This window comes from Rhizobium terrae (genome assembly GCF_003425685.1).
Taxonomy (GTDB): domain Bacteria; phylum Pseudomonadota; class Alphaproteobacteria; order Rhizobiales; family Rhizobiaceae; genus Neorhizobium; species Neorhizobium terrae.
Genome location: NZ_QJKM01000015.1, coordinates 110,812 through 167,117 on the forward strand (window position 1 = coordinate 110,812; position 56,306 = coordinate 167,117).

Sequence of the window (56,306 nt, forward strand, 5' to 3'; positions counted from 1 at the left end):
TCCCTCTTTTTCCGGCTGTTTTTCGGTCTTCGGCTTCAGATTGGCGGGCGCTGGTGTTTTTGCTGCAACAGCTTCCCGTTTCTCCGGCTGCTTCGGAGCCTCTTCGACGGGAGTAACCTGAACGAGGATCGGTTTTGGCGGCTCGCCGATCTTCACCTCGCGCGCGACACCGGTCACCGGCGGCAGATTGGCGATGGCATCGTCGGCTGCCAGCGAGCCCTCCTCGACCGGGCCTTCGAGCTGGCCGAAAGGCGCCTTCCATTCGAAGGCGTCGAGACGGCCCGTCACCGGCGAAAGCGGCAGCCATTTTTCCGAAACGAAGCCGTCGGCGACCCATGCGGGATCGCGCGGAGCCCGCAGCGCCTGCGCCAGCCAGTGACGAACACGGCCTTGGTCGCCGGTCTCCGCCTCCTCGATATCGGCCAGCAGAAGGTAGACGGCTTCGCGGGCTTCCATGCGTGCTGCGGCTTCCGCCTTGGCACGCGCCTTCCTGAATTCCTGCGCGTCAAGGGCCGCCTGTGCGACGGCCAGAAGCGACTCGACATTGTTGGGGCGGATCGCCTCCAGCTTCTCGGCACGCTTCAGGCGATCGATCGTGCTGTCGCCGCTGCGAGCGCGAACATAGGCCCGGGCGACCTCCGGATGCGGCCCGATTTTCCACACGCCTTCGAGGATGGAGGCCGCTTTGCGGACATTGTCCTCGCGCAGCCATGCCTTGGCGGCGATGACGGCGGCGGGCACCAGATCCCTGGCGAGTTTCAACGCGGCCATGGCGTCGTCGCGGGCACCCTTAGGATCGCCTTCGAGCCGATCGTTGGCCTTGGCGGTCAGCAGCACCGCCTTCTGGCGATCGGCCTGCGCCTTGTCGATGACGTTTCCGGCGCGCTGCTGGTCGAGGAGGCGGATGGCATCGTCCCAGCGGCCGGCCTGGCTGCGGGATTCGAGTGTCGCCTGCGCTGCCCAGGGCAGATAGGGTGCGTGTTCGACGGCCTTTTCGGCATATTGCCGGGCCGCTTCATTGGCGCCGAGCCGGCGGGCTTCCACATAAAGGCCCCGCAGGCCGAGTTCGCGGGTTTCCGGGTCCTCGGCCATCTGCTCGAATTTTTTCCGCGCTTCGTCGTGTCTGCCTTCGATCAGGGCTGCCTGGGCTTCCAGCAGATGAATCAGCGGTTCCTGATCGGCGCTCAGCAGGCCGCGGGTGCGCAGGCTCATCTTGCGGGCAAGCAGCGCATTGCCGGCGCCGGCGGCGATCAGGCCGGTCGACAGCGCCTGATAGCCGCGATCACGCTTGCGGGCGCGGAAATAGCGGCGGACGGAATAGGGTGAGGTCCAGATCACCCCGACGATCCACCAGAGGATCATCGCGGCAGCAACCAGCGCGACGATCATGGTGGCCGCGACCATGATGCTCGTTTCGATCAGGTGGTCCTGCCAGGTGATGGAAATCAGGCCTGGGCGATCCGCAAGCCAGGAGAAACCCCAGCCGAGAGCCAGGACGCCGAGAAGAAAAATGAAAAGTCTGATCATCCGGTTTTCGGTCCTCAGCCCTGGGTGCCGGCGACGGCACGCGTCAACGTGCCGCCCACGAGATTTTCCACCTGGATACGGGCGTCCAGCTTCTGCCTGAAGCCGCGAGAGACTGCCTTGGCAGGCTCCGGCAAGGCATCCCATTCACGCGCGGATGCCTGCAGGTTGCCGTTTCGAAGGCCCTCTTCCAGACGCGCGACGATTGCTTCCGGCGTGTCACCCGCGACATCGCCGACGCGCCGAACCTTGACGACGGACATGGCGGAAGAGAGGAGCCGGCCGGCGATGCCCTGGTTCGGGTCCGGCTGGGCGGTGGCTTCCAGCATGGCGTCCGCGACGCGCGGAAAATCCCGTTGAAGCTCCGTGCGCGAAGGCACGCCTGTCGCCCCGAACTTTTCCAGTTCCGCCACGGCCGGATCGTCGCCGGCGACACTGGCGAAGGTCTGCAATTCGGTTGTGAAGGGGCCACCGCGATCGATCGCCGCCTTCAGCGCGGCTGCGGCGATGGCACGCGCCACCTGCTGTTCGGGGCCGCGATCGTTGAGCTTGGCCTCCGCCTGGTCCAGGCGGCGGGCGAGCGCCGTATCATTGCCGGCCGACGACTGGATCGCCGAGCGCAGCCGGTCGATATCGCTCTTTAATCCGCCGAGCGCTTGTTCCGTCGCCTGGCTCGGCGTTCTCGTTCCGGCTTCAAGCGTTGCTATGCGGTTGGCAAGCGATGCGTCCGGCGTGGCAACAGGGCGGCTTTTCAGCGCGGCGATTTCCTGGCGCAGTTCAGCGAGTTCGGTGGAGAGGCCGGCCGTGTTGGCGGCGGGCGCGGGCGTCGTACCGGGCAGGTACCCGGCATATTGCATGCTGCCGGCCAGCAGGAGCGCGACGATGCCGCCGAAAATGCCCGCGGCGATCAATGTGGTCGTTGCCGGGCTGGGGCGCGGTGGTACGCTGGATGCAGGCTCCGGTCCGGGTGCCGCGGCAGCAGCTTTGGGCGGCTGCGCAACGGTGGGTTCGGGCTTCGGTTCGGCGACGGGTTCGTCCATCGGTATTTCACCGATCGGAGGCTTCTCCCGGGCGGAAGGGTCCGATGCCGGCTGCTCAGCCGCTGCTTCCTGGTCCGAGGCCTTCATCGGCTCCCCGGTGTCGTCTGGCGCTTCGGCGGCCTGCTCGGCCGGGGTCGCCGGTTCGTCGCTGTCGTTGCTGCGTACGGGTTCGGCGACTACGTCCGACGGTTCGGCCGTGAGGTCGATCGTGACCGGCTCGTTGTCTTTTCTGGATCGGCGGGGTGGCTGTTCCGGTACCATCTCGACCTCTTTTTGCATGCGCTCACGGGAAACTAGTGGGTGGGTCATCGGAAAGAAAGGGGCGGGCGGGAATTTGCCGCGCCTCCTCGACTAAAGAAGGGCAAGAATCCCCTCTTCGTCAGGCTGAACGGCGATCTTGATATTTCTATGAAATTCGTGAGGCACTGCTTCAGAAATGGTGCCGCTCAGGCAAAGGATCCGGAGACGGGGCAGCGCCTCTGCGATCGGCGCGACGAGGTCGAAAAACAGCTTCGCAGTTTCCCGCGAATAGAGCAGCACGGCATCCGCGGGCGGATCGCACAACAGGCGGTGGGTGCCTTCCGTGTCGTAGGTTATCGGGATCATCTCGTAGACCTCCGCGGTTACGAAGGGCAGTTCCTTCGCAAGCAGTCCATCTTCGAATTTCGGCGAGCGCGGCTTGCCGGCCAGATAGAGCAGGGGCGCGCGCGGTTTCGCCTCGTCGCCGGCCGCGACTTCCGCGAGCCCGGCACCGGTGCCCGGGCCTTTCCGGACGTTGCGAAAGCCTGCATCGGCTGCGGCCTTTGCCGTGGCATCGCCGACCGCGTAGAGGATTTCGTCGCGATGGGCGGCGAGTTGATCGCCCAGCGAGACGAGGACCCGCAAGGCCTCGCCGCTGGTCACGGCCACGGCCGAATGCGGCTCCTTGAGCGCTTCCTCGGCAATCTGCGGGTGATGCTGTGCCTTGGCGAGCGGCAAGAGGACCGGCTGATGACCAAGGCCTTCAAGCCGTCCTGCTGTCCGCAAGGCCGACCTCTGCGGGCGGGTGACCACGACCCGCATGGTCTTACGACCAGCCTTCGAAGAAATCCGTGCCGGCTGCGGCACGCACCGCCTCGCCCGCCTGCCTGCCGAGTTTTTCCGCTTGCGCGCGCTTGCCGTCGATCTCGATCGAATGATCTCTGCGCCCGTCCGGCGTGAGGATCAGGCCGGAGAATTTCAGGTGATCGCCGTCGCAGATCGCATAACCCCCGATCGGGGTGCGACAGGAGCCGTCGAGCGCGGTGAGGAAGGCGCGTTCGCAGGAAACGGCGTCATAAGTCGGCCGGTCGTTGATCGGATCGAGCAGGGCCTCGATGCGGGAATCGCCGACGCGGCTTTCGACGCAGATCGCGCCTTGGGCCGGAGCGGGCGGGAAATCGGCCGGGTCCAGCAACTCAGTGACCACACCTTCCTTCCCGAGGCGCTTCAGGCCGGCATAGGCGAGCAGCGTCGCATCGACCTGGCCTTCACCGAGCTTGCGTAGCCGGGTTTCGACGAGGCCGCGAAAGGTAATGACGGTAATATCCGGCCGGATGCGGCGGATCAGCGCCTGGCGGCGGAGCGATGAGGAGCCGACGGTTGCGCCATCCGGCAGGGCCTTCAGCCGGTGCGCCGTGCGGCCGATGAAGGCATCGCGGAAATCCTCGCGCGGCAGGTATGCGGCGAGGCGCAAGCCCTCCGGGAGTTTCGTCGGCATGTCCTTGGAAGAATGCACGGCGAAATCGAGATCGCCGGAGAGAAGGCCTTCCTCGAGTTCCTGCGTGAAAAGGCCCTTGCCGCCGAGCTCCGTCAGGGGCCGGTCGTTGATGCGGTCGCCGGTGGTCGACAGCACGACGATTTCGAACATTTCCTCCGGCAGGCCGTGGGCGGCCATCAGCCGGTCGCGTGTTTCATGAGCCTGGGCGAGCGCCAGCGGGCTGCCGCGCGTGCCGATCCGGAAAGGTTTTGTTTGCATCCGCGTCGTTCCATTGTTACCGGAAGTCTCGTAAACCTCTTTCACCAACCCCGCAATCAACGATAGGGCCAGTTCTAGGGATGGCGACCTTTCTTCGCATCCTCGGCATCGAAACCAGCTGCGACGAGACCGCTGCGGCGGTCGTCGCGCGCCATGAGGACGGCCGCGGTCAAATCCTGTCGGATGTGGTGCTTTCGCAGCTCGACGAGCACAGCGCCTATGGCGGCGTCGTGCCGGAGATCGCGGCGCGCGCCCATGTGGAAGCGCTCGACGGCCTGATCGAGGAGGCGCTCGCCCGTGCCGGCGTATCGCTCGCCGAGATCGATGCGGTGGCGGCGACCTCCGGACCCGGTCTCATCGGCGGATTGATCGTCGGGCTGATGACGGCAAAGGCGATCGCGCGGGCGGCCGGCAAGCCGCTGATCGCCATCAATCACCTCGAAGGCCACGCACTGACGGCGCGGTTGACCGACGGGCTTTCCTTTCCCTACCTGATGCTGCTGGTTTCCGGCGGCCATACGCAGCTCGTGCTGGTGCGCGGCGTCGGCGAATACGAGCGCTGGGGCACGACGATCGACGATGCGCTCGGCGAGGCCTTCGACAAGACGGCGAAGCTGCTCGGCCTGCCCTATCCCGGCGGACCCGCGGTGGAAAAGGCGGCGCAGAGTGGTGACCCTGACCGGTTCAACTTGCCGCGTCCGCTGGTCGGCGAAGCGCGGCTCGACTTCTCCTTCTCCGGCCTCAAGACCGCGGTGCGCCAGGCGGCGACGGAAATCGCGCCGCTCTCCGAGCAGGACATCGCCGATATCTGCGCCTCGTTCCAGAAGGCGATTTCCCGCACGCTGCGCGACCGCATCGGTCGCGGTCTTGTCCGGTTCAGCCAGGAGTTCGGACATCTCGACGTCGACCGGGCGCTGGTCGTGGCCGGCGGGGTCGCCGCGAACCAGGAAATCCGCCGCACGCTGCAGGCCCTGTGTATCGAAAACGGTTTTCGCTTCATCGCGCCGCCGCTCAGGCTTTGCACCGACAACGCGGCGATGATCGCGTGGGCCGGGCTCGAGCGGCTGGCTGAGGACATGCCGACAGACGATCTCGATGTTGCACCGCGCTCGCGCTGGCCGCTGGATGCCCATGCGCGAACCCTGCTCGGTTCAGGCAAGCGGGGTGCCAAGGCATGAGCGTCCGGGAAAGCATCGTCGTCATCGGTGCCGGCGCCTTCGGGACGGCGCTCGCGACGGTCATCGCGCTGGAGGGTCGGCATGCGGTGACGCTGGTCGGCCGCGACCCGGCTTTGATGAGCGATCTCAGGGACGATCGGGTTCACGACGCGGCGCTGCCGGGCGTGCCGCTGCCGGATGCGCTGGAATTTTCCGCCGAGCCGGACGCGATCGAAGCGGCAAATCTCGTGCTCTTCGCCATGCCCTCCCAGGCGCAGGCCGATGCGGCCCGGCACTATGGCCCTTACCTGGCTGAGAATGCCGTGGTCGTCACCTGCGCCAAGGGCATCGACAAGTCGTCGAACCGGCTGCTGACCGAGGTGCTGGAGGCCGAACTGCCGCGGCATGCGGTGGCGGCGCTGTCCGGTCCGGGCTTTGCTGCCGATATCGCCCGCGGCCTGCCGACGGCGATGGCGATCGCCGCCGAAGATCAGGCGCTTGCGGAGCGGCTGGCCAATGCGCTTTCAGGGCGGACCTTTCGTCTTTACGCGTCAACCGACCGGACGGGGGTGCAGCTCGGCGGTGCGCTGAAGAACGTGCTCGCAATCGCCTGCGGCATCGTCGAGGGCGCCGGCCTGGGCGAGTCGGCGCGGGCAGCGCTGATCTCGCGCGGGCTTGCGGAAATGTCGCGGCTGGTCGAGGCGATGGGCGGCAAGGCCGACACGGTACGCGGCCTGTCCGGTCTCGGCGATCTCGTGCTGACCGGCACCAGCCATCAATCGCGGAACCTGCGGTTCGGCATCGCGCTCGGCCAGACTGGTGGAAACTCGGGCGAGCCGGCGGCAACGGTTGGCGGGCCGCTGGTCGAGGGCGCGTTCGCTGCGTCGGTCGCCGCCCGGCTCGGCGAAAAATTCGCCGTCGAATTGCCGATCATCGGCGCCGTTGCGGCGATCATCGACGGCAGGCTCGATGTCATGGCGGCCATGGAGCAGCTGATGACAAGGCCGATCACGACGGAATAGTAATTCTTCAGTTCATCGCGCATCTCGTCTGAAAACCGCTTCACGCTTTTCGGGATGCGCTCTTAGGAGAGACCGATGCTGTTTGCCTTCCTCTGCACCGACAAGCCCGGGCATTTGAATGTCCGCATGGAAACCCGTCCGACACATGTCGAGCATCTGAACAAGCTGAATGCCGAAGGCACGCTGAAGTTCGCAGGCCCCTTTCTCGATGACGACGGCAAGCCGAACGGCAGCCTCGTGGTCGTCGAAGCCGCCGACATCGCCGCTGCCCGCACGATCGCCGAAGCCGATCCCTATTATATGGCGGGCCTGTTCGAGAAGGTCGAAGTGAAAGCCTGGAACTGGGTCTTCAACAAGCCGGAGTGAGGCGACAGATGGCGTATTGGCTGTACAAATCCGAACCCTCCTCCTGGTCCTGGGAACAGCAGAAGGCGGCCGGCGACAAGGGCACCGAATGGACCGGCGTGCGCAACTATCTGGCACGCAACAACATGCGGGCCATGAAGATCGGCGACAAGGGGTTCTTCTACCACTCCAATGACGGACTCGAGATCGTCGGGATCGTCGAGGTCTGCGCGCTGTCGCATCCCGATTCGACGGCCAAGGGCGATCCCAAGTGGGATTGCGTCGATATCCGCGCCGTGACCGACATGCCGAAGCCGGTGACGCTCAAGGACATCAAGGCCAACCCGAAGTTCGAGAAGATGTCGCTGGTGACCTCGATGCGGCTTTCGGTGCAGCCGGTGACGGACGAGGAATATTTCGAGATCTGCAAACTCGGCGGCCTCGACAATCCGCCGAAATCGCCGGCCTGACGCGATCTTGAAGACCGATCCGCGGACCTTCATCCTTCAGAACACCGATATCATGCGGCCGCCGCATGTGCCGGAGATCCGGCTGCATCTGGCCAGCGAAGCGCATGACCTCTGGCTGAAGACGGAAGAGGATCTGGAGGAGATCGGCCTTCCGCCGCCCTTCTGGGCCTTTGCCTGGGCAGGGGGCCAGGGGCTTGCCCGCTATATCCTCGACAATCCCGATGTGGTCGCAGGCAGGCGGGTGCTGGATTTCGCCAGCGGCTCCGGGCTAGTGGCGATCGCGGCAGGGCTCGCCGGCGCCGTCGAGGTACTGGCCGCGGACATCGATCCGTGGGCTGCGAGCGCCATAGCGCTGAATGCGGCGGAGAACGGGGTGACGATCCGCTCCACGGCCGAAAACCAGATCGGCAAGGCGGTCGAGGCGGATGTCATCCTCGCCGGCGACGTCTTCTACGACCGGGAGTTTGCGGGCGCCCTGATCCCGTGGTTCACGCGGCTGGCGGGTGAGGGGAAGCTGGTTCTGGTCGGCGATCCCGGCCGCAGCTATTGCCCGAAGGCTCGGCTCGAACAGCTTGCCGTCTATGAAGTGCCGGTGACCCGGGCGCTGGAGGACAGCGAGGTGAAGAAGACGACGGTGTGGCGGTTCTGCGCGTAGTCGATTTCCGGTTTCGGCGAATAGCTTGACGTTCTTGGCGGAGACGGCCGGCTGGAGGAGTCGCGTTCCTGCCACGGGCTCGGGTTTGTTAGCCGTGGTCAGATTTTAGGCCAAGGCCGAAGATCTGACCACGCGGATGGCGACAAGCCTTCGCACGGGACTCGCTCACGCCTCCGCCGTTGAAATCAACTTCATTGATTTCCGCCCTTCGGCCAACGTTCAGGAGCCCCGCGCAGTGACCTGCCGTGGCTTTGTCAAAGATCGGAGAGCCCACACGAATGCGGAACCTCGTTTAGTTTATATATGTGGCTCCGCATTCGCGTGGCCTTCGGCGTTTTCTCGGGACTTCCGGTCCCTACAGGTGATCACCTCGCCTCGCTGCGTGGCATTTCCGCCACTTGCACGGCTCAACCGAACCCGGCCCGGCGGCCAGGGGGAGGCTTGACAGGAACACGTGCCTTGGCAAGCACGCGCTCCATGGCTTTCACCTCTTCCACCTTCCCCGCACGTTACGGTTCCGATGAAAGCGCCGGCCCCCGCCTGCCCGCGAACGTCTCGCGAAACACTCCGGCGACGGAAGCACGGGGATTGTAGGCAGAAAGCTGGAGGGCGGGGATGATGATATGGTCAAGTCATTGGAGATGCTGGGCAAGGGCGATGAATTGTCCACGGGCAAAACCGAACAGCGGCATTGGAGGGCAGACCTCGCCATACCCCCTTGCCATCCCCACAGAACACGCTCGGCCGACGAGTCTACAATGGAGCCATTACGCCAATCCTTCCTCGGCGAATGCCTGGATGACCGATGGCCGCGTCTTCATTCGGTCGAATCCAGCTTGCAGGTTTTGTGGCAGATCGACGCCGCTTTTCGGTGCGACCATTAGAATCCAGAACAGATAGCAATCAGCGATCGTCATCTCGCCGGTGATCAGGAATTGTTTGTCGCCCATCTGGTCGGCGAGGATAGCGAAGGAATTTTGGAGCTTTGCGCGGGCGCGAACCTTTTCCGGTTCCGGGAAATCCTTGAAGAAAGGGATATAATTCGTATGGATCTCGGACGACATGAAGGCGAGGGCCTCCAGCGTCCGCCAGCGGGCAATGCCTTCGCCGGGAAGAAGCTTGCCGCTCCGTTCGCCGATATAGTTCAGGATGATCTGGTTTTCCGTCAGGATCGTACCGTCCTCAAGCTCGAGGGTGGGGATATAGCCTTTCGGGTTGATCGACAGGAAATCGCGGCCGTCTTCGGTCTTCTTTTCATGATTGATGGCGGACAGCGTGTAGGGAAGACCGGTCTCGATCAAGGCGATATGATCGGCCAGGCTGCAGGCCGCCGGATAATAAAAGAGGTTCATGGTGGTCTCCTTGCGGTAGACCGCGTCTGCGGGCTTCTTCCTGCAGAGGCAGTCTACAATGTTGACCACAGCCATTTATGTGACCTAAAAATACCCGTCAAAAGCATATTTTTAGGAGCAGGTCAGATGGATGTGACCGCCAAGCCGGCGCATGCCGACTGCAGGGCCGTCAGCGAAATCCTGAGCCGCGTCGGCGACAAATGGACGATCCAGGTTGTCGTGGCGTTGCGGCTCGGTTCTCAGCGGTTCAACGGGATCAAGCGGCATGTGGGCGGTATTTCGCAGCAGATGCTGACGCGCACGCTGAAGACACTGGAGCGGGACGGCATGGTGGAACGGGCCGTTCATCCCAGCACCCCGCCGCAGGTCGAATATACGCTGACGCCGCTCGGTCATTCCCTGGCCGAGACTGCACATCAGCTTGCCCAGTGGGCGGCCGCCCATCGGGTGGAGATCGAGGACAACCGCCTTCTATACGACGCCCGTTTGTCGTGAGACGAGGTGCGGGCTTATATCGCGATGGCGAGCCCATCCTATCTTTCGGCCTCAATTGCCGCCGCGGATGATGCAGACGCCGGCTTCGAAAGCGCAGGACTGAGAGGCGAAGACGTTGCCGCCCATGGCTTGTTCGACATCGATGATCTTGGCCTTGGGGGCGAGCACCGCCTTGTCCGTGACGGAAGCCGGCCAGACGTCGCGCAGGAAAAAGGTGCCGAGCCCGCGGACGCCGTAGGCCTCGATTGAACCGCCGTAGAAATTGCCGAGGCGGCGGATATGGGAAATGGATCTATCGGAAGCCACCTGCCGGTCGATTTCGGCGGGTCGATTGCGGCGGCCGTCGCCCTGGCGGTCCCAGCGGCTGTTTTCGACCCGGTGGTAACCGTGGCCGCGATCACCCCAGTCCCGCCGGCGGTCGCCGGCTTCGGCGGCGGGTGGGAAGGCCGCGGCGAGGGCAGATACAAGGGCTGCGGCGGCGAGAACAGGCTTCATATGATTCGCTATCATGGCGAACTCCGTCTTCAATGGTTAACGAAAGGTTAACATGGAACGGAGGGAAACGTGCTGCCGGCAACGAATTCTTTGCAAATCATGGTTAACGTCGCCCCGAAGTTTGACGACGTGCGGCCACGAGAAAGACACAATCGATTAAATTCGGAATCCCTCTGAATTGTTCTTGTCGTCCGACATCCGTACGATTAAACCACGCCAATGATGCAATGCACATTTTCTCAGCATGTGCATTGCGGGCGTCCCGCCCCTTGATACCGCATACGACGCCGCGAGGTTCTGATGGCGAATGTGACAAATAACCGGCCCCTGTCGCCGCATCTGCAAATCTACAAGTTTATTCCCACCATGGCGATGTCGATCGTCCACCGTATCACCGGCGGCGCGCTCTACTTCGGTACGCTGCTGGTTGCCGCCTGGCTTATCGCCGCGGCATCGGGTGAGGGGTATTTCAACCTGGTCAACGGGCTGTTCGGCTCGATCATCGGCCAGATCGTCCTGTTCGGCTATACCTGGGCTGTTCTTCACCATCTGCTCGGCGGCCTGCGCCACATCATGTGGGACATCGGCTACGGTTTCGAGAAGGAATTCTCGACCATGCTGGCCAAGGCCAATCTCGTCGCCTCCATCGCACTGACCGTCGTGGTCTGGGCGATCGTGCTCATCGTTCGCTGAGGAGACCCACCATGGATATGCGCACTCCTCTCGGAAAAGTCCGCGGGCTTGGCTCGGCCAAGAGCGGCACGGAGCATTTCTGGCGGGTGCGGACCACGTCGCTGGCGCTGGTTCCGCTGCTTGTCTTCTATATCGTCTTCCTGATTATCTATGCCGGCAAGCCCTATGCCGAAGTGGTCGGCGCTCTTGCCAATCCCTTCGTCGCTACGATCAACGGCCTGACCGTCATCGCCAGCATCATCCACATGCGTCTCGGCATGGAAGAGATCATCCAGGACTACATCCATTCCGAAATCACGAAGCTCGTTCTTCTGATCCTCAACGCCTTCTTTTCCCTCGCGGTGGGCGGCCTCTGTCTTTTCGCCGTCCTGAAAATCGCATTTGCAGGATAATCCGTCATGGCATCCGTCACACCCATCGCCCAGAACGGCAAGGCCTATACCTATGTCGACCATTCCTATGACGTGATCGTCGTCGGCGCCGGCGGCGCCGGCCTGCGCGCCACGCTCGGCATGGCCGAGCAGGGTTTCAAGACCGCCTGCATCACAAAAGTCTTCCCGACCCGCTCGCACACAGTCGCAGCCCAGGGCGGCATCGCCGCCTCGCTGCAGAACATGACGCCGGATAGCTGGCAGTGGCACCTCTACGACACCGTCAAGGGTTCCGACTGGCTCGGCGATGTCGACGCCATGCAGTACATGGTCATGGAAGCGCCGAAGGCCGTCTACGAACTCGAGCATTACGGCGTGCCGTTCTCCCGTAACGAGGAAGGCAAGATCTACCAGCGCCCGTTCGGCGGCCACATGCAGAATTTCGGCGCCGGTCCGCCGGTGCAGCGCACCTGCGCCGCCGCCGACCGTACCGGCCACGCCATCCTGCACACGCTTTACGGCCAGTCGCTGCGCAACAACGCCGAATTCTTCATCGAATATTTCGCGCTCGACCTGATCATGTCGGATGACGGCAGCCGCTGCACCGGCGTCGTCGCCTGGAACCTCGACGACGGCACGATCCATCGTTTCGCCGCCAAGATGGTGGTTCTGGCGACCGGCGGTTACGGCCGCGCCTATTTCTCGGCGACATCCGCCCATACCTGCACCGGCGACGGCGGCGGCATGGTGGCACGCGCCGGCCTGCCCCTGCAGGACATGGAATTCGTGCAGTTCCACCCGACCGGCATCTACGGTTCGGGCTGTCTGATCACCGAAGGTGCGCGCGGCGAAGGCGGTTACCTCGTCAATTCCGAGGGCGAGCGCTTCATGGAACGCTACGCGCCTTCGGCCAAGGACCTCGCCTCGCGTGACGTCGTCTCGCGCTGCATGACGCTGGAAATCCGCGAGGGCCGCGGGGTGGGCAAGAACAAGGACCACATCTTCCTGCATCTCGACCATCTCGACCCGGCGGTCCTGCACGAGCGCCTGCCGGGCATTTCCGAGAGCGCCAAGATTTTTGCGGGCGTCAACGTGACGCGCGAGCCGATCCCGGTCCTGCCGACCGTGCATTACAACATGGGCGGCATCCCGACCAATTTCTGGGGCGAAGTCCTGAACGCCGACAGCGCCAATCCGGAACGCATCCTGCCGGGCCTGATGGCTGTCGGCGAAGCGGGTTGCGCCTCGGTTCACGGTGCGAATCGCCTCGGCTCCAACTCGCTGATCGACCTCGTGGTCTTCGGCCGCGCCGCCGCCATCCGAGCCGGACAGGTGATCAACCGCGACGAACCGATCCCGGCGCTCAACACGGCGGCCTGCGACAGGATCATGGACCGTTTCGACGGCCTCAGAAACGCCAAGGGCGGCACGCCGACGGCGGTGCTGCGCGACAAGATGCAGCGCGCCATGCAGGAAGATGCGGCGGTGTTTCGTACCCAGGAATCGCTCGAATCCGGCTGCAAGCGGCTTTCGGCCATCTGGGGCGAGATGAAGGACATCAAGGTCACCGACCGTTCGATGATCTGGAATTCCGACCTCGTCGAAACGCTCGAACTGCAGAACCTGATGGCGAACGCGATCACCACCGTCTACGGCGCGGAAGCCCGCAAGGAAAGCCGCGGCAGCCACGCCCGCGAGGACTACACGTCCGGCCCGTTCGCCGGCCGCGACGACGAGAACTGGCGCAAGCACACGCTCGCCTGGGTGAACGAGGCGGGCGAGGTCAAGCTCGACTACCGCCCGGTTCATACCGAGCTCATTGCAGACGGCATCGATCCGCACAAGATCGAGCCGAAGGCCCGCGTGTACTGATCTCAAGGACCTGGATCATGGTTGAACTCGCCCTCCCCAAAAACTCCAAGATGACCGAAGGCAAGGTCTGGCCGAAGCCGGCCGGCGCCAAGAATGTCCGGGAGTTCCGCATCTACCGCTGGAACCCGGATGACGGCAAAAATCCGAGCATCGATACCTTCTACATCGATGTCGACGATTGCGGCCCGATGGTGCTCGACGGTCTGCTCTACATCAAGAACAAGATCGACCCGACGCTGACGCTGCGCCGTTCCTGCCGCGAAGGCATCTGCGGCTCCTGCGCCATGAATATCGACGGCACCAACACGCTCGCCTGCACCAAGGGGATGGATGATATCACCGGCACGGTGAAGGTCTATCCGCTGCCACACATGCCGGTCGTCAAGGATCTGGTGCCGGACCTCACCAACTTCTACGCCCAGCACCGCTCGATCGAGCCGTGGCTGAAGACGGTCTCGCCGCAGCCCGCCAAGGAATGGAAGCAGAGCCACGAGGACCGCCTGAAGCTCGACGGCCTCTACGAGTGCATCCTCTGCGCCTGCTGCTCGACCTCCTGTCCGAGCTACTGGTGGAACGGCGACCGCTATCTCGGTCCGGCTGTCCTGCTGCAGGCCTATCGCTGGCTGATCGACAGCCGCGACGAAGCCAAGGGCGAACGCCTCGACAACCTCGAGGATCCGTTCCGGCTCTATCGCTGCCACACGATCATGAACTGTGCGCAGACCTGCCCGAAGGGTCTGAACCCGGCCAAGGCGATCGCGGAAATCAAGAAGATGATGGTCGAGCGTCGGGTATAAGGCGGTTTTTGCCTCTTGCTTGTGCTGCATCAAGTGCCCTTCCCCCTGGCCCTCTTCCGTACGCGGGGGGAGGGGACGTGCCCTACAGGAGGGTCGAGGCGGAAGGAAGGGGTGCGGCATATCTCCTCCCCTTTAGGACGGGAGACGGTGGCGGCAGCCGGATGAGGGGCTGACGCGAGGCAGGTCGGGGAAGACCGGCTTCGCTTGAATCGGCGACATCGTCACAGGCATGCCGAATTGTTCCAGTACGACTTGATTAACCAAATCGCTTTACGGTAATTCGGTCTCAATTTGGTGGCATCGGGGCGGACTGAGAGCAGGAGTTTGATGATGCAGTTCAGATATGTGGCGACAGGCCTTGTCCTTGCCGTGGTACTCGCCGGTTGCCAACGTACCTCCTATAGTCCGTACAGCGATCTGCCTGCCCAGCCGGCTCCGCTCCAGGCGCAGCCGGTGCCTTCCGTCCAGGGCGGCCAGTTGCCGCCGCCCGGCGCTCCCGCGGATCCCTCGCAGTTCCCGACGGCGCCGAGCGCCAACCAGAACATGGCGGCCGCCAATCCGAATGCCGCGGCGCCGGCAAGTGCGCTCGACATCAAGAAGGAAGCCATGGTCGGCAACTGGCGCGTCTCGAACGCCGGCCAGTCCTGCGACATGTTCCTGACGCTCACCAATCTCGGCGGCGGTTCGCGCGGCGGCACCCGAGGCTGCGCGGGCGAACTCACCACGATGGGTTCGTGGGAAGTCTCCGGCAAGATGGTGCAGTTCAAGAACCGCGCCGGCGATGTCATCGGCCGGGTCTACAAGAGCGCGGAAAACAAGTTCGACGGCACGATGAACTCCGGACAGCCCGTCAGCCTGAGCCGCTGAGCGGCCCTGATATCGAGAGCGTCCGGTTGGAACCCATTCCCGAATACACGGCGAGCGTCGTCGAGGAACTGAAGGCGCTGACCGCCTCCGGCACGCTGAGCGCGGATGCCGCACAGCTCGACGTGGCGGCAAGGCTCGACCATGTGCTGACCTGCCTCAGGGAAACCGGACCGGCCAAGAAGAAGAGCGCGCTCGGCTGGCTGTTCGCCAAGGGCAGCGGACGGCCGCGGGTGATCCGCGGGCTCTACGTGCATGGCAGCGTGGGGCGCGGCAAGACCATGCTGATGGACATGTTCTTCAAGAAGGCGCCGACGACAAAGAAGCGCCGGGCGCATTTTCACGAATTCATGGCCGACGTGCACAATCGCATCCATGAGCACCGCCAGAAGCTGAAGCGCGGCGAGACCAAGCAGGCCGACCCCGTACCGCCCGTCGCTGCGGCCCTCTTTGCCGAGGCGGAGCTTCTCTGCTTCGACGAGTTTTCGGTGACCGACATTACCGATGCGATGATCCTGGCGCGGCTCTTCACAGAACTTTTCGAACTCGGCTGCGTGCTGATCGCCACATCCAACGTCGCGCCGGAGAACCTCTACAGGGACGGGCTCAATCGCGGGCTTTTCCTGCCGTTCATCGCATTGCTCGGCAGGTACGTGGACGTCGCGACGCTCGACTCGCCGACCGACTACCGCATGCAGAAGCACGCGAGCCTGCCGGTCTACGTGACGCCGCTCGACGGGCGCGCCGATGCGGCAATGGAAGCGGCCTGGCATCAGGTGACGGAAGGCAGGAAGGCCGAGCCTGTTGAGATTCCGATGAAGGGGCGCAGCATCCACGTGCCGGCCGCTGCCGGCCGCGTCGCCCGTTTCGATTTTTCCGATATCTGCGGCAAGCCGCTCGGCGCTTCGGACTATCTCGCCATCGCCGACCGTTTCGACGCCGTCTTCGTAGAGCACATCCCCCGGCTCGGGCCGGAGAAACGGAATGAGACGAAACGATTCATCAATCTGGTGGATGCCTTCTACGACCATACGGTGCGCCTCTATGTCTCGGCTGCTTCCGCCCCGGAGGACATTCTTCTGGAAAGGCGGGGCACCGAGGGTTTCGAATTCGATCGCACCGTCTCGCGGCTTTTCGAAATGCGAAGCCCCGATTATCTCGCGCTGCACCATGAAAAACGACGCCGAGTTTAACGGTTTGGTGACATAGATTCTTACGTTTACGTAAGAATTTTATCATCTAACCGATTGAAAAAATTGCCGTCGAAATAATCGATTGCCATTTTCTCCGGATAGCGCTATGCGGTCTGGCACATCGGCGGGCCAGCCGTAGCCTGCCATGGATTCGGATCTCGAAAGGAAGCTTTTCGATGGCGCGCAAGAAGATCGCACTTATTGGTTCTGGCATGATTGGTGGCACGCTGGCGCATCTCGCCAGTCTGAAGGAACTGGGCGACATCGTCCTCTTCGACATCGCCGACGGTATCCCGCAGGGCAAGGGCCTCGATATCGCCCAGTCCGGTCCGGTCGAAGGCTTCAACGCCAAGCTCTCCGGCGCCAGTGATTATTCCGCCATCGAGGGCGCCGACGTCTGCATCGTCACCGCCGGCGTCGCCCGCAAGCCGGGCATGAGCCGTGACGATCTGCTCGGCATCAACCTCAAGGTCATGGAACAGGTCGGCGCGGGCATCAAGAAATATGCCCCGAATGCCTTCGTGATCTGCATTACCAATCCGCTCGACGCGATGGTGTGGGCTCTCCAGAAGTTCTCCGGCCTGCCGAAGAACATGGTCGTCGGCATGGCCGGCGTGCTCGACTCGGCCCGTTTCCGCCTGTTCATCGCAGAAGAATTCAACGTTTCCGTTCAGGACGTCACGGCTTTCGTTCTCGGCGGCCATGGCGACACGATGGTGCCGCTCGCCCGTTATTCCACGGTTGCTGGGGTTCCGCTGACCGACTTGGTCAAGATGGGCTGGACCACCAAGGAGCGCCTCGAACAGATCATCCAGCGCACCCGTGACGGCGGCGCGGAAATCGTCGGCCTGCTGAAGACCGGCTCTGCCTATTACGCTCCTGCCGCTTCGGCGATCGAAATGGCCGAATCCTACCTCAAGGACAAGAAGCGCGTCCTGCCGGTCGCCGCTCACCTGACCGGCCAGTACGGCGTGAAGGACATGTATGTCGGCGTTCCGGTGGTTCTCGGCGCCGGCGGCGTCGAGCGCATCGTCGAGGTCGAGTTCAACAAGGACGAGGAAGCGGCCTTCCAGAAGTCCGTCGGCGCCGTTGCCGGCCTCTGCGAAGCCTGCATCAACATCGCGCCGGCTCTGAAGTAAGCGCCCCGCCGAAGTCATCGAAACAGGGACAAAACCCCATGAACATTCATGAATATCAGGCCAAGGCTCTCCTGAAGAGCTACGGTGCGCCGGTTGCCGAAGGCGTGGCGATCCTGAAGGCCGACGAGGCGGAAGCTGCCGCCAAGTCACTGCCGGGTCCGCTTTACGTGGTCAAGAGCCAGATCCATGCCGGCGGTCGCGGCAAGGGCAAGTTCAAGGAACTGCCGCCGGAAGCCAAGGGTGGCGTCCGCCTCGCCAAGTCCGTCGAAGAGGTCGTCTCCAACGTCAAGGACATGCTCGGCAACACGCTGGTGACCGCTCAGACGGGTGAAGCGGGCAAGCAGGTCAATCGCCTCTATATAGAAGATGGCGCCGACATCGACCGCGAACTCTACTGCTCATTGCTGGTCGACCGTTCGATCGGCCGGGTCGCTTTCGTCGTTTCGACTGAAGGCGGCATGGACATCGAGGCCGTCGCCCATGACACGCCGGAAAAGATCCTGACGATCGGCATCGATCCGGAAGCCGGCGTCACGGCTGCCGATGTTCAGAAGATCTCCGGCGCGCTGAAGCTCGATGGTGCGGCCGCGGAAGACGCCAAGTCGCTCTTCCCGATCCTCTACAAGGCCTTCAACGAGAAGGACATGTCTCTTCTCGAGATCAATCCGCTGATCGTCATGAAGAACGGCCACCTGCGCGTTCTCGACGCCAAGGTTTCCTTCGACGGCAATGCGCTGTTCCGCCACGATGACGTGCGCGCCCTGCGCGACGAGACCGAGGAAGACACCAAGGAGATCGAGGCCTCGAAGTGGGACCTCGCCTACGTGGCGCTCGACGGCAATATCGGCTGCATGGTGAACGGCGCAGGCCTCGCCATGGCGACGATGGATATCATCAAGCTCTACGGCAAGGAGCCGGCGAACTTCTGCGACGTCGGCGGCGGCGCCGGCAAGGAGAAGGTGGCCGCGGCCTTCAAGATCATCACGGCTGACCCGAAGGTCGAGGGCATCCTCGTCAACATCTTCGGCGGCATCATGCGCTGCGACGTCATCGCGGAAGGCGTGATCGCGGCGGTCAAGGAAGTCGGCCTCAAGGTTCCGCTCGTGGTTCGCCTCGAAGGCACCAATGTCGAACTCGGCAAGAAGATCCTGAACGAGTCCGGTCTGGCGATCACCGCCGCTGACGACCTGGACGACGCGGCGAAGAAGATCGTCGCGGCGATCAACGGCTAATTTGAAGGACCGGAACCTAATGTCGATTCTCGTCAATAAAGACACCAAGGTCCTTGTTCAGGGCCTGACCGGCAAGACCGGCACCTTCCATACCGAACAGGCGCTTGCTTATTTCGGCACCAAGATGGTCGGCGGCATTCATCCGAAGAAGGGGGGCGAATCGTGGTCGTCGGGCGTCGATGGCACCTCGCTGCCGATCTTCGCCTCCGTCGCGGAAGCCAAGGAAAGAACAGGCGCCGATGCATCCGTCATCTACGTCCCGCCGGCCGGTGCCGCCGAGGCGATCATCGAGGCGATCGAGGCTGAGATTCCGTTCATCGTCTGCATTACCGAAGGCATTCCGGTGATGGACATGGTGCGGGTGAAGGCCAAGCTCGACAAGTCGAAGTCCCGGCTGCTCGGCCCCAACTGCCCGGGCATCCTCACTCCGGAGGAATGCAAGATCGGCATCATGCCGGGCTCGATCTTCCGCAAGGGTTCGGTCGGCATCGTCTCGCGCTCCGGCACGCTGACCTACGAGGCGGTCTTCCAGACATCGAACGAAGGTCTCGGCCAGACGACGGCTGTCGGCATCGGCGGCGACCCGGTCAAGGGCACCGAGTTCATCGACGTCTTGGAAATGTTCCTGGCCGACGAAGCCACGACTTCGATCATCATGATCGGCGAAATCGGCGGCTCGGCTGAAGAAGACGCGGCGCAGTTCCTGATCGACGAAGCCAAGAAGGGCCGCAAGAAGCCGATGGCAGGCTTCATCGCCGGCCGGACGGCTCCAAAGGGCCGCACCATGGGCCATGCCGGCGCGGTGGTTTCCGGCGGCAAGGGCGATGCGGAATCGAAGATCGCGGCCATGGAATCGGCAGGCATCAAGGTGTCGCCGTCCCCGGCCCGTCTCGGAAAGACGCTGGTTGAAGTCCTCAAGGGCTGACGCCACATAAAGGACACTCGCCGGCTCTAGATAGCTGGCGATTGATCCGGCAAGCTTCGGACAGGCGAAGCAGATCATGCATCGCCTGTCCTGGTTCAGCGTCAAGATACGCTTACCGCCTTTGGCGGCTCGAAATAAGAAGACGATACGACAAGAAAATGCGGAGACCGGACGTTCCGGTTCCGACTACGTCAGGAGGCGGGCGCGGCGCCCGCAAGACACCATGGCACGGCAAGAAGCCAACGAGCAGTTCCTCATCACCTCTTTCCTCGACGGACAGAACGCAGCTTATATCGAACAGCTGCATGCCCGCTACGAAGACGATCCGAATTCGGTTGCGCCGGAGTGGCAGGCCTTCTTCAAGGCGCTCGCGGACAACCCGGACGATGTGAAGAAGGCTGCGACGGGCGCTTCCTGGCGGCGTAGGAACTGGCCGCTCGCCGAAGGCGGCGAACTGGTCTCGGCGCTCGACGGCAACTGGCCGGTCGTGGAAAAGGCGATCGAGAAGAAGGTCAAGGCGAAGGTGGAAGAGGCTGCCGCCGCAGCCGGCAAGCCGGCGAGCGACGCCGACGTGCTGCAGGCGACCCGCGACAGCGTCCGCGCCATCATGATGATCCGCGCCTACCGCATGCGCGGCCATCTGCATGCCAAGCTCGATCCGCTCGGCCTTGCCGCTCCGGTGGAAGACTACAACGAACTGTCGCCTTCGGCTTACGGTTTCACCGAAGCCGATTATGACCGCAAGATCTTCATCGACAACGTGCTCGGCCTCGAATACGCCACTGTGCGCGAGATGATCGCCATTCTGGAACGCACCTATTGCTCGACCATCGGCGTCGAATTCATGCATATCTCCAATCCGGAAGAGAAGTCCTGGATCCAGGAGCGGATCGAAGGCCCCGGCAAGGGCGTCGAGTTCACGCCGGAAGGAAAAAAAGCGATCCTTTCCAAGCTGATCGAAGGCGAAGGTTACGAGCAGTTTCTCGACGTGCGCTTCAAGGGTACGAAGCGCTTCGGCCTCGACGGCGGCGAATCTCTGATCCCGGCACTCGAACAGATCATCAAGCGCGGCGGCCAGGAAGGCCTCGAGGAAGTCGTCCTCGGCATGGCGCATCGCGGCCGCCTGAACGTGCTCACCAACGTCATGGGCAAGCCGCACCGCGCCGTGTTCCACGAGTTCAAGGGCGGTTCCTTCAAGCCGGACGAAGTCGAAGGCTCGGGCGACGTGAAGTACCATCTCGGTGCCTCCTCCGACCGCGAGTTCGACGGCAACAAGGTCCATCTGTCGCTGACCGCCAATCCCTCGCATCTCGAAATCGTCAATCCGGTGGTCATGGGCAAGGCCCGCGCCAAGCAGGACATGCTGGCCAAGGTCTGGGAAGGCGACATCATTCCGCTCAAGGAACGCGCCAAGGTTCTGCCGCTCCTCATCCATGGCGACGCGGCCTTCGCCGGCCAGGGCGTCGTGGCCGAAATCCTCGGCCTGTCCGGTCTGCGCGGCCATCGCGTCGCCGGCACGATGCATTTCATCATCAACAATCAGATCGGCTTCACCACCAATCCGGCCTTCTCGCGTTCGTCTCCTTATCCGTCCGACGTCGCCAAGATGATCGAGGCACCGATTTTCCACGTCAACGGTGACGATCCGGAAGCCGTCACCTATGCGGCCAAGATCGCCACCGAATACCGGATGAAGTTCCACAAGCCGGTCGTGGTCGACATGTTCTGCTACCGCCGCTTCGGCCATAACGAAGGTGACGAGCCGGCGTTCACGCAGCCTAAGATGTACAAGGTCATCCGCGCCCATAAGACCGTCGCGCAGATCTATGCCGAGCGCCTGATCGCCGAAGGCCTGATCACCGAAGGCGAATTCGAAAAGATGAAGGCCGATTGGCGCGCGCATCTGGAGGCCGAATTCGAGGCCGGCCAGAGTTACAAGCCGAACAAGGCCGACTGGCTTGACGGCCAGTGGTCGGGGTTGCGGTCGGCCGACAATGCCGACGAGCAGCGCCGCGGCAAGACGGCGATGCCGATGAAGCAGCTCAAGGAAATCGGCCGCAAGCTGTCGACCGTTCCGGACGGCTTCAACGCCCACCGCACGATCAAGCGGTTCATGGAAAACCGCGCGCAGATGGTCGAGACGGGTGAAGGCATAGATTGGGCCATGGCCGAAGCGCTGGCTTTCGGTTCGCTCGCCGTCGAAGGCACGAAGATCCGCCTATCCGGCCAGGATTGCGAACGCGGCACGTTCTCGCAGCGCCACTCGGTGCTCTACGATCAGGATACCGAAGAGCGCTACATCCCGCTTGCCAACCTCGCGCCGACCCAGGCCCGTTACGAAGTCATCAACTCGATGCTTTCGGAAGAGGCGGTTCTCGGCTTCGAATACGGTTATTCACTTGCCCGTCCGAATGCGCTGACATTGTGGGAAGCCCAGTTCGGCGACTTCGCCAACGGTGCACAGGTGGTGTTCGACCAGTTCATCTCGTCGGGCGAACGCAAGTGGCTGCGCATGTCCGGTCTCGTCTGCCTTCTGCCGCACGGTTATGAAGGCCAGGGCCCGGAACACTCTTCGGCCCGTCTGGAGCGCTGGCTGCAGATGTGCGCGGAAGACAATATGCAGGTCGCCAACTGCACCACGCCGGCCAACTACTTCCACATCCTGCGCCGGCAGACGAAGCGCGACTTCCGCAAGCCGCTCATCCTGATGACGCCGAAGTCGCTGCTACGCCACAAGCGCGCCACCTCGACACTGGCCGAAATGGCAGGCGAATCCTCTTTCCACCGTCTCCTGTGGGACGATGCGGAAGTCATCAAGGACGGTCCGATCAAGCTGCAGAAGGACGCCAAGATCCGCCGCGTCGTGCTCTGCACCGGCAAGGTCTATTACGACCTTCTGGAAGAGCGCGAAAAGCGGGGCATCGACGACATCTACCTGCTGCGCATCGAACAGCTCTATCCGTTCCCGGCCAAGGCGCTGATCAACGAGCTTTCGCGCTTCCGCAACGCGGAAATGGTTTGGTGCCAGGAAGAGCCGAAGAATATGGGAGCCTGGGCTTTCATCGATCCATACCTGGAATGGGTGCTCGCCCATATCGACGCCAAATATCAGCGCGTCCGTTATACGGGCCGTCCGGCGGCCGCTTCGCCGGCAACCGGCCAGATGTCCAAGCACCTGGCACAGCTCGAGGCCTTCCTCGAAGACGCGCTCGGCGGCTAAGGAGTCATTTCGATGGCCTATTTTCACCTGAAGCTCGTTCCGCCAAGGCCGGGCTTTCCGCATGATGCATCGCCGGAGGAGATGACGGCGATGCAGGACCATGCCGGTTACTGGCGCGGCCTTGCGGACAAAGGTGTTGCGATCGTCGTCGGTCCCGTCTTCGCAGAAGGCGGGTCTTTCGGCATCGCGGTGGTCGAGGTTGCGGATGCGGCCGAAGCCCAAACGCTCGCGGACAGCGATCCGGTGATCACTGCAGGTCTCGGTTTCCGTTTCGAAACTTCGCCCATGCCATCCATCATTCTCCGGACATCCGCGGGCGGTGCCGCGGCTGCCCGATAAACGAAAACAACCATTCAGGACTCGAAACAATGGCCACTGAAATCCGCGTTCCCACCCTCGGAGAATCCGTCAGCGAGGCAACCGTAGGCACCTGGTTCAAAAAGGTCGGCGACACGGTCAAGGCCGACGAGCCGCTTCTCGAGCTCGAAACGGACAAGGTGACCGTCGAAGTTCCCGCGCCCGCTGCCGGCGTGTTGACCGAGATCGTCGCCGCCAACGGCGAGACCGTCGGCCTCGGCGCCCTGCTCGGCCAGATCGCCGAAGGTGCGGCCGGTACCGCCGCCGCCGCTCCGGCCGCAAAACCCGCCGAAGCCGCACCGGCCAAGGCTGCCGAAGCGGCCGCTCCGGCGCCGGTCGCCGCTGCCGCCAGCGCGTCCGCTGCCGCCACTTCGATGCCGCCGGCTCCGGCTGCTGCCAAGATGGCGGCGGACAACAACATCTCGACCGCCGATGTCGAAGGTTCCGGCAAGCGCGGTCAGGTGCTGAAGGGCGACGTGATCGCTGCCGTCGCCAAGGGTGTCTCGGCTCCGGCCACGGCGCCCGCCGCTCCGGCAGCGCCCCGTCCGGTTTCCTCGGCCGACGACGCGTCGCGCGAAGAGCGCGTGAAGATGACGCGCCTGCGCCAGACCATCGCGCGCCGCCTCAAGGACGCGCAGAACACCGCCGCCATGCTGACCACCTACAACGAAGTGGACATGAAGGCGGTCATGGATCTTCGCAACCGCTACAAGGACGTGTTCGAGAAGAAGCACGGCGTGAAGCTCGGCTTCATGGGCTTCTTCACTAAGGCCGTGACGCATGCGCTGAAGGAACTGCCGGCCGTCAATGCCGAGATCGACGGCACCGACATCATCTACAAGAACTACTGCCACATCGGCGTTGCCGTCGGCACCGACAAGGGCCTCGTAGTTCCGGTCGTGCGCAATGCCGATCAGATGTCGATCGCGGAAATCGAAAAGGACATCGGCCGCCTGGGCAAGCTCGCCCGTGACGGCGCGCTTTCCATGGCCGACATGCAGGGCGGCACGTTCACGATCTCCAATGGCGGCGTCTACGGTTCGCTGATGTCCTCGCCGATCCTCAACGCGCCGCAGTCCGGCATTCTCGGCATGCACAAGATCCAGGACCGTCCGGTCGTCGTCGGCGGCCAGATCGTCATTCGTCCGATGATGTATCTGGCGCTCTCCTATGACCACCGCATGGTGGACGGCAAGGAAGCCGTCACCTTCCTCGTCCGCGTCAAGGAAAGCCTCGAAGATCCGGAACGCCTGGTTCTCGATCTCTAAGACGGGAACGAACCTATGGAAACGCTCGGGGTCACGGCAACGCCTTACATGACGCTGCTCGCCCTGAGCGTGATCCTGCTGGTTTTCCATGTTCTGCTGCAGGGCATGCTTTCCACCCGCGAACTCGGCTCCCAGTGGAATGCGGGGCCGCGGGATGAAGGGATCGAGCCGAAAGGCAGATATGCAGGGCGCGCCGGGCGTGCCTCCAAGAATTTTCAGGAGACTTATCCCGCTTTCGTCGGCCTGCTGCTGGGCGTCACTTTCGCGGGTGACGATGCATCGAGCTGGGGGCTGATCGGCGGCTGGATCTGGTTCGTCGCGCGGATCGTCTACCTGCCGCTCTATCTTGCGGGCATCCCGTATTTCCGCTCCTTCGTCTGGCTGATCAGCATGGTGGGCCTGCTCGCCATGATCATCGCACTGCTTCGGTGACGCCATGAGGCAATCGTTCAAGGCAGCCTTGCTTACACTGTGCCTGACACCCGGATCGGTTATGGCGGCGGAACGCTGCGCGATCGAAAAGGCGGTGTTCGTCGAGGCTGATGCCGGCACCGTGCTTGCCTTCAAGCCGGTCGGTTCCGCGGCGGTAAGCCACCTCTTCACGGTGACCGGAGGCAAGCTGAAGCTCGACGGGCATGTGATGTACGACGAGGAGTCGAGGCGGCCGGCGGGCATGATCATGAACAACTGCCCGGAGGGTGATGTGACCGGGGCGGAATTGCGCGCCTGCACCATATGGACTGGTGTTCCCTATGCTCTTGATGTGAAGAGCGGCCATATCGACATATTAGGCGCAGAAGGCTCTCAGGCGCCGGATGCGGTGTTGCTGCCGGGTATCGGTCCGGCGATCCGCCACTCCAAGCTCTGGGAGAAGGGCGGCCTCAAGCAAGTTCCCTGGGACCTCTACGAATTCAAGGAATGCAAGGCATGAGCGAAGTCCCTGTTCTCCTGGTGACCGGAGGAAGCCGCGGCATCGGCGCCGCGGTGTCGATCATTGCCGCAGGCCGTGGCTGGCGTGTCGTGGTGAACTATGCCGCCAATCGGGAGGCCGCCGACAGGGTGGTTGCCGAGATCAAGGCGGCTGGTGGCGAGGCGATCGCCATTCAGGCGGATGTCGGCAATGCGGCCGAGATCGTTTCGATGTTCCAGGCGGTGGATGGGCATTTCGGCCGGCTCGACGGGCTGGTGAACAATGCCGGCATCGTCGATATGCCGCAGCGCATCGACGAGATGAGCGCGGAACGGGTCGAGCGGATGATGCGGATCAACGTCACAGGTTCGATCCTGTGCGCCGGCGAAGCCGTGCGCCGCATGTCGACCAGGCATGGCGGCAAAGGCGGGGCGATCGTCAACATTTCCTCCATGGCGGCCAAGCTGGGGTCGCCGGGGCAATATGTCGACTACGCCGCCTCCAAGGCTGCGATCGATGCGCTGACCATCGGCCTGGCGCGTGAGATCGCTGCCGAAGGAGTGCGCGTCAATGCGATCCGCCCGGGCATAATCGACACGGAAATCCATGCGTCCGGCGGCCTGCCGGATAGGGCGCGCGACATGGCACCCAGCGTTCCCATGCAACGGCCGGGCAGGGCGGAGGAAGTGGCGGATGCCGTTCTTTATCTGCTTTCGCCAGCGGCTTCCTACATAACCGGCGCCATCCTCGACGTGAGCGGCGGGCGCTAAAGGCAATTTCAGGCAAAGTACGCAACGGTTTTGCGTCCGAAATTGCGGTGAAACGAAGAGAAAGCGCGGCTGCGCTGAGATGAAAAGAAGGAAAGAGAACTATGGCTTATGATGTCGTCGTCATCGGTAGCGGTCCCGGCGGTTACGTCTGCGCGGTGAAGGCCGCCCAGCTCGGCCTCAAGGTCGCGGTCGTCGAAAAGCGTGCCACCTATGGCGGCACCTGCCTGAACGTCGGCTGCATTCCTTCGAAGGCGCTGCTGCACGCTTCGGAAATGTTCCATCACGCCGGACATGGCATGGACGAACTGGGCGTCGAGGTTTCGGCACCGAAGCTGAATCTCGAAAAGATGATGGCGCACAAGGATGCAACGGTTAAGTCGAACGTCGACGGCGTCTCCTTCCTCTTCAAGAAAAACAAGATCGACGGCTTCATCGGTACCGGCAGGATCGTTGCCGCGGATAAGGTTTCCGTGACCGGTGACGACGGCAAGGTGCAGGAGCTCGAAACCAAGAACATCGTCATCGCCACCGGCTCCGACGTTGCCGGCATTCCGGGCGTCAATGTCGAGATCGACGAGAAGGTCATCGTTTCCTCGACGGGCGCGATTGCGCTTCCCAAGGTGCCGCAGAACCTCATCGTCGTCGGCGGTGGTGTCATCGGCATGGAACTCGGTTCGGTCTGGCTGCGCCTCGGCGCCAAGGTCACCGTTATCGAATATCTCGACAAGCTGCTCGGCGGCATGGACGGTGAAGTGTCCAAGCAATTCCAGCGCATGATGACCAAGCAGGGCATGGATATCCGCACCGAGGCCAAGGTGACGGCCGTAGAGAAGACGGCTTCCGGCGCCAAGGTCACTTATGAGCCGGTCAAGGGCGGCGAGGCGCAAACCGTCGAAGCCGATGTCGTGCTCATCTCCACCGGCCGCAAGCCTTATACCGAAGGTCTCGGCCTCGATGCCGTCGGCGTTGCGCTCGACAACCGTGGCCGCGTCGAGATTGACGGTCATTTCAAGACCAACGTGCCGGGCATCTATGCGATCGGCGACGTGGTGAAGGGCCCGATGCTCGCTCACAAGGCCGAGGACGAAGGCGTGGCGCTTGCCGAAATCCTCGCCGGTCAGCACGGCCATGTGAACTACGACATCATTCCGGGCGTCGTCTACACCCAGCCGGAAGTCGCTTCCGTCGGCAAGACCGAAGAAGAGCTGAAGGCTGCAGGCATCGCCTACAAGGTCGGTAAGTTCCCGTTCACGGCCAACGGCCGCGCCCGCGCCATGCTGGCGACCGACGGTTTCGTGAAGATCCTTGCCGACAAGGATACCGACCGGGTTCTCGGCGGCCATATCGTCGGTTTCGGCGCAGGCGAGATGATCCACGAGATCACCGTGCTGATGGAATTCGGCGGTTCGTCGGAAGACCTCGGCCGCACTTGCCATGCGCACCCGACCATGTCGGAAGCGGTGAAGGAAGCGGCGCTCGCCACCTTCTTCAAGCCGATCCATATGTAATCGGCTGGCCGGCAGGACAGAGTTTGGGGGGCGGGGTCGTGATCCCGCCTTTTCTTTTACACCCGCGCGGCAGATTTAACGAAGATCAATTCCCGGATTAAATCTCGGACAGGATTGCGGCTTCTGCTTGAGATGCGGGCGGATGCCCATAGACTGCCGGAAGTGTTCCGTTTTTCCGGGAAGGTCGAGACGATGGCAACCTCTTTTTCCGTTCCGCAGCGCATCCTGCACTGGCTGATGGCCGCGCTGATTATCTTCAACCTGTTGGTCACTGATGCGATGGAGGACTATGCGCGGGTCTTTTTCGGTGGCCAGACGCCGACACCGGAGCAGGTGAGCGCCGCGAACATCCATGCCTATGTGGGCATCACCATCCTCGTGCTGGCCGTCATCCGCCTCTGTCTGCGCGTCATCCAGGGCGTGCCGCCGGAGCCGAAGGAGGAGCCGCCATTCCTGAGCTTGGTCGCAAAGCTCAGTCACTGGGCCTTCTACGTCCTCTTTTTCGTCATGCCGTTTGCCGGCATCGGCGCCTATTATTTCGGAAACAAGACGGCCGCTTTCGCGCATGCCGGGCCGATGAAGATGCTGATGTGGGGGCTGATCGTCGCGCATGTTCTCGGCGCGCTGGTCCACCAGTTCTACTGGAAGACGGATGTGGTGAAGCGGATGACGAGCGGGGTCCGGTGACGATACGTCCGGCTCAGTTGACCGCCGTCACCGCAAAACCCTGTTTGCGCAGGAGTTCGACCAGGCCTTCCTCTCCCGGCAGATGGGCGGCGCCGACCGCGATGAAAGCGGCACCTTCGGCGAGAATCGGTGCAGCGCGCCCGGCCATCAGGTGGTTGCGCTTTGTGATGATGAGGTTCTCGAACTCGGCATAGCCGGCTTCATCCTCGGTACCGTCCGGGGCGACGGCCTTCATCAGCGGCGTCAGCACGCCGATCTGCTGGGCGAGGTAGAGATCGGTCATGGTGTAGAAGAGGTCGTCCATCTTCCTGCCGAGCTTGATCGCCTCGACGATCGATTTCACGTGCAGGTCCATGGGCAGCGCGTTGATCGCATTGACCTGCTCCTCCAGTGTCTCCAGCCCCTTGACCAGCTTGCCATGGCTTTCGGCCTCCAGGGCGATCTTCTTATCGAGGAAGACGTTCTTCTGGCCCTTGCGGGCGAGTTCGCAGGCCGGCAGCGCCACGATGCCCATCAGCATCCAGGGCTTCATGCGGGAAACCGCGGAATAGTTGATGCCGCGGCTTTTCAAGCCTTCCTGCAGGATCTGCAGGTCTTCCTTCGAGAGCAGCGAGTCGAGCGAGCGGCCGTCGGTGAACATGGTGAGCTCGGGCTTCATCAGCAGCGCCGCCATGCTCTTCCTTTCGTCGAGCACTTCGTCGGATTCGACGACGATCGTCCTGGCCTGCGATTGCGCCTCCTGGGCACCAGGCGGCATCTTCAGGACCCGCGGATCGGTGACATGCATGGTGCCCAGCAGGTAGGACGGGGCAAGGCCGGCCTTCTCGATCTTCCAGAAGATGTTCCTGCCGTTCAGCACCCTGTCGCCTTCGGCGATCACCCTGGCATAGGAGGCGGGGTTTTCGACCTTCAACTCCTCAAGGAGATTTTCGCCGCGGCATGCCGGGGTCTCGGCATTCGCCGGCGAAAGGAAGCCGAGGATCAGCAGCAAGGACAGGAGCGCCAGAAGATGTGCGGCCGCGATCAGCCAGAGGGTGAGTTTCTGGGCGCGCTTGTAGAAGGCGCCGGAAGTCAGGGGAAAGGCGGGAGTCATCATGGCATCCGTCCGAAAGTTCGCCGGCATTCTAGAAAAGCCGGCTGCACAAGCGCTTAACGCAACTGGTTAAAACTTCGTTCACACGGGACATTCGGGTTCACGCCCGGGGATGGGCGCGGTCGTAGACCTCAAGGAGGCGGGAGGAATCGACGCCGGTATAGACCTGGGTCGTGGAAAGGCTGGCATGGCCGAGCAGTTCCTGGATGGTGCGCAGATCCCCGCCGCCCGCCAGGAGATGCGTTGCGAAGGAATGCCGAAGCGCATGCGGCGTTGCCGTTTCCGGCAGTCCGAGGGCGCCTCTCAGCTTCTGCATCTCGCGCTGGATGATCGCGGGCTGCAGCGGACCGCCGCGCGCGCCGCGAAACAGCAGGTCGTCATCTTCGAGATCATAGGGGCAGAGCTTCCTATAGGTGGCGACCGCATCGAAGACGGCCGGCAGGAGCGGCACGATACGGGTCTTGCCGCCCTTGCCGGTGATACGCAGCGTCTTCGATCCCGGCGTGAGGTCGGCGGGTGTGAGGCCGAGTGCCTCGGAAATGCGCAGGCCGCAGCCATAGAGCAAGGTCAGGACGGCCGCATCGCGGGCTGCGATCCAGGGCTCTTCGTGCAACTGGGCATCCCTGGCAACGAGGTTCAGCGCCTGCCGGTCGGTGAGCGGCTTGGGGAGCGATTTCGGCTGCTTCGGCGCGCGGATTGTCCCGGCGGCCGCGGCATTCACCAGGCCCTTGCGCTCCAGGTAACGAAGAAATGATCTGAGGCCCGCGAGATGCCGGCCGAGCGAACGGGGTCCAGACCCTTCGCGGCGACGGGCGGCCAAAAAGGCGCGCAGATCCGCCGGGCGCAAGGTATGGATATCCGCGAGTTTGGTGGGGCCGCCCATATGGCCGGTGAGAAATGCCAAAAACTGGCGCGTGTCGCGCTCATAGGCATCCAGCGTGTTGTCGGAAAGCCGGCGTTCGCTAGCGAGGCTGCTCAGCCATTCGTGGCGTTTCTCCATGAGATCCGGGGTGGCGATAATCAGCAGTTCGTTCATTCCCGTACCCGTTGAATTCGGAGCATGGCCGCCCCAGATTGCTGTGGACGGCGTTACGATTTCGCTAAGTTCAAGTTTGGCCGATGCTTAATTTCGCCATCCTTCGATCACACGGGATGGAGATATTTTCCGAATTCTGTTTGCGGGAGTTTTTATGGCGCGCCGTGATTCGATGAACAGCTACGGCCAGTTGGCCGAAATTCTCGCTTTCGTTTCGCAAGGCAAGCCCGGACATATCGTCGACACGCTGATCGCCGAACGGGGACAGCGCATCGTCAGCAATCCGCTCTGGCCCGTCATCCGGCCGTTTCTCTACACGCTCCTGCGTTATGGACGGGCCATTAGGTTCGCCAACGATATTCAGGGAACGAGCGGTTTCCAGTCGTTCGAATACATGAGCAACCTGCTGAAGCTCGACGTGACGGTGGCCAATGCCGAGCGCATTCCCAAAAAAGGCGGCTTCATTCTCGTCAGCAACCACCCCACCGGCATTGCCGACGGGGTAGCGATCTTCGATCTCCTGAAGGACCGCCGGCCCGATCTGATGATCTTCGCCAACCGCGATGCGGTGCGCGTCAATCCACGCTTTGCCGAGATGATCATTCCGGTCGAGTGGCGGGAGGAATACAAGAGCAAGCTCAAGACCCGCGAGACGCTGGTGCTGACCAACAAGACGGTCGAGGACGGCAAGGTGATGGTGCTCTTCCCCTCCGGCCGCATCGCCTATTGGGAAAACGGCAGGCTCAACGAACGGCCCTGGAAGACCTCCGCCGTCGGCCTGGCGCGGAAATACAATCTGCCGATCCTGCCGATCCACATGCGGGCGCGCAATTCCGGCCTGTTCTACTGGTTCGCCAAATGGTCGACCGAGCTGCGCGACATGACGGTCTTCTACGAACTACTCAACAAGAAGGGCAATCATTTCGACTTCACGATCGGACAGATGATCCAGCCGGACGAGCTGGAGGGTGACGTGGCGGATGTGACTAGGGCTCTCGAACATCACACCGTGTTCGAACTGGCGGCCGACGGCGATGCTCGATTTGCCTGGCCGCGGCGCAATCAATCGTTTGCGGCATGAGCGTCCGCTGGCTTCCGGTTGAGCCCGTGATATAGAGCGGCCATGCTGCTGCGTTCCATGTACGCCCAGAATTACCGTTCTCTGCGCTCGATCCGTATGGATCTTGCCGGCGTCAATGTGTTCATCGGCGAGAATGGCGTCGGCAAATCCAATCTCTACAGAGCCTTACAGCTTGTGCAGGCGGCGGTGCAGGGCACGCTGGCCTATGAGATCGCGGCCGAAGGCGGCATGGCCTCGGCGCTCTGGACGGGGCCGCGACGGCGGGACGAAAAGAATTTCCGCATCAGGTTTGAGGTGGAGGTGCTGGACGAGGAGCGGGCCGTCACTTTTCGTTACTGGGTCGAGGCAGGGCTGAGGCCGCCGATCGATGCGGCGGGTTTTGCCTTCGAGCCGCAGGTGAAGGCGGAGGAGCTTTCGGTCGAGACGGGTTCGCGGCCGGTGACGATGATGAAACGCGCCGGGCCTGGCATCATGGTGCGGGGGACAAAAGGGCGAATGGAGGAATATCCGGAAAAGGCGATGACCTCGGAGACGGCGATCGCCCTTCTGGGTGATGCCGGGCATTATCCGGAGGCCGGCGCCTTCCGGCGGCTGGTGGATGGCTGGCGCTTCTTCCACGGGTTTCGGACGGACCGGGATTCCGCACTGAGACGGCCCTGCCTTGCGGTGACATCCCCCTTGCTCGACCAGGACGGCGGCAACATGGCAGCGGTGTTTGCGACGCTCGAACATACCCGCGGAGATACGGTCGATCTCGATCGGGCGGTAGCGTCGGCGCTTGGCGGTGCGAAACTCGTCGTGCCGGAGCCGGGGGAATATGCGGAGTTCGGCTTGATCTTTCCCGATTTTCCCAAGCGGGTTTTCCAGCCGCGCGAGCTTTCCGACGGGCAGATCCGTTTCCTCGGATTGGCGGCGGCGCTGATGTCCTACCGCCAGCCGCCGCTGATCGCACTGAACGAACCCGAAGCCAGCCTGCATCCGGATATGCTGCCGCCGCTGGCCGACATGATCGCGCAGGCCTCCCGATCCAGCCAGGTCTGGATCGTAACCCACTCGCAGCAGTTCGCTTCGGCGGTGGAGGAGCGTTGCGGCGTGGGGCCGAAACGGGTCATCCGCAAGCACGGTGCGACCTGGATCGAGGGCATGCGATTGACAGGCGTGGTTGACGAGGAGGATGACGAATAGCCATTTGAGGGTTCACTTTTGTTCTCTCACGGGGCATGGTCGCCGCCCATGGGCACAGATTCGTCCGATCTCTTCGGTTCCCTTTTTGAAACGCCGCCGTTGGTGCGGGTCGTTCCGGTTCTGGTGCCGCTGCCGGTGTCGGGCGCTTACAGTTACGCCGTACCGGAGGGCATGCATGTGGAGCCGGGTTCGGTCGTGCAAGTGCCGGTCGGACCGCGGCAGTATATCGGCGTCGTGTGGCATTGCGAAAATGACGACAAGCTGGACCCGAAGAAGCTGAGGCCGATCACGCTCGCCTTCGATTGCCCGCCGCTTTCCAGGGAAATGCGGGATTTCGTCGACTGGGTTTCCGCCTATACGCTTTCGCCGCCCGGTCTCGTGGCGCGCATGGCGATCCGCGCGCCGGCGGCGCTCGATCCAGAGCCGATGGTCGAAGGCTTGCGTTATCTGGGAGGCCAGCCGGAACGGCTGACGCCCGCCCGTGCGAGGGTGCTCGATCTCGCCGGCGAGGAAGATATTCCATGGACGCGGAGCGGGCTGGCGCATGCGGCCGGCGTATCGCTCAGCGTCATCGACGGGCTGACGGCCCAGGGCCTGTTCGAGACGGTCTTCCTGCCGCCGCCCCCGATCGTCGCCAAGCCCGATCCGGATTACACCGCGCCGCGCATCGAGGGGCCGCAGAAGGAGGCGGCGGAGGAGATCGTCGGATCGATCCGGGCGGGCGGCTTTGCCGCTTCGCTGATTGACGGCGTGACCGGTTCCGGGAAGACGGAAGTTTATTTCGAGGCGATCGCCGAGACGCTGCGCGCTGGCCGCCAGGTGCTGATCCTGCTGCCGGAGATCGCCCTAACATCGAGTTTCCTCGAACGGTTTCAGGATCGTTTCGGCGCCAAGCCGGGCGAATGGCATTCCGATCTTTCGCCTCGGATGCGCGAAAAGGTTTGGCGCGGGGTGGTAACGGGGGAGGTGCAGGTGGTAGCAGGCGCCCGCTCTGCGCTCTTCCTGCCATTCGAGAACCTGGGCCTCATCATCGTCGACGAGGAGCACGACCCCGCCTACAAGCAGGAGGACCGGGTTTTCTACAATGCCCGCGACATGGCGGTGGTGCGCGCCCGGATCGGCGATTTTCCGATCGTGCTTGTGTCGGCGACACCTTCGGTCGAGAGCCAGGTGAACGGGCTTTCAGGCCGTTACAACACCGTGCATCTGCCGACCCGTTTCGGCGATGCGGCGCTGCCGGACCTGCATCTGATCGACATGCGGCGGCACCCGCCGGAGCGGGGCGGGTTCCTCTCGCCGGTGCTTCTGAGGGCGATCGCCAAAACGATCGAGCGCAAGGAACAGGCGCTGCTTTTCCTCAACCGCCGCGGTTATGCGCCGCTGACGCTCTGCCGTGTCTGCGGCCATCGCTTCCAATGCCCGCAATGTTCGAGCTGGCTGGTGGAGCACCGGTTCAAGAGCCAGATCCAGTGCCATCAATGCGGTTACTCGGAGCGTACGCCGGAAGCCTGCCCGGAATGCGGGACGCTCGACCATCTCGTGGCCTGCGGGCCGGGCGTGGAGCGCATCGCGGAAGAGGTGGAAAAGCATTTTCCGGATGCCCGCACCATCGTCATGTCCTCCGATCTGCTCGGCGGCGTCAAGCGCATGCGGCTGGAGCTGGATGCGATCGCCAAGGGCGAGGCGGATATCATCATCGGCACGCAGCTCGTCGCCAAGGGCCATAACTTTCCGCTGATGACGCTGGTGGGCATCGTCGATTCCGATCTCGGCCTGTCGAACGGCGATCCGCGCGCGGCGGAGCGGACTTTTCAACTCCTCAGCCAGGTCACCGGCCGCGCGGGCCGAACGGGCCTGAAGAGCCATGGCCTGCTGCAGACTTTTCAGCCTCAGCATCCGGTCATGCAGGCGATCGTCTCGGGTGACGCAGGCGCCTTCTACGAGCGCGAAATCGCCGAGCGGGAAAGGGCGATCCTGCCGCCTTTCGGCCGGCTCGCCTCGCTGATCGTTTCGGCCGACACGCGCGCCGATGCCGAAACGCATGCCCGGGGCCTTCGCGCGGCTGCCCCGAAGGTAACGGGCATTTCCGTGCTCGGGCCTGCCGAGGCGCCGCTGGCGCTGGTGCGGGGGCGCCACCGCTTCCGCCTGCTCGTCCATGGCCGGCGCAATGCCGACATGCAGGCGTTTCTGCGGGCGATGCTGGCGAACGGCCCAAAGCAGCGCGGTTCGGTGCAGATCCAACTCGATATCGACCCGCAAAGCTTCCTTTGACGCGATCGTTGCGAGTTTATTTACCGCTTGCGCTAGAATCAGACGATTCGAATAAACGAGGGCCGGATGGAACTCTACTTTCCCACTGAGCTTGGCGAGCAACTCGCCTTCACCTGTGCCGCCGTGACGGCTGTTCTCGGTCTTCTGGTCTTACTGCTTCCAGGTCCTGCTCTGCGGCTTGCGGCCTTCCAGATCGGCGAGATACGGCCAGAAGGATATGCGGCGGTCCGCGCCAGCGGCGCCCATCACCTCGGCTTCGGCCTTGCGGCCGTCATGCTGGCGCAGGACTGGATCTATCTGACGCTCGCAGCGGCACTCGGATTTGCGGCCGCCGGCCGGCTGGTTTCCTGTGTGTTCGACCGGGCCTTCACCTTCAAGAACATGGCATTTCTCCTACTTCAGGTTGTGCTTGCGGGCGGGCCGCTCGCCTATGTGCTCGGCGCCTTCTGACGTCGCAATTCGGAGCAGCCGACTCCTTTCGCCTGAAAATCCTTCCGCCTTCGGTATAAAATGCGGTTCAAGCCCTTGCGTCGCGGGCTTTTTCCGTTATCAGGCGTGTTGCGAGTCCTTACAGCCTATGCTAGACGGACCGCGAAAGTCGGAAAGGGTAGGGCCGACGTCCTACAGGTTCTGAGAAATAATCAAACGATTTCAAGGTCTTGCTGCACCTCTCCCGCAGGGTCTGGCGCTTGGATGGCAATACAGGGAAACTGTGCCCGTGGCTGACACGTCCCAGCTTATTTCCGGTGTAGCGGAGCGTTACGCTTCCTCGCTTTTCGAACTCGCTCTGGAGGCTGGTTCGATCGATAAGGTCGGTGCCGATCTTGATCGTTTTCAGGCGCTGCTGGATGAAAGCGAAGACCTGCGACGTCTGGTCGCAAGCCCGGTCTTTTCCGCCGAAGAGCAGCGCAATGCAATTTCCGCCGTTGCCGAGAAGGCCGGCATTTCCGGTCTGGTCGGCAACTTCCTCAAGGTCGTCGCCGGCAACCGCCGTCTCTTCGCGATCCCCGGCATGATCCGCGCCTTCCGCGTGATCGCTGCGACGCATCGCGGTGAAATCACCGCCGAGGTCACCTCGGCCCATGCGCTTTCCGCAGCGCAGGAAACTGAACTCAAGTCGGCGCTGAAGGGCGTGACCGGCAAGGACGTGGCCATCGCCGTTACGGTCGATCCGTCGATCCTTGGCGGCCTCATCGTCAAGGTCGGATCCCGCCAGATCGACACGTCCCTTCGCACCAAACTTTCCACCCTCAAGCTTGCATTGAAAGAGGTCGGCTGATGGATATCCGTGCAGCGGAAATTTCCGCAATTCTCAAGGACCAGATCAAGAATTTCGGCCAGGAAGCCGAAGTTTCCGAAGTCGGCCAGGTTCTCTCCGTCGGTGACGGTATCGCTCGCGTCTACGGCCTCGACAATGTCCAGGCCGGCGAAATGGTCGAGTTCCCGGGCGGCGTGCGCGGCATGGCGCTGAACCTCGAAGCCGATAACGTCGGCGTGGTCATCTTCGGTTCCGACCGCGAGATCAAGGAAGGCGACACCGTCAAGCGGACCGGCGCCATCGTCGACGTTCCGGTCGGCCCGGAACTGCTCGGCCGCGTCGTCGATGCCCTCGGCAACCCGATCGACGGAAAGGGGCCGATCAATGCGGCTCGCCGCGCCCGCGTCGACGTCAAGGCTCCGGGCATCATTCCGCGCAAGTCGGTTCATGAGCCGATGTCGACCGGCCTCAAGGCCATCGACGCCCTCATCCCGGTCGGCCGCGGCCAGCGCGAACTTGTCATCGGCGACCGCCAGACCGGCAAGACCGCGATCATCCTCGACACGATCCTGAACCAGAAGCCGATCCACGACAACGGCCCGGACAACGACAAGCTCTACTGCGTCTACGTTGCCATCGGCCAGAAGCGTTCGACCGTGGCTCAGTTCGTCAAGGTTCTCGAAGAGCGCGGCGCGCTGCAGTACTCGATCATCGTTGCTGCGACCGCTTCCGACCCGGCTCCGATGCAGTACCTCGCGCCGTTCGCCGGCTGCGCCATGGGCGAATACTTCCGTGACAATGGCCAGCACGCCCTGATCGGTTACGACGACCTTTCGAAGCAGGCGGTTGCCTACCGCCAGATGTCGCTGCTGCTGCGCCGCCCGCCGGGCCGCGAAGCTTATCCGGGCGACGTTTTCTACCTGCACTCGCGCCTCCTCGAGCGCGCTGCCAAGCTCAACGACGAAAAGGGCGCTGGCTCGCTCACCGCCCTGCCGGTCATCGAAACCCAGGGTAACGACGTTTCGGCGTTCATTCCGACCAACGTGATCTCGATCACCGACGGCCAGATCTTCCTCGAAACCGACCTGTTCTATCAGGGCATCCGTCCGGCCGTTAACGTCGGTCTGTCGGTTTCCCGCGTCGGCTCCGCCGCACAGATCAAGGCGATGAAGCAGGTTGCCGGCTCGATCAAAGGCGAACTCGCCCAGTATCGCGAAATGGCCGCCTTCGCCCAGTTCGGTTCGGACCTCGATGCCTCGACGCAGCGCCTCCTGAACCGCGGCGCCCGCCTGACCGAACTCCTGAAGCAGCCGCAGTTCTCGCCGCTGAAGACGGAAGAACAGGTCGCGGTGATCTTCGCCGGCGTCAACGGCTATCTCGACAAGATCGCGGTCGCTCAGGTCGGCAAGTTCGAACAGGGCCTGCTGTCCTACCTCCGCTCCGAAGGCAAGGCGATCCTCGATACGATCCGTACCGAGAAGCAGCTTTCCGACGACACCCGCGCGAAGCTCAAGGGCGCTCTCGACAGCTACTCCAAGTCGTTCGCCTGAGACCGGATCAAGACTAAGGACCGATAACGGATGCCTTCACTCAAGGATCTGAAGAACCGGATCGCCTCCGTCAAGGCGACGCAGAAGATCACCAAAGCGATGAAAATGGTCGCTGCGGCGAAACTGCGCCGTGCGCAGGAGGCGGCCGAGGCCGCCCGTCCTTATGCGGAACGGATGAACAAGGTGCTGGCCAGCCTTTCGGCTGCCAATGCCGGCAATGCCGAGGCGCCGCTCCTGCTTTCGGGCACGGGCAAAGACCAGGTTCACCTCCTGATCGTCGCAACCGGCGAACGCGGTCTGGCCGGGGGCTTCAATTCCTCGATCATCCGCCTTGCCCGAGACCACGCGCTGAAGCTCATCGCCCAGGGCAAGACGGTGAAGATCCTGACCGTCGGCCGCAAGGGCAACGACATCCTGCGCCGTTCCTTCCGCGAGAACATCGTCGACTACGTGACGTTCCGCGAAGTGAAGTCGCTCGGTTTCGCCCAGGCCGACGAAGTGGCGCACAAGGTTCTTGCACTCTTCAACGCCGGCGAGTTCGACGTCGCGACACTGTTCTTCGCCCGCTTCCAGTCAGTGATCTCGCAGGTTGCGACCGCGCAGCAGATCATTCCGGCCAAGTTCGAAACCACAGGTGCAGAGGCTGCGGCCGACGCTTCTTCGGCTCTCTACGAATACGAGCCGAGCGAAGAGGAAATCCTCGAAGACCTGCTGCCGAAGAACATCGCGGTGCAGATCTTCCGGGCGCTGCTCGAAAACAACGCTTCCTTCTATGGCGCGCAGATGTCCGCGATGGACAACGCAACGCGCAATGCCGGTGACATGATCAACAAGCTGACACTCAACTACAACCGTCAGCGCCAGGCGCAGATCACCAAGGAACTCATTGAAATCATTTCGGGCGCGGAAGCGCTCTGAGGTACAAGAAAGAGGGTAAGTATCATGGCTATCGCAACGGGCACGTCCCTCGGTAAGGTGACGCAGGTTATCGGCGCCGTCGTCGACGTCGCATTCGACGGCGAACTGCCGGCGATCCTGAACGCGCTTGAAACCGACAACAACGGCAATCGCCTCGTTCTCGAAGTCGCGCAGCACCTCGGCGAAAACTCCGTCCGCACGATCGCGATGGATAGCACCGAAGGTCTCGTTCGCGGTCAGCAGGTTGCCGACACCGGCGCTCCGATCACAGTTCCGGTCGGTCCGGAAACGCTCGGCCGCATCATGAACGTCATCGGCGAGCCGGTCGACGAAGCTGGTCCGCTTACCACGTCCGGCAGGCGCGCCATCCACCAGGAAGCTCCGTCCTACGTCGACCAGTCGACCGAGGGCCAGATCCTCGTCACCGGCATCAAGGTCGTCGATCTTCTCGCGCCTTACGCAAAGGGCGGCAAGATCGGCCTTTTCGGCGGTGCAGGCGTCGGCAAGACCGTTCTCATCATGGAACTCATCAACAACGTCGCGAAGGCACACGGCGGTTACTCCGTGTTCGCGGGCGTCGGTGAGCGCACCCGCGAAGGCAACGACCTCTATCACGAAATGATCGAGTCGGGCGTCAACAAGCATGGCGGCGGCGAAGGCTCCAAGGCCGCGCTGGTTTACGGCCAGATGAACGAACCGCCGGGCGCCCGCGCTCGCGTCGCTCTGACGGGTTTGACCATCGCCGAAGACTTCCGCGACAAGGGGCAGGACGTTCTGTTCTTCGTCGACAACATCTTCCGCTTCACCCAGGCAGGTTCGGAAGTGTCCGCTCTGCTCGGCCGTATCCCGTCGGCCGTCGGTTATCAGCCGACGCTTGCGACCGACATGGGCGCGATGCAGGAGCGCATCACCACCACGACAAAGGGTTCGATCACCTCGGTTCAGGCCATCTACGTTCCGGCCGACGACCTGACCGACCCGGCACCGGCAACCTCGTTCGCGCACCTGGACGCTACGACCGTTCTGTCGCGCTCGATCGCCGAAAAGGGCATTTATCCGGCCGTCGACCCGCTCGACTCCACCTCGCGCATGCTCGACCCGATGGTCGTCGGCGAAGAGCACTACGAAGTCGCCCGTAAGGTCCAGACGACGCTGCAGCGCTACAAGGCCCTGCAGGACATCATCGCCATCCTCGGCATGGACGAACTGTCCGAAGAGGACAAGATGACGGTGGCCCGCGCCCGCAAGATCGAGCGCTTCCTGTCTCAGCCGTTCTTCGTCGCCGAAGTCTTCACCGGTTCGCCGGGCAAGCTCGTCGCGCTTGAAGACACGATCAAGGGCTTCAAGGGCCTGGTCAACGGCGAATACGACCACCTGCCGGAAGCTGCCTTCTACATGGTCGGTTCGATCGAAGAAGCCATGGAAAAGGCAAAGAAGCTGGCTGAAGCCGCTTGATAGCTGACAAGACGGCGCGTGGGCGAATTCCGGCGCGCCATTCCTGCATGTGAGACGCAAGCCCGCGCAGAGCATTCCAGCCCCGTGGGATAATCGAGGAAGTGGACCTTCATGGCCGACGCTTTCAACTTTGAACTGGTTTCGCCCGAGCGGCTGCTCGTTTCGGAAAAGGTCTCCGAAGTGGTGATCCCGGCGACGCTTGGCGAAATGACGGTGCTTGCCAACCATGCGCCGACGATGACAACCATCAAGCCGGGCGTGGTTTCCGTGAAGCTTGCTTCCGGTCAGGTCAACAAATACGTCGTATTCGGCGGCTTCGCCGACATCCTGCCGACGAGTTGCACGCTGCTGGCGGAGTCGGCGGTGCCGGCCAACGAGCTGACCCGCGACACGCTGCAGAAGCGCATCGAGGCGACGCAGGCCGAAATTTCCAAGGCGACCGGGGACGAGCACAAGACGAAGCTGGAGCAGTTCCTTGCCGAACTGACCCACCTCAACGGTGTAGTTGTCGCCGCCTGATCGAGACAGCTGCGACCGGATGAAGACAAGGCGGCCCTCGGACCGCCTTTTTTCTTTTTGCCGAGATGTTTTTGACGCGTCCGGTGCCCTTCCTTCGTTATCTTCGGGCTTATATCGAGGATCCGCTGAGCCTCGGTGGAAATCGATGCAGATGTTTGGAAGATCGCCAAGCATGTTGGAGGCAGGCTCGCGCATGGCCGGAAACGGTGCCTTCAGCCGCGAGTTATGCCCAGCCCGTGACGGCTAGAGTCCTGACAATAGATGCTGGTGAAGGCGGGCGGCGCCGGGGGACAGGGAGCGATAGCGCGGCATGCCGAGGTAATAGCCGTAACCGGTTTCGACGCGATCCGAACCGAGTTCGACCAGGGTGCCGGCCGCCAGTTCCTCGGCAATCAGGCCGGTGCTGCCGAGAGTGATGCCCTCGCCGCGCAAGGCCGCATCGACAGCCATGGAATAGGTCGAAAACGAGAAACGGGGACTCGGTCGGACCTTCGGAGGGCGCTGGATGCGGGTGAACCACTGGCGAAAGGATATCCAGTGGGCGTTGAACCGTTCGTAGTCGATGAGGTCGAGGCCGGCGATCTGCTCGGCGGAAAGGGTTGGCCGATCCAGGCTGCGCCGTGCGAGATAGGCGGGCGAGGCGACGGGCACGAGAATCTCCTTCATCAACAGCGTCAGGTTCCAGCGAGGATGCTCGCCGGTGGCATAGAGAATGACGAGGTCATTGGCCTCCGATGCCAGTTCGGAGGGCGAGTCGGTGGTCAGCAGCCGGACGGAGACCGACGGGCTTTCATTGTCGAAATCCTTCAGCCGCTTGCCGAGCCAGAGATGCGAGACCGAGCCGCTGGCCGCGATCGAGATGATCTCCCGTCCGCCGCCGCGGAACGGCTCCAGACTCTCCTCCAGATATTCGAGCGTGGCACGCACCCGCTGGGACAGCCGTTCGCCTTCCGGCGTCAGGGCCAGGTTGCGGCCGCGCCGGGTGAAGAGCCTGGCGCCGAGCTGGTCTTCCAGCCCCTGAATGCGACGGCTGACGGCGGCCTGGGTGATATGCAGTTCGCGACCGGCGCGGGAGAAGTTCATGAAGCGGCAGGCGGCATCGAAGACACGGAAGGCCTCCAGAGGGATTCGGTCAAGCATCGACATCTCCATAACTTCAGATCATCAACTAACCCGAAAAAGCGATGGATTTGAAGATGTGAGATCGTGATGCAGACTGGCTGCATTCTCTTGAGCCGGATTTTGCCCCTTGTCATTCTCGACCTCCTTCATTCCCGACATACGCTTCGGCGCCGGTTCCTTCGGCGAGGTCGCTTCCGCCGCCAAGTGTTTTGAAAACGTCCGCAAGGCGCTTGTCGTCATGGATGGTTTTCTCGCTTCGTCGGGGCTCGCCAGGACGCTCGCGGGCGATCTCGCCGAAGCGGGGATCGAACCTTTCCTGTATTCGGATTTCTCGGGCGAGCCGAAGCTCGACCATGTGCGTGCGGCGACGGAGGCGGCCAGAGGGACTGATCTGGTGATCGGGGTTGGTGGCGGATCGGCGCTGGATATCGCCAAGATCGCTGCCTGTTGCGCCGCTTCCGGCGAGGATGTGATGCGCTATGCGCTGGCCGTGAACCCGCTTCCGAAGAACCCGCTCAGGAAGATCATGGTGCCGACCACGGCCGGCACCGGGTCCGAGACGTCCGCAACCAACATCTTCACTGGTCCTGAAAGCAGGAAACTATGGATCTGGGGCAGGGAGACCAAGGCGGATCTCGTTCTTCTCGATCCGGCGCTCACCCTGTCGCTGCCACCGCATCTGACCGCCTGGTGCGGCATGGACGCCTTCATCCATGCGTTCGAGGCCTGTACCAACCGTAATGCGCATATGGGCGCGAAGCTTTATGCCCACGAGGCGATGCGGCTGGTAGCGGGGTCGCTGGAGGCCGCGGTCAAGGTGCCAGGAAATCTCGACGCTCGCGGCAGGGTTCTGCTGGGCTCCTGTTATGCAGGCATCGCGATCGACAATTGCGGCACGGCGGTGGCGCACAATATCAGTCATGCGCTGGCCGGGCTGGCGCCGATCCATCACGGGCTTGCCACGGCACTCGGTTTCGAGGCGAGCCTGGCCTGGCTCATTGAGGCGAACACGCCGGACCTCCATGCGGCGGCCAAGGTGCTCAAGCTTGAATCCGTGGCCGCACTGCCGGCTTTCGTTTCCGATCTGATGAACCGCTGCGGCATTGTCCGCGCCCTGCCGAAGGGTTTCGAACCGTTTACGGCAGCTGATCTGGCGGCCGAGATGTGGGCTCCGGAGAACCAGCCGATGCGGCGCTCGACCATCCGGGATATTTTCGATGCCGACATTCATGCCCTTGCGGGGAAAGTCATGTCGCTGCCAAAAACATTATGACAGGGAGGCTCCGATGAGCAGGACCTATACCCGCGACCATTGGGAAAATGCGCTTGTTCACCTTAGACCGGAGGGCCGGCATTTTATCGACGGCGAGTTCCGGGCGTCGGCATCCGGCGAAACTTTCACCCGCATCCGGCCGATGGACGGCAAACCCGGTGCCGAACTCGCACGCGGCCGAGCAGCGGATATCGATGCGGCGGTGATAGCGGCGCGGACGGCGTTCGAGACCGGCGTCTGGCGGAGGAGGGAGCCGCTCGAAAGGAAAAGGATCATGCTGCGCTGGGCGGACCTGATCCGGGAGCATGGCGAGGAACTCGCCCTGCTGGAGACACTCGATGTCGGCAAGCCGGTGCTGGCATCGCTGAATGTCGACGTGAGACTCTGTGCCGACGGCATCCAGTATTATGCCGAGATGATCGACAAGATGTATGACGAAATCGCCCCCACGGGACCGAATGCCCGCGCGCTGGTCCGCAAGGTGCCGCTCGGGGTGGTCGGCGCGATCACGCCGTGGAACTATCCGATGATCATCGACGCCTGGAAGCTCGGGCCGGCGATCGCGGCGGGCAATTCCGTCGTGCTGAAGCCGGCCGAGCAGTCGTCGCTTTCGGCGATCCGGCTCGCAGCGCTGGCCGCCGAGGCTGGTCTGCCCGCAGGCGTGTTGAATGTCGTGACTGGTTATGGCGAGGAGGCGGGCAAGCCGCTGGCGCTGCACATGGACGTCGACATGATCGCCTTTACCGGCTCGACCGAAGTGGGCAAGCTGATCATGGGTTATGCGGCGCAATCGAACGTCAAGCGTGTGGCGCTGGAACTCGGCGGCAAGTCGCCGCTCGTGGTCTTCGAGGATGCCGATCTGGACGCGGCCGCTTCAGCGGCGGCCTGGGGCTGTTTCTACAATTCGGGGGAAACCTGCCATGCCTCGACGCGGCTTCTGGTGCAGCGGTCGGTGCAGGACAAGCTGATCGAGAAGATCGAAGCGGTGACGAAGAGCGATATCGCCTTGGCGCATCCCTTTGATCCCTCGGCCCAGATCGGGGCGCTGATCGAGGAAGAGCACATGAGGAAAGTGCTGGGCATGATCGCGGCCGGGGAAAAGGAGGGGGCAAGGCGGGCCTTCGGCGCGCAGCAGGTTCTCACCGAGACAGGGGGATATTACGTTTCCCCGGGCGTCTTCGTCGACATGACGAACGACATGAGCCTGGCACGGCAGGAGATTTTTGGCCCGGTGCTGGCCGCGATCCCCTTCGATACGGAAGAGGAGGCGCTGAGACTTGCCAACGACACGATCTATGGCTTGGCGGGCGCGGTGTTCACAAAGGACATGGACCGGGCGCATCGGTTCTCCGAGGCGATCCATGCGGGCACGGTGTGGATCAATACCTATGACATGTCGAACTTCGCCACGCCCTTCGGCGGGTTCAGGCAGTCGGGTTTCGGACGCGACCGTTCGGTGCACGCGATCGACAAATATTGCGACTACAAGACGATCTGGCAGCAGTTCGGATAGGCACTCGCCCGGGGAGGGGATATGAGCCGCATCGCCTCGATAGACATTTCGCATCACCGCCTGAAGCTCGATCCGCCGTTCAAGGCAAGCTGGGATGGTAGGCCGCGGCATTATTTCGACGCCACGATCGTGCGGGTGCGGGATGAGGATGGCCGCGAGGGGATCGGGTCCGGTGACCTGATGAAGGGGTTCGAAGGGCACGAGGACCTGTTCATCGGGCAGGACCCGCGGCATCTGGAACGCCATTACGAGGTGCTGTCGCATATCAATTTTCATTATGGCCGTTGCTGGCCGCTCGATCTGGCGCTGTGGGACCTCGCCGGCAAGGTGACCGGCGAGCCGGTGTGGCGCATGCTCGGCGGGCGGGCCGATCGGGTGCGGCTTTATGCGTCCTCCGGGGTGTTGCGGGAACCCGTTGACATGGCGGAGCAGGCGGAGCGTTACGTGGAGGAAGGGTTTCCGGCGATGAAGGTGCGCTTTTCCTCTTCCGCCGGCGGGCGGTCGAGCTGGCGCGACGACATCGAGGCGTTGGAGGCGATCCGCATGCGGGTGGGTTCGAAGCTGGAGCTCATGGTCGACTGTAACCAGGGTTGGCGCATGCCCTGGGATACGACGCTTCCCTGGACCTTCAAGGATGCGCTCGCCGTGGCGCGGGAACTGGAGCAACTCGGCGTCTATTGGATGGAAGAGCCGCTGCACCGCTCCGACCTCAAGGGCATGAAGGCGCTGAAGGATGCGACCTGCGTGCGCATTGCCGGTGGCGAGATGACCCGGGAACTTCATGAATTCCGCGACATCATCGAAGAGCGAGCCCTGGACGTGATCCAGCCGGATGTGGCGCTGGTGGGCGGCATAACCGGCTGCCGGCGGCTTGTCTACCAGGCGCGCGAGGCGGGCATGATGTTCACGCCGCATAGCTGGACCAACGGCATCGGCGTGCTGGCCAACGCGCATCTGACGGCCGGTGCGGGCGACGCGCCGTTTCTCGAATATCCCTACGACAATCCCGAATGGAGCGAGGCGAGGCGGGATTTCTTGCTTGTTGAGCCGCTCCAACATGCGGGCGGCTGGCTGAAGCTCGGCGAGGCGCCGGGTCTCGGCATCGTGCTGGACGAAGAGCGGTTGAAGGCGACGCGGATCAGCTGAATTCCGTTATCCCGATGCCATGGATTTCCGTTAGGTTGCGCGCTTTCGGGAGATGGTTCATGAAAATCGGCATCGTCGGGGCAGGGATGGTGGGAAGTTCGGCGGGTTTTGCGCTCGCCATCACGGGCACGGCCAGCGAACTGGTGCTGGTCGACCGGAACGAGGCGCTGGCGATTGCGCAGGCCGAGGATATTTCCCATGCGGTACCGTTCATGTCGGCTACCCGCGTCAGGGCAGGCAATTATGCCGATCTGGCTGGGGCCGGTGTCGTCATCCTGGCGGCCGGTGTGAACCAGAAGCCGGGCGAGACGCGGCTGGAATTGCTGGAGCGTAATGCCTCGGTCTTCCAGGAGATTGTCGGACAGGTTCTGAGCGTGGTGCCCGCCCCCATCCTGCTGGTCGCGTCCAATCCCGTGGATATCATCACCCAGATGACGACGCGGCTCTCCGGCCTGTCGCCGCAGCGGGTGATCGGTTCCGGGACGATCCTGGATACCGCCCGGTTCCGCAGCCTGGTCGGCCGGCACTTGAAAATCTCTCCGCAATCCATCCACGCCTATGTGGTCGGCGAGCACGGTGATAGTGAAGTGCTGGCCTGGTCCGGCGCGCGTGCGGGTTCGGTGGACCTTGCGTCTTTCGCAGCCCAGGTCGGCGCGCCGTTGACGAACGAGGTCCGGATGTCGATCGATCACGACGTCCGCAACGCCGCTTACAAGATCATCGCGGGAAAGGGTGCGACCTATTACGGCATCGGCGCCGGGCTTGTGCGTATCGTCAGGGCGATCGCTTCGGATCAGGGCGCCGTGTTGTCGGTCTCGATGCTCACGGAAAGGGTGGCGGGTGTGGAACATGTGGCACTGTCGCTGCCGCGCGTCGTTGGTGCGACGGGAGTGACGGCCGATCTCTTTCCGGATCTTGATCCGGCCGAAAATCTGGCGTTGCAGCAGAGCGCCGAATTGCTCAAGCAATTGGCCGATAGCCTGAACGTCTGAAGCCACACCAGCGCGGATATGATTGTTGCGGCCTTGTCTGTCGTCCCTCGACAGGCTAGCCCTTTCCACGCGGAGGATTGCGATGATCGACAAGCTGGAATTCTTCATTGCACTGGCGCGCGAGGCGCATTTCGGGCGGGCGGCAGAAGAATGCGGCATCTCGCAACCTTCGCTTTCGGCGGCGATCCGCCAGCTCGAGGAACAGCTCGGCGTGCAGCTCGTCGTGCGCGGCTCCCGTTATCAGGGCCTGACTCCGGAGGGCCAGCGCGTACTGGAATGGGCAAAACGCATCGTCGGCGACGCGCGCACCATGCGAGAGGAGATGCGGGCGGCCCGCAAGGGCCTTGCCGGTCATATACGCCTCGCCTCCATCCCGACGGCGCTTGCGATGATTCCGCGCCTGACCGAGCCTTTCCAGGCGAAACACCCGGACGTGACCTTTTCGGTCGTGTCGCGCAATTCGCTGCAAGTGCTCTCCCAGCTCGATAATTTCGAGATCGACGCGGGCATCACCTATCTCGACAACGAACCGTTGGGGCGCGTCACCAGCGTGCCGCTTTATGCGGAGCGGTACAATCTGGTAACCGCGGAGGGAGCGCCCTTTGCGGACCGGGAAAGCGTCACCTGGAGGGAGATGGCCGATCTTAGGCTCTGCCTATTGACGCCCGACATGCAGAACCGCCGGATCATCAACCAGCACCTTGTCGAGGCCGGTATTACGGTAAGGCCGATGCTCGAATCGAACTCCATGGTCGTGCTGCTTTCGCATATCGGCACCGGCCGGTGGGCGAGCATCATGCCGCGCAACGTCGCCCGATCCTATGGTTTTGCCAAGCAAATCCGTACCATTCCGATCGTCGAGCCGGAGGCTAGCCATATCGTCGGACTGGTTGCAACTCACCGGGAACCCTTCACGCCCCTGGTTTCAGCGCTTCTTCATGAAGCTCGCAGCCTTACTCCTGCCGCCATGGCTTGATAGCTTTTTTCTATCGCGTAACCGATCTCCTTTATTGACGGTTGCGGGCAGGGTTGCAAGACTCCATCCCCAGTAGGCGAAGTACGACTGTCGAACAGCTTCGCCAGCTTTCTGGTCTTTCTTCATCGCGGGAGCGATCGAGACAAGGATCAGCGGGAGGCTAGAGATTATGAATGTGCGTATCTCCGCCGGTGAATTCACCGAGCGGTCGCTTGAGATCATCAGGGATCTGAAGCACCTGGAAGGCCCGATGCTGCCGATCCTGCATGCGATCCAGGCAGAGTTCGGCTACGTGCCGGAAGAGGTGAAGCCGGTCATCGCCAGCGAACTCAACCTGTCGCGCGCCGAGGTGCATGGCGTCGTGACCTTCTATCACGAGTTCCGCGATCACCCTGCCGGCCGGCACGTCCTGAAGCTCTGTCGGGCGGAAGCCTGCCAGTCGATGGGCAGCGACCGCATCGCCGATCGCGCCCGGCAGATGCTCGGTATCGACTTCCACCAGACGACGCTCGACGGCGCGGTGACGCTGGAAGCGGTCTATTGTCTCGGGCTTTGCGCCTGTGCGCCGGCCGCGATGCTGGATGGCGAAGTCTATGGCCGAGTCGATGAGCACTGTCTTTCCGAAATCGTGGCGGAGGTGCGTCGATGACGGTGACGATTTTCGTTCCGCGCGATGCTGCGGCACTGGCGCTCGGCGTCGAAAAGGTGGCGAAGGCGATCGCCCAGGAAATCGAGGCGCGCGGCCTCGATGCCAGGATCGTGCGCAATGGTTCGCGCGGCATGTTCTGGCTGGAGCCGCTGGTCGAGGTGCGCACCGAAGCGGGCCGCATCGCCTATGGTCCGGTGAAGGCCGGCGATGTGAAGGGCCTGTTCGATGCCGGTTTCCTGACCGGAGGCAATCACCCGCTCTGTCTCGGGCTGACGAAGGAAATCCCTTTCCTCCGTCAGCAGACGCGCCTGACCTTTTCCCGTTGCGGCGTCACCGATCCGCTCTCGCTCGACGACTACCGGCATTATCAGGGCCTGAAGGGGCTCGAAAGGGCGATCGCAATGACGCCGGCCGAGATCGTCAGGCAAGTGACCGATAGCGGCCTGCGCGGCCGCGGCGGCGCAGGCTTCCCGACCGGCATCAAATGGAAGACGGTGATGGATGCGGCAGGCCCGCTGAAATACATCGTCTGTAACGCCGATGAAGGCGATAGCGCCACATTCGCCGACCGTATGATCATGGAGGGCGATCCCTTCGTGCTGATCGAAGGCATGGCGATTGCCGGCATCGCGACAGGAGCCACCAAGGGCTATGTCTACATTCGCTCGGAATATCCACATGCCATAGCGACGATGACCGAGGCCGTCGAGATCGCGCGGACGACCGGCATTCTCGGGGCGTCTGTCCTGGGATCGGCGCATGCCTTCGACATCGAGATCCGCTCCGGGGCCGGCGCCTATGTCTGCGGCGAGGAAACCTCGCTGCTGAATTCGCTGGAGGGTAAACGTGGCATCGTGCGCGCTAAGCCGCCGCTGCCGGCGCTTAAAGGTTTTCTCGGCCGGCCGACGGTGGTCAACAACGTCATCTCGCTCGCTTCGGTGCCAGTCATCATGGATCGCGGCGCGGAGTTCTACAAGAATTTCGGCATGGGCCGGTCGCGGGGCACGATCCCGATCCAGATCGCCGGCAATGTCAAATATGGCGGCCTTTACGAAACGGCCTTCGGCCTGTCGCTCGGCGAGATCGTCGACCATATCGGTGGTGGCACCGCAACCGGGCGGCCGGTGAAGGCGGTGCAGGTGGGCGGTCCGCTTGGCGCCTATTTCCCGCGCGCGCTCTTCGATACGCCGTTCGACTATGAAGCTTTCGCAGCCAAGGATGGGCTGATCGGCCATGCGGGCATCACCGTGTTCGATGATACGGCCGATATGCTGAAGCAGGCGCGGTTCGCTATGGAGTTCTGTGCCATAGAAAGCTGCGGCAAGTGCACGCCCTGCCGCATCGGCTCGACCCGCGGCGTCGAGACGGCCGACAAGATCAGGCAAGGCATCGAGCCGGAGAAGAACAAGGCGCTGCTGGCGGACCTCTGCAACACGATGAAGTTCGGCTCGCTCTGCGCGCTTGGCGGCTTTACGCCTTATCCGGTGATGAGTGCGATGACGCATTTCCCGCAGGATTTCGCTCCAACACCCCTCATCGAAGCGGCGGAGTAACATCATGTCCCTCGTTCATGAAATCGACTACGGCACGCCGGTTTCCCGGTCCGAAACACAGGTCACGCTCACCATCGACGGTCGTTCGATCACCGTGCCGGAAGGCACCTCGATCATGCGCGCCTCGATGGAAGCCGGTATTCAGGTGCCGAAACTCTGCGCCACCGACATGGTAGACGCCTTCGGTTCCTGCCGCCTCTGCCTCGTGGAAATCGAAGGCCGCGCCGGAACGCCGGCCTCCTGTACCACGCCGGTGATGCCGGGCATGGTCGTGCACACCCAGACGGGCCGGTTGAAGGACATCCGCCGCGGCGTGATGGAACTCTATATCTCCGACCACCCGCTCGACTGTCTCACCTGCGCCGCCAATGGGGACTGCGAATTGCAGGATATGGCAGGTGCCGTGGGCCTTCGCGACGTGCGTTACGGCTACGAGGGAGATAACCACGTCAAGGCACGCAACAACGGCGAGATCAACGCCAAATGGATGCCGAAGGACGAGTCGAACCCGTATTTCACATACGATCCTTCGAAGTGCATCGTCTGCTCTCGTTGCGTCCGCGCCTGCGAAGAGGTGCAGGGCACGTTCGCGCTGACGATCGAAGGCCGTGGCTTTGGTTCGCGTGTTTCGCCCGGCATGCACGAGCATTTCCTCGATTCCGAATGCGTGTCCTGCGGCGCCTGCGTGCAGGCTTGCCCGACGGCGACGCTGACCGAAAAGTCGGTGATCGCGATCGGTCAGCCGGAACATTCGGAAGTCACCACCTGCGCCTATTGCGGGGTCGGCTGCTCCTTCAAGGCGGAGATGCGCGGCGAGGAACTGGTCCGCATGGTGCCGTGGAAGGATGGTCAAGCGAATCGCGGCCATTCCTGCGTCAAGGGCCGCTTCGCCTATGGTTATGCCACCCACAAGGACCGCATTCTCAACCCGATGATCCGCGAGAAGATCTCCGATCCGTGGCGGGAAGTGACCTGGGAAGAGGCTTTCGCGTATGTCGCTTCGGAATTCCGGCGGCTACAGTATCAGTATGGTCGCGAGTCGATCGGCGGTATCACGTCGTCGCGCTGCACCAACGAGGAGACTTTCCTCGTCCAGAAGCTGATCCGCGCCGGCTTCGGCAACAACAATGTCGATACCTGCGCCCGTGTCTGCCATTCTCCGACCGGGTATGGTCTCGGCCAGGCCTTCGGCACCTCGGCCGGAACGCAGAATTTCGATTCGGTCGAGCATACGGATGTCGTCATCGTCATCGGCGCCAATCCGACGGATGGCCATCCGGTCTTCGGGTCGCGGCTGAAGAAGCGGCTGCGCCAGGGCGCCAAGCTGATCGTCATCGATCCGCGCCGCATCGATCTCGTCCGCACGCCGCATGTGGAGGCCGACTATCACCTGCCGCTGCAGCCGGGCACCAACGTCGCCGTGCTGACGGCGCTCGCCCATGTCATCGTCACCGAAGGCCTGTTCGACGAGAAGTTCATCCGAGAGCGCTGCGACTGGTCCGAATTCGAAGATTGGGCCGCTTTCGTCTCCGAGGAACAGCACAGCCCCGAAGCCACGGAAAAGTTTACCGGCGTGCCGGCGCATCTCGTCCGCGGCGCGGCCCGGCTTTATGCAAAGGGCGGCAATGGCGCGATCTATTACGGCCTTGGCGTCACCGAGCACAGCCAGGGCTCGACGACCGTCATGGCGATCGCCAATCTTGCCATGGCGACCGGCAATATCGGCCGACCGGGCGTCGGCGTGAACCCGCTGCGTGGCCAGAACAATGTCCAGGGATCCTGCGACATGGGTTCCTTCCCGCATGAACTGCCGGGCTATCGCCATATCTCCGACGATGCGACCCGCGATATCTTTGAAAAGATGTGGGGCGTGACGCTCAACAACGAGCCGGGACTGCGTATACCGAACATGCTGGATGCCGCCGTGGAAGGTACGTTCAAGGGCATCTACATCCAAGGGGAAGACATCCTGCAGTCCGATCCGGATACCAAGCATGTATCCGCCGGGCTTGCCGCGATGGAATGCGTCGTCGTTCACGACCTCTTCCTCAACGAGACGGCCAATTACGCACATGTCTTCCTGCCGGGCTCGACCTTCCTCGAAAAGGACGGCACCTTTACCAATGCCGAACGCCGCATCAACCGCGTCCGCAAAGTGATGAGCCCGAAGAACGGTTATGCGGATTGGGAAGTCACCCAGAAGCTCGCCCAGGCCATGGGTCTCCACTGGAATTACACGCATCCGTCGCAGATCATGGACGAGATCGCCGCGACGACGCCGAGCTTCGCGCTCGTCTCCTACGACTATCTCGAAAAGATGGGCTCGGTTCAGTGGCCGTGCAACGAGAAGTTCCCGGAAGGCTCGCCGATCATGCACGTCAACGGCTTCGTGCGCGGCAAGGGCAAGTTCATCCGCACGGAATATGTGGCGACGGACGAGCGTACCGGCCCGCGCTTCCCGCTGCTGCTGACTACTGGCCGCATCCTCAGCCAGTACAATGTCGGCGCCCAGACACGGCGCACCGAGAACGTCGCCTGGCATGCGGAGGACCGGCTGGAAATCCATCCGCACGATGCCGAACAGCGCGGCATCAAGGAAGGCGACTGGATCAAGCTCACCAGCCGTTCTGGCGATACGACGCTTCGCGCGCTGATCACCGACCGCGTGGCACCGGGCGTGGTCTACACGACCTTCCATCACCCGAACACACAGGCGAACGTCATCACCACCGACTTCTCCGACTGGGCGACCAATTGCCCGGAATACAAGGTGACGGCGGTGCAGGTGTCGCCCTCCAACGGTCCGACGGAATGGCAGAGCGATTACGACGAACTGTCGCGACGGTCCCGGCGGATTGCGGGCAAGCTGGAGGCTGCGGAATAGTGTCGGTCGGCGGGCGACATACCCCCCTCTGCCCTGCCGGGCATCTCCCCCACAAGGGGGGAGATCGAAGGAGGCGTGCCCAGCGGTCTCTCTCCAATTTGTGGAAGGGCAGGAGGCCGGCAGAGAGTGGAGTTCGGCAATATCGAGGCCTTTGGTGGGGCAGGATCTTGCCTCTGGCCGATCTCCCCCCTTGTGGGGGAGATGCCCGGCAGGGCAGAGGGGGGTATTCCTGCCCCGACGTCCGATGACCTTATTCAAAACCACCGCCACTGCCCCCGAGATCGTGCGTCGCAATGGCGTGGTCCGCGCCGGTTTACGTGTCGTGCCGGAAGAAGTGCCGATCGCGTTTTCCTATGGCGGTTCCACCCATGCCGTGATGATGGGCACGCCGGCGGATCTCGAAGACTTCGCGGTCGGCTTCAGCCTGACGGAAGGCATCATCGCTTCGATGGCAGAGATCGAGGAGATCGCGGTCGTCGATGAGGGGCGCGGACTCGACGTGCAGGTGACGCTGGCCGAGGACAAGGAGGACGCGCTTCGCGCTCGCCGCCGGCATATGGCTGGACCGGTCGGTTGCGGGCTTTGCGGCATCGAGTCGATCGATCAGGCAATGCGGGTGGTGCCGGATGTTTCCGGCATACCAATGCCGCTGACCCCGAAGGATGTGACAGGGGCCATGGCGGCACTGAATGATGCGCAGCCGCTGCATGCGGAGACCCACGCGGTCCATGGTGCGGGGTTCTTTATCCCGGGCGAGGGTTTGGTTGCCGTGCGTGAGGATGTCGGGCGTCACAATGCGCTGGACAAACTCGCCGGGGCCATCATCCGCAAAGGCATGCAAGGCCCGCAGGGCATCGTGATCGTGACAAGCCGCATCTCGGTCGAGATGGTGCAGAAGACGGCGATATTAGGAGCGGCCGTGCTGGTCGCCATTTCCGCGCCGACCGCGCTCGCCATCCGCACGGCGGAGGAAGCGGGCATGACCTTGATCGCGCTGACGCGCGGCGAGGATTTCGAAATCTTTACGCGTACCGATCGCATGACCACCGGAGTTGTCGCCCATGTCGCCTGAAACGATCTCGCATGAGAAAAGTCCGGACCAGTTGGTGATGGACAAGATCGTCCGGATGGCGAACCAGATCGCCACTTTCTTCCTGTCGCAGCCGGAAAACGTGCGCGCGGAAGGGGTCGCCACCCATATCAACAAGTTCTGGGAGCCGCGTATGCGCCGGCACCTTTTCGAGCATCTCGACAATGGCGGGGCGGGGCTTCTGCCGCTCGTCATCCAAGCCTCGACGCTGATCCGCCGGCCGGAAGCCAGGGTGGGGTCGGGTGTCGGCGTCGGAGAGGATGCCGCGAAAAGCGCGCCGGGCGGCAAGGGTCCAGGGGAAGGTGAGTCGCTTTCCGAGCCGAACATGCCGGAAAGCACAGCATGAATTCTCTCCCAGGCAAGAGAGGGGTCGGGGAAGGATAAGACGACACAGCCATCATCCAGAGGGAGGATCCTGTACATGGCAGTCACAACGAACGAGGGCCTGGCCGGCGAAGTCGGGTTCCTCGACAGGGAACGTATTATCGCAAAACCGGGTTTCAACCGCTGGCTCGTTCCGCCCGCGGCGCTCGCCATCCACCTCTGCATCGGCATGGCATACGGCTTCAGCGTGTTTTGGCTACCGCTTTCCAAGGCCATTCCAGGGGCAGCGGACCCGTCCTGCGCCAGCCTGAACCTGGTCTCGGCGCTGTTCACGACAAGCTGCAACTGGCGCGTTGCGGATCTCGGCTGGATCTACACGCTGTTCTTCGTGCTGCTCGGCTGCTCGGCCGCCATCTGGGGCGGCTGGCTGGAACGGGTCGGCCCGCGCAAGGCCGGTTTCGTCTCGGCCTGCTGCTGGTGCGGCGGCATTCTCGTCGCGGCCATCGGCGTCATGACCCATCAGTTGTGGTTGATGTGGGTCGGCGCCGGCGTCATCGGCGGCGTCGGTCTCGGCCTCGGTTACATTTCCCCGGTCTCGACGCTGATCAAGTGGTTTCCGGACCGTCGCGGCATGGCGACCGGCATGGCGATCATGGGCTTCGGCGGCGGTGCGATGATCGGTGCGCCGCTCGCCAACCTGCTGATGAACTATTTCAAGACCGATGCGTCGGTCGGCGTGTGGCAGACCTTCATCGCCATGGCGGCGATCTATTTCTGCTTCATGATGGGCGGTGCCTTCGGCTACCGCATCCCGCCGGCCGGCTGGCGTCCGGAAGGCTGGTCGCCGCCGGTCTCGAAGTCGACGATGATCACTCACAAGCATGTCCATCTGCGCGACGCGCACAAGACGACGCAGTTCTGGCTGATCTGGGCTGTGCTTTGCCTGAACGTCTCGGCAGGCATCGGCGTCATCGGCATGGCTTCGCCGATGCTGCAGGAAATCTTCGCCGGCTCGCTGATCGGCCTGCCCAATCTGACGTTCTCGCAGCTCGACGCGGGCCAGAAGACGCAGATCGCGGCGATCGCCGCCGGTTTCACCGGCCTGCTCTCGCTCTTCAACATCGGCGGGCGGTTCTTCTGGGCCTCGCTTTCCGACAAGATCGGCCGCAAGAACACTTACTACACCTTCTTCGTCCTCGGGATCGTGCTTTATGCACTGGCTCCGACGCTGGCGGACATGGGGAGCAAAGCGCTCTTCGTGCTCGCATTCGGCATCATCCTGTCGATGTACGGCGGAGGCTTCGCCACCATTCCCGCCTATCTCGCGGATATTTTCGGAACGCAGTTCGTCGGTGCCATTCATGGTCGCCTGCTGACGGCCTGGGCAACGGCCGGCATCCTCGGGCCGGTGGTCGTCAACTATATCCGCGAGGCGCAGATCACGGCGGGCGTGGCGCCCGGACCGTCGCTCTACACAGGCACGATGTATATCCTTGCCGGCATGTTGGCCCTCGGGCTGGTTGCCAATGCCCTGGTGCGGCCGCTGTCCGACAAGTGGTTCATGTCGGATGAGGAGGTTGCCTCGCTGCAAGCAAGGACGGCCGCGGCGAAAGCCGGCCCGACCGGTTCCTTCGGCATCGGAACCGGTGGTTTCGACGCTAAGGCAGCTCTGGCCTGGGCGGTGGTCGGCATTCCGCTTCTCTGGGGTGTCTGGGTGACGCTGAAGAGCAGCTTCGCGCTGTTCGGGTAATCTTCCAGCCTGATCGCTGATGCGAAGAGCGGCAGGCAATGCCGCTCTTTGTCATTATGGCGTGCACAGAAAATTGAAGCGAGAAACGGAGGGTGCTCCGGTTGACGAGGCCGGATTCCGGCCTAAATTTACCCCCGGAGCCAGTAACGCCTCTCCGGCATCCCGGCACGCGCCCGCGTGACATTTCCGGCTCCGACCATGACCAATATATCCTCAAGTCTCAGTGCATACGGGAGTTCTCCATGCGCTATAATCAAATGGGCAATACAGGTCTTTTCGTTTCGGAAATCTGCCTCGGTACGATGACGTTC

53 protein-coding genes (2 of these 53 only partly in view) are annotated in these 56,306 nt (G+C 62.8%); 44 read left to right on the plus strand and 9 right to left on the minus strand.

Annotation, left to right across the window (positions count from 1 at the left end):
* The 4 genes from DMO26_RS25285 to hemC all read right to left on the minus strand — a co-directional run.
* Positions 1-1,527 carry the 5' portion of a heme biosynthesis protein HemY gene (locus DMO26_RS25285; RefSeq protein WP_117194996.1) on the minus strand. 93 nt of this gene lie to the left of the window's left edge, so only the first 1,527 of its 1,620 coding nucleotides appear in the window; the start codon lies at positions 1,525-1,527; its stop codon lies beyond the left edge, outside the window.
* 14 nt (positions 1,528-1,541) lie between these two features.
* Entirely contained in the window at positions 1,542-2,825 is a 1,284-nt protein-coding gene (locus DMO26_RS25290) for a COG4223 family protein (protein WP_117195149.1), read from the minus strand.
* A 90-nt stretch (positions 2,826-2,915) separates the two neighbouring features.
* Positions 2,916-3,626 carry a uroporphyrinogen-III synthase gene (locus tag DMO26_RS25295; RefSeq protein WP_117194998.1) on the minus strand — a complete coding sequence of 237 codons (711 nt, stop codon included), beginning with the start codon at positions 3,624-3,626 and terminating at the stop codon, positions 2,916-2,918.
* Between the two features lie 4 nt (positions 3,627-3,630).
* Positions 3,631-4,560 (minus strand): hydroxymethylbilane synthase, encoded by a 930-nt coding sequence (gene hemC, locus DMO26_RS25300; protein WP_117195000.1) that lies wholly within the window; start codon positions 4,558-4,560, stop codon positions 3,631-3,633.
* 80 nt (positions 4,561-4,640) lie between these two features.
* Between hemC and tsaD the strand changes: the two genes are divergently transcribed.
* From tsaD to DMO26_RS25325, 5 genes are all read left to right on the plus strand, one after another.
* A complete protein-coding gene (gene tsaD / locus DMO26_RS25305) occupies positions 4,641-5,738 on the plus strand; it encodes a tRNA (adenosine(37)-N6)-threonylcarbamoyltransferase complex transferase subunit TsaD (protein WP_117195001.1) in 1,098 nt (365 codons plus the stop codon).
* A complete protein-coding gene (locus tag DMO26_RS25310; protein WP_117195003.1) occupies positions 5,735-6,739 on the plus strand; it encodes an NAD(P)H-dependent glycerol-3-phosphate dehydrogenase in 1,005 nt (334 codons plus the stop codon). The genes tsaD and DMO26_RS25310 overlap by 4 nt, the downstream gene beginning before the upstream one ends.
* Before the next feature lie 75 nt (positions 6,740-6,814).
* Entirely contained in the window at positions 6,815-7,105 is a 291-nt protein-coding gene (locus DMO26_RS25315) for a YciI-like protein (RefSeq protein WP_117195004.1), read from the plus strand.
* A gap of 8 nt (positions 7,106-7,113) precedes the next feature.
* On the plus strand, positions 7,114-7,554 hold the full coding sequence (locus DMO26_RS25320) for an EVE domain-containing protein (RefSeq protein WP_117195005.1): 441 nt from the start codon (positions 7,114-7,116) through the stop codon (positions 7,552-7,554).
* A gap of 7 nt (positions 7,555-7,561) precedes the next feature.
* On the plus strand, positions 7,562-8,209 hold the full coding sequence (locus tag DMO26_RS25325; RefSeq protein ID WP_117195007.1) for a class I SAM-dependent methyltransferase: 648 nt from the start codon (positions 7,562-7,564) through the stop codon (positions 8,207-8,209).
* Positions 8,210-8,976: 767 nt separating this feature from the next.
* On the opposite strand, the gene DMO26_RS25330 is transcribed toward DMO26_RS25325, so the two are convergent.
* Positions 8,977-9,561 (minus strand): glutathione S-transferase N-terminal domain-containing protein, encoded by a 585-nt coding sequence (locus DMO26_RS25330; protein WP_117195009.1) that lies wholly within the window; start codon positions 9,559-9,561, stop codon positions 8,977-8,979.
* A gap of 126 nt (positions 9,562-9,687) precedes the next feature.
* On the opposite strand from DMO26_RS25330, the gene DMO26_RS25335 reads away from it, so the two are divergent.
* Entirely contained in the window at positions 9,688-10,056 is a 369-nt protein-coding gene (locus tag DMO26_RS25335; RefSeq protein WP_117195010.1) for a winged helix-turn-helix transcriptional regulator, read from the plus strand.
* Positions 10,057-10,107: 51 nt separating this feature from the next.
* On the opposite strand, the gene DMO26_RS25340 is transcribed toward DMO26_RS25335, so the two are convergent.
* Positions 10,108-10,566, minus strand: a complete 459-nt coding sequence (locus DMO26_RS25340) for a hypothetical protein (protein ID WP_117195012.1) — start codon at positions 10,564-10,566, stop codon at positions 10,108-10,110.
* Positions 10,567-10,851: 285 nt separating this feature from the next.
* Here DMO26_RS25340 and sdhC point away from each other — a divergent pair, with 285 nt between their 5' ends.
* From sdhC to DMO26_RS25425, 17 genes are all read left to right on the plus strand, one after another.
* Positions 10,852-11,244: a succinate dehydrogenase, cytochrome b556 subunit gene (gene sdhC / locus DMO26_RS25345; protein WP_117195013.1), complete on the plus strand. Its 393-nt coding sequence runs from the start codon at positions 10,852-10,854 to the stop codon at positions 11,242-11,244.
* 11 nt (positions 11,245-11,255) lie between these two features.
* A complete protein-coding gene (sdhD, locus tag DMO26_RS25350; RefSeq protein ID WP_112795818.1) occupies positions 11,256-11,636 on the plus strand; it encodes a succinate dehydrogenase, hydrophobic membrane anchor protein in 381 nt (126 codons plus the stop codon).
* A gap of 6 nt (positions 11,637-11,642) precedes the next feature.
* Positions 11,643-13,487 carry a succinate dehydrogenase flavoprotein subunit gene (gene sdhA / locus DMO26_RS25355; protein WP_117195015.1) on the plus strand — a complete coding sequence of 615 codons (1,845 nt, stop codon included), beginning with the start codon at positions 11,643-11,645 and terminating at the stop codon, positions 13,485-13,487.
* Between the two features lie 17 nt (positions 13,488-13,504).
* Positions 13,505-14,284, plus strand: coding sequence for a succinate dehydrogenase iron-sulfur subunit (locus DMO26_RS25360; protein WP_117195017.1), 780 nt, complete (start codon positions 13,505-13,507; stop codon positions 14,282-14,284).
* Between the two features lie 330 nt (positions 14,285-14,614).
* Positions 14,615-15,151, plus strand: a complete 537-nt coding sequence (locus DMO26_RS25365; protein ID WP_117195151.1) for a protease inhibitor Inh/omp19 family protein — start codon at positions 14,615-14,617, stop codon at positions 15,149-15,151.
* Between the two features lie 26 nt (positions 15,152-15,177).
* Positions 15,178-16,341, plus strand: coding sequence for a cell division protein ZapE (gene zapE / locus DMO26_RS25370; protein WP_117195019.1), 1,164 nt, complete (start codon positions 15,178-15,180; stop codon positions 16,339-16,341).
* 176 nt (positions 16,342-16,517) lie between these two features.
* Entirely contained in the window at positions 16,518-17,480 is a 963-nt protein-coding gene (mdh, locus tag DMO26_RS25375) for a malate dehydrogenase (protein ID WP_117195020.1), read from the plus strand.
* Between the two features lie 38 nt (positions 17,481-17,518).
* Entirely contained in the window at positions 17,519-18,712 is a 1,194-nt protein-coding gene (gene sucC, locus DMO26_RS25380; RefSeq protein ID WP_117195022.1) for an ADP-forming succinate--CoA ligase subunit beta, read from the plus strand.
* 19 nt (positions 18,713-18,731) lie between these two features.
* Positions 18,732-19,637 (plus strand): succinate--CoA ligase subunit alpha, encoded by a 906-nt coding sequence (gene sucD, locus DMO26_RS25385; protein ID WP_117195024.1) that lies wholly within the window; start codon positions 18,732-18,734, stop codon positions 19,635-19,637.
* A 223-nt stretch (positions 19,638-19,860) separates the two neighbouring features.
* Positions 19,861-22,857, plus strand: coding sequence for a 2-oxoglutarate dehydrogenase E1 component (locus tag DMO26_RS25390; protein WP_117195025.1), 2,997 nt, complete (start codon positions 19,861-19,863; stop codon positions 22,855-22,857).
* Positions 22,858-22,869: 12 nt separating this feature from the next.
* Positions 22,870-23,196: a YciI family protein gene (locus DMO26_RS25395; RefSeq protein ID WP_117195027.1), complete on the plus strand. Its 327-nt coding sequence runs from the start codon at positions 22,870-22,872 to the stop codon at positions 23,194-23,196.
* Positions 23,197-23,225: 29 nt separating this feature from the next.
* Positions 23,226-24,482: a 2-oxoglutarate dehydrogenase complex dihydrolipoyllysine-residue succinyltransferase gene (gene odhB, locus DMO26_RS25400; RefSeq protein ID WP_117195028.1), complete on the plus strand. Its 1,257-nt coding sequence runs from the start codon at positions 23,226-23,228 to the stop codon at positions 24,480-24,482.
* A 15-nt stretch (positions 24,483-24,497) separates the two neighbouring features.
* Positions 24,498-24,914 (plus strand): MAPEG family protein, encoded by a 417-nt coding sequence (locus tag DMO26_RS25405; RefSeq protein ID WP_117195029.1) that lies wholly within the window; start codon positions 24,498-24,500, stop codon positions 24,912-24,914.
* 61 nt (positions 24,915-24,975) lie between these two features.
* Positions 24,976-25,413: a hypothetical protein gene (locus DMO26_RS25410; RefSeq protein ID WP_117195031.1), complete on the plus strand. Its 438-nt coding sequence runs from the start codon at positions 24,976-24,978 to the stop codon at positions 25,411-25,413.
* A complete protein-coding gene (locus DMO26_RS25415; RefSeq protein WP_117195032.1) occupies positions 25,410-26,162 on the plus strand; it encodes an SDR family oxidoreductase in 753 nt (250 codons plus the stop codon). Before DMO26_RS25410 ends, DMO26_RS25415 begins: the two co-directional genes overlap by 4 nt.
* A 101-nt stretch (positions 26,163-26,263) precedes the next feature.
* Entirely contained in the window at positions 26,264-27,670 is a 1,407-nt protein-coding gene (lpdA, locus tag DMO26_RS25420) for a dihydrolipoyl dehydrogenase (protein ID WP_117195034.1), read from the plus strand.
* 192 nt (positions 27,671-27,862) lie between these two features.
* Positions 27,863-28,357, plus strand: a complete 495-nt coding sequence (locus tag DMO26_RS25425) for a cytochrome b (RefSeq protein ID WP_117195153.1) — start codon at positions 27,863-27,865, stop codon at positions 28,355-28,357.
* Positions 28,358-28,370: 13 nt separating this feature from the next.
* On the opposite strand, the gene DMO26_RS25430 is transcribed toward DMO26_RS25425, so the two are convergent.
* Positions 28,371-29,450, minus strand: coding sequence for a TraB/GumN family protein (locus DMO26_RS25430; RefSeq protein WP_117195155.1), 1,080 nt, complete (start codon positions 29,448-29,450; stop codon positions 28,371-28,373).
* A 100-nt stretch (positions 29,451-29,550) separates the two neighbouring features.
* Positions 29,551-30,486 (minus strand): tyrosine recombinase XerC, encoded by a 936-nt coding sequence (locus DMO26_RS25435; protein ID WP_117195036.1) that lies wholly within the window; start codon positions 30,484-30,486, stop codon positions 29,551-29,553.
* A gap of 154 nt (positions 30,487-30,640) precedes the next feature.
* Here DMO26_RS25435 and DMO26_RS25440 point away from each other — a divergent pair, with 154 nt between their 5' ends.
* From DMO26_RS25440 to DMO26_RS25480, 9 genes are all read left to right on the plus strand, one after another.
* Positions 30,641-31,567 (plus strand): GNAT family N-acetyltransferase, encoded by a 927-nt coding sequence (locus tag DMO26_RS25440; protein ID WP_117195038.1) that lies wholly within the window; start codon positions 30,641-30,643, stop codon positions 31,565-31,567.
* 42 nt (positions 31,568-31,609) lie between these two features.
* Entirely contained in the window at positions 31,610-32,752 is a 1,143-nt protein-coding gene (locus tag DMO26_RS25445; protein ID WP_117195040.1) for an AAA family ATPase, read from the plus strand.
* Between the two features lie 48 nt (positions 32,753-32,800).
* Positions 32,801-35,023, plus strand: a complete 2,223-nt coding sequence (locus DMO26_RS25450; RefSeq protein ID WP_117195041.1) for a primosomal protein N' — start codon at positions 32,801-32,803, stop codon at positions 35,021-35,023.
* A gap of 66 nt (positions 35,024-35,089) precedes the next feature.
* Positions 35,090-35,473 carry an AGROH133_08824 family phage infection protein gene (locus tag DMO26_RS25455; RefSeq protein ID WP_117195042.1) on the plus strand — a complete coding sequence of 128 codons (384 nt, stop codon included), beginning with the start codon at positions 35,090-35,092 and terminating at the stop codon, positions 35,471-35,473.
* A gap of 262 nt (positions 35,474-35,735) precedes the next feature.
* A complete protein-coding gene (locus tag DMO26_RS25460; protein ID WP_117195044.1) occupies positions 35,736-36,302 on the plus strand; it encodes a F0F1 ATP synthase subunit delta in 567 nt (188 codons plus the stop codon).
* Positions 36,302-37,831: a F0F1 ATP synthase subunit alpha gene (atpA, locus tag DMO26_RS25465; RefSeq protein ID WP_117195045.1), complete on the plus strand. Its 1,530-nt coding sequence runs from the start codon at positions 36,302-36,304 to the stop codon at positions 37,829-37,831. The genes DMO26_RS25460 and atpA overlap by 1 nt, the downstream gene beginning before the upstream one ends.
* Positions 37,832-37,861: 30 nt before the next feature.
* Positions 37,862-38,749: a F0F1 ATP synthase subunit gamma gene (locus DMO26_RS25470; RefSeq protein ID WP_117195047.1), complete on the plus strand. Its 888-nt coding sequence runs from the start codon at positions 37,862-37,864 to the stop codon at positions 38,747-38,749.
* 24 nt (positions 38,750-38,773) lie between these two features.
* Positions 38,774-40,204, plus strand: coding sequence for a F0F1 ATP synthase subunit beta (gene atpD, locus DMO26_RS25475; RefSeq protein WP_117195048.1), 1,431 nt, complete (start codon positions 38,774-38,776; stop codon positions 40,202-40,204).
* A 111-nt stretch (positions 40,205-40,315) separates the two neighbouring features.
* Entirely contained in the window at positions 40,316-40,723 is a 408-nt protein-coding gene (locus DMO26_RS25480) for a F0F1 ATP synthase subunit epsilon (RefSeq protein WP_117195050.1), read from the plus strand.
* Positions 40,724-40,966: 243 nt separating this feature from the next.
* Here DMO26_RS25480 and DMO26_RS25485 read toward each other — a convergent pair whose 3' ends face one another.
* Positions 40,967-41,863 (minus strand): LysR substrate-binding domain-containing protein, encoded by an 897-nt coding sequence (locus tag DMO26_RS25485; protein WP_117195157.1) that lies wholly within the window; start codon positions 41,861-41,863, stop codon positions 40,967-40,969.
* A 109-nt stretch (positions 41,864-41,972) separates the two neighbouring features.
* Between DMO26_RS25485 and DMO26_RS25490 the strand changes: the two genes are divergently transcribed.
* The 12 genes from DMO26_RS25490 to DMO26_RS25550 form a co-directional block, all read left to right on the plus strand.
* On the plus strand, positions 41,973-43,118 hold the full coding sequence (locus DMO26_RS25490; protein WP_117195052.1) for an iron-containing alcohol dehydrogenase: 1,146 nt from the start codon (positions 41,973-41,975) through the stop codon (positions 43,116-43,118).
* Between the two features lie 13 nt (positions 43,119-43,131).
* The gene (locus tag DMO26_RS25495) at positions 43,132-44,631 is read left to right on the plus strand and encodes an aldehyde dehydrogenase family protein (protein ID WP_117195054.1); all 1,500 of its coding nucleotides are present in this window, start codon (positions 43,132-43,134) and stop codon (positions 44,629-44,631) included.
* 21 nt (positions 44,632-44,652) lie between these two features.
* On the plus strand, positions 44,653-45,777 hold the full coding sequence (locus DMO26_RS25500; RefSeq protein ID WP_117195055.1) for a mandelate racemase/muconate lactonizing enzyme family protein: 1,125 nt from the start codon (positions 44,653-44,655) through the stop codon (positions 45,775-45,777).
* Positions 45,778-45,836: 59 nt separating this feature from the next.
* The gene (locus DMO26_RS25505) at positions 45,837-46,769 is read left to right on the plus strand and encodes an L-lactate dehydrogenase (protein ID WP_117195057.1); all 933 of its coding nucleotides are present in this window, start codon (positions 45,837-45,839) and stop codon (positions 46,767-46,769) included.
* Positions 46,770-46,851: 82 nt separating this feature from the next.
* Entirely contained in the window at positions 46,852-47,745 is an 894-nt protein-coding gene (locus tag DMO26_RS25510) for a LysR family transcriptional regulator (RefSeq protein WP_117195059.1), read from the plus strand.
* Positions 47,746-47,914: 169 nt separating this feature from the next.
* Entirely contained in the window at positions 47,915-48,394 is a 480-nt protein-coding gene (locus tag DMO26_RS25515; protein ID WP_117195061.1) for a formate dehydrogenase subunit gamma, read from the plus strand.
* A complete protein-coding gene (locus DMO26_RS25520; RefSeq protein ID WP_117195063.1) occupies positions 48,391-49,947 on the plus strand; it encodes a formate dehydrogenase beta subunit in 1,557 nt (518 codons plus the stop codon). Before DMO26_RS25515 ends, DMO26_RS25520 begins: the two co-directional genes overlap by 4 nt.
* A 4-nt stretch (positions 49,948-49,951) precedes the next feature.
* Entirely contained in the window at positions 49,952-52,831 is a 2,880-nt protein-coding gene (fdhF, locus tag DMO26_RS25525; protein WP_117195065.1) for a formate dehydrogenase subunit alpha, read from the plus strand.
* Positions 52,832-53,075: 244 nt separating this feature from the next.
* On the plus strand, positions 53,076-53,903 hold the full coding sequence (fdhD, locus tag DMO26_RS25535) for a formate dehydrogenase accessory sulfurtransferase FdhD (protein WP_117195067.1): 828 nt from the start codon (positions 53,076-53,078) through the stop codon (positions 53,901-53,903).
* The gene (locus DMO26_RS25540; protein ID WP_117195069.1) at positions 53,893-54,267 is read left to right on the plus strand and encodes a formate dehydrogenase subunit delta; all 375 of its coding nucleotides are present in this window, start codon (positions 53,893-53,895) and stop codon (positions 54,265-54,267) included. The genes fdhD and DMO26_RS25540 overlap by 11 nt, the downstream gene beginning before the upstream one ends.
* A 75-nt stretch (positions 54,268-54,342) precedes the next feature.
* Entirely contained in the window at positions 54,343-55,995 is a 1,653-nt protein-coding gene (locus DMO26_RS25545; protein WP_117195071.1) for an OFA family MFS transporter, read from the plus strand.
* Positions 55,996-56,237: 242 nt separating this feature from the next.
* Positions 56,238-56,306, plus strand: the start of a protein-coding gene (locus DMO26_RS25550) for an aldo/keto reductase (RefSeq protein WP_117195073.1). It continues 981 nt past the right edge of the window; 69 of the gene's 1,050 nt are visible here — the first part of the coding sequence; it begins with the start codon at positions 56,238-56,240; its stop codon lies off the right edge, out of view.

What these genes read in the sequence shown, in the direction of transcription:
- fdhF (WP_117195065.1), top strand. Translation starts at nt 49,952, where the DNA reads ATGTCCCTCGTTCATGAAATCGACTACGGCACGCCGGTTTCCCGGTCC.
- atpA (WP_117195045.1), top strand. Translation starts at nt 36,302, where the DNA reads ATGGATATCCGTGCAGCGGAAATTTCCGCAATTCTCAAGGACCAGATC.
- DMO26_RS25320 (WP_117195005.1), top strand. Translation starts at nt 7,114, where the DNA reads ATGGCGTATTGGCTGTACAAATCCGAACCCTCCTCCTGGTCCTGGGAA.
- DMO26_RS25415 (WP_117195032.1), top strand. Translation starts at nt 25,410, where the DNA reads ATGAGCGAAGTCCCTGTTCTCCTGGTGACCGGAGGAAGCCGCGGCATC.
- DMO26_RS25365 (WP_117195151.1), top strand. Translation starts at nt 14,615, where the DNA reads ATGCAGTTCAGATATGTGGCGACAGGCCTTGTCCTTGCCGTGGTACTC.
- DMO26_RS25455 (WP_117195042.1), top strand. Translation starts at nt 35,090, where the DNA reads ATGGAACTCTACTTTCCCACTGAGCTTGGCGAGCAACTCGCCTTCACC.
- DMO26_RS25405 (WP_117195029.1), top strand. Translation starts at nt 24,498, where the DNA reads ATGGAAACGCTCGGGGTCACGGCAACGCCTTACATGACGCTGCTCGCC.
- DMO26_RS25485 (WP_117195157.1), bottom strand. Translation starts at nt 41,863, where the DNA reads ATGCTTGACCGAATCCCTCTGGAGGCCTTCCGTGTCTTCGATGCCGCC.
- sdhA (WP_117195015.1), top strand. Translation starts at nt 11,643, where the DNA reads ATGGCATCCGTCACACCCATCGCCCAGAACGGCAAGGCCTATACCTAT.
- DMO26_RS25290 (WP_117195149.1), bottom strand. Translation starts at nt 2,825, where the DNA reads ATGGTACCGGAACAGCCACCCCGCCGATCCAGAAAAGACAACGAGCCG.
- atpD (WP_117195048.1), top strand. Translation starts at nt 38,774, where the DNA reads ATGGCTATCGCAACGGGCACGTCCCTCGGTAAGGTGACGCAGGTTATC.
- fdhD (WP_117195067.1), top strand. Translation starts at nt 53,076, where the DNA reads ATGACCTTATTCAAAACCACCGCCACTGCCCCCGAGATCGTGCGTCGC.
- DMO26_RS25500 (WP_117195055.1), top strand. Translation starts at nt 44,653, where the DNA reads ATGAGCCGCATCGCCTCGATAGACATTTCGCATCACCGCCTGAAGCTC.
- DMO26_RS25430 (WP_117195155.1), bottom strand. Translation starts at nt 29,450, where the DNA reads ATGACTCCCGCCTTTCCCCTGACTTCCGGCGCCTTCTACAAGCGCGCC.
- sdhC (WP_117195013.1), top strand. Translation starts at nt 10,852, where the DNA reads ATGGCGAATGTGACAAATAACCGGCCCCTGTCGCCGCATCTGCAAATC.
- DMO26_RS25310 (WP_117195003.1), top strand. Translation starts at nt 5,735, where the DNA reads ATGAGCGTCCGGGAAAGCATCGTCGTCATCGGTGCCGGCGCCTTCGGG.
- hemC (WP_117195000.1), bottom strand. Translation starts at nt 4,560, where the DNA reads ATGCAAACAAAACCTTTCCGGATCGGCACGCGCGGCAGCCCGCTGGCG.
- DMO26_RS25440 (WP_117195038.1), top strand. Translation starts at nt 30,641, where the DNA reads ATGGCGCGCCGTGATTCGATGAACAGCTACGGCCAGTTGGCCGAAATT.
- sdhD (WP_112795818.1), top strand. Translation starts at nt 11,256, where the DNA reads ATGGATATGCGCACTCCTCTCGGAAAAGTCCGCGGGCTTGGCTCGGCC.
- DMO26_RS25520 (WP_117195063.1), top strand. Translation starts at nt 48,391, where the DNA reads ATGACGGTGACGATTTTCGTTCCGCGCGATGCTGCGGCACTGGCGCTC.
- DMO26_RS25540 (WP_117195069.1), top strand. Translation starts at nt 53,893, where the DNA reads ATGTCGCCTGAAACGATCTCGCATGAGAAAAGTCCGGACCAGTTGGTG.
- DMO26_RS25480 (WP_117195050.1), top strand. Translation starts at nt 40,316, where the DNA reads ATGGCCGACGCTTTCAACTTTGAACTGGTTTCGCCCGAGCGGCTGCTC.
- DMO26_RS25395 (WP_117195027.1), top strand. Translation starts at nt 22,870, where the DNA reads ATGGCCTATTTTCACCTGAAGCTCGTTCCGCCAAGGCCGGGCTTTCCG.
- DMO26_RS25425 (WP_117195153.1), top strand. Translation starts at nt 27,863, where the DNA reads ATGGCAACCTCTTTTTCCGTTCCGCAGCGCATCCTGCACTGGCTGATG.
- DMO26_RS25435 (WP_117195036.1), bottom strand. Translation starts at nt 30,486, where the DNA reads ATGAACGAACTGCTGATTATCGCCACCCCGGATCTCATGGAGAAACGC.
- DMO26_RS25515 (WP_117195061.1), top strand. Translation starts at nt 47,915, where the DNA reads ATGAATGTGCGTATCTCCGCCGGTGAATTCACCGAGCGGTCGCTTGAG.
- tsaD (WP_117195001.1), top strand. Translation starts at nt 4,641, where the DNA reads ATGGCGACCTTTCTTCGCATCCTCGGCATCGAAACCAGCTGCGACGAG.
- sucD (WP_117195024.1), top strand. Translation starts at nt 18,732, where the DNA reads ATGTCGATTCTCGTCAATAAAGACACCAAGGTCCTTGTTCAGGGCCTG.
- sucC (WP_117195022.1), top strand. Translation starts at nt 17,519, where the DNA reads ATGAACATTCATGAATATCAGGCCAAGGCTCTCCTGAAGAGCTACGGT.
- lpdA (WP_117195034.1), top strand. Translation starts at nt 26,264, where the DNA reads ATGGCTTATGATGTCGTCGTCATCGGTAGCGGTCCCGGCGGTTACGTC.
- odhB (WP_117195028.1), top strand. Translation starts at nt 23,226, where the DNA reads ATGGCCACTGAAATCCGCGTTCCCACCCTCGGAGAATCCGTCAGCGAG.
- DMO26_RS25505 (WP_117195057.1), top strand. Translation starts at nt 45,837, where the DNA reads ATGAAAATCGGCATCGTCGGGGCAGGGATGGTGGGAAGTTCGGCGGGT.
- DMO26_RS25410 (WP_117195031.1), top strand. Translation starts at nt 24,976, where the DNA reads ATGGCGGCGGAACGCTGCGCGATCGAAAAGGCGGTGTTCGTCGAGGCT.
- DMO26_RS25360 (WP_117195017.1), top strand. Translation starts at nt 13,505, where the DNA reads ATGGTTGAACTCGCCCTCCCCAAAAACTCCAAGATGACCGAAGGCAAG.
- DMO26_RS25390 (WP_117195025.1), top strand. Translation starts at nt 19,861, where the DNA reads ATGGCACGGCAAGAAGCCAACGAGCAGTTCCTCATCACCTCTTTCCTC.
- DMO26_RS25340 (WP_117195012.1), bottom strand. Translation starts at nt 10,566, where the DNA reads ATGATAGCGAATCATATGAAGCCTGTTCTCGCCGCCGCAGCCCTTGTA.
- DMO26_RS25495 (WP_117195054.1), top strand. Translation starts at nt 43,132, where the DNA reads ATGAGCAGGACCTATACCCGCGACCATTGGGAAAATGCGCTTGTTCAC.
- DMO26_RS25295 (WP_117194998.1), bottom strand. Translation starts at nt 3,626, where the DNA reads ATGCGGGTCGTGGTCACCCGCCCGCAGAGGTCGGCCTTGCGGACAGCA.
- DMO26_RS25450 (WP_117195041.1), top strand. Translation starts at nt 32,801, where the DNA reads ATGGGCACAGATTCGTCCGATCTCTTCGGTTCCCTTTTTGAAACGCCG.
- DMO26_RS25315 (WP_117195004.1), top strand. Translation starts at nt 6,815, where the DNA reads ATGCTGTTTGCCTTCCTCTGCACCGACAAGCCCGGGCATTTGAATGTC.
- DMO26_RS25445 (WP_117195040.1), top strand. Translation starts at nt 31,610, where the DNA reads ATGCTGCTGCGTTCCATGTACGCCCAGAATTACCGTTCTCTGCGCTCG.
- DMO26_RS25545 (WP_117195071.1), top strand. Translation starts at nt 54,343, where the DNA reads ATGGCAGTCACAACGAACGAGGGCCTGGCCGGCGAAGTCGGGTTCCTC.
- DMO26_RS25470 (WP_117195047.1), top strand. Translation starts at nt 37,862, where the DNA reads ATGCCTTCACTCAAGGATCTGAAGAACCGGATCGCCTCCGTCAAGGCG.
- DMO26_RS25330 (WP_117195009.1), bottom strand. Translation starts at nt 9,561, where the DNA reads ATGAACCTCTTTTATTATCCGGCGGCCTGCAGCCTGGCCGATCATATC.
- DMO26_RS25510 (WP_117195059.1), top strand. Translation starts at nt 46,852, where the DNA reads ATGATCGACAAGCTGGAATTCTTCATTGCACTGGCGCGCGAGGCGCAT.
- DMO26_RS25335 (WP_117195010.1), top strand. Translation starts at nt 9,688, where the DNA reads ATGGATGTGACCGCCAAGCCGGCGCATGCCGACTGCAGGGCCGTCAGC.
- mdh (WP_117195020.1), top strand. Translation starts at nt 16,518, where the DNA reads ATGGCGCGCAAGAAGATCGCACTTATTGGTTCTGGCATGATTGGTGGC.